Source organism: Streptomyces chiangmaiensis, from assembly GCF_036281785.1.
Lineage (GTDB): Bacteria > Actinomycetota > Actinomycetes > Streptomycetales > Streptomycetaceae > Streptomyces > Streptomyces chiangmaiensis.
In genome coordinates this window covers 1-54376 of sequence record NZ_JAYWVC010000021.1, presented here as the reverse complement: position 1 = coordinate 54376, position 54376 = coordinate 1, and the positions used below count along the sequence as shown (strand labels likewise).

Annotated in this window: 58 protein-coding genes and 4 pseudogenes (1 of these 62 cut by a window edge); 39 read left to right on the top strand and 23 right to left on the bottom strand. The window is 71.0% G+C overall.

The features are described 5' to 3' along the window. Positions 1–1272, top strand: partial view of a glutamate-cysteine ligase family protein gene (locus VXC91_RS09910; protein ID WP_329506686.1) — the 3' portion only. It extends 246 nt beyond the left edge of the window; only the last 1272 of its 1518 coding nucleotides appear in the window; its start codon lies beyond the left edge, outside the window; it ends in the stop codon at positions 1270–1272. A 413-nt stretch (positions 1273–1685) separates the two neighbouring features. Then, a complete protein-coding gene (locus tag VXC91_RS09905; RefSeq protein ID WP_329506705.1) occupies positions 1686–2486 on the top strand; it encodes a CPBP family intramembrane glutamic endopeptidase in 801 nt (266 codons plus the stop codon). Positions 2487–2566: 80 nt separating this feature from the next. Here the strand turns inward: VXC91_RS09905 and VXC91_RS09900 are convergent, their stop codons facing one another. Beyond that, a complete protein-coding gene (locus VXC91_RS09900) occupies positions 2567–3376 on the bottom strand; it encodes a PhzF family phenazine biosynthesis protein (RefSeq protein WP_329506685.1) in 810 nt (269 codons plus the stop codon). Between the two features lie 158 nt (positions 3377–3534). Between VXC91_RS09900 and VXC91_RS09895 the strand changes: the two genes are divergently transcribed. After that, positions 3535–4182 (top strand): PadR family transcriptional regulator, encoded by a 648-nt coding sequence (locus VXC91_RS09895; RefSeq protein ID WP_329506684.1) that lies wholly within the window; start codon positions 3535–3537, stop codon positions 4180–4182. Between the two features lie 73 nt (positions 4183–4255). Here the strand turns inward: VXC91_RS09895 and VXC91_RS09890 are convergent, their stop codons facing one another. After that, on the bottom strand, positions 4256–4684 hold the full coding sequence (locus tag VXC91_RS09890; protein WP_329506683.1) for a type II toxin-antitoxin system Rv0910 family toxin: 429 nt from the start codon (positions 4682–4684) through the stop codon (positions 4256–4258). Positions 4685–4961: 277 nt separating this feature from the next. Here VXC91_RS09890 and VXC91_RS09885 point away from each other — a divergent pair, with 277 nt between their 5' ends. From VXC91_RS09885 to VXC91_RS09875, 3 genes are all read left to right on the top strand, one after another. Continuing rightward, the gene (locus VXC91_RS09885; RefSeq protein ID WP_408057359.1) at positions 4962–5555 is read left to right on the top strand and encodes a Clp protease N-terminal domain-containing protein; all 594 of its coding nucleotides are present in this window, start codon (positions 4962–4964) and stop codon (positions 5553–5555) included. Positions 5556–5633: 78 nt separating this feature from the next. Then, entirely contained in the window at positions 5634–6641 is a 1008-nt protein-coding gene (locus VXC91_RS09880; protein ID WP_329506682.1) for an EamA family transporter, read from the top strand. A 178-nt stretch (positions 6642–6819) separates the two neighbouring features. Beyond that, on the top strand, positions 6820–7764 hold the full coding sequence (locus tag VXC91_RS09875) for a DMT family transporter (protein WP_329506680.1): 945 nt from the start codon (positions 6820–6822) through the stop codon (positions 7762–7764). A 41-nt stretch (positions 7765–7805) separates the two neighbouring features. Here the strand turns inward: VXC91_RS09875 and VXC91_RS09870 are convergent, their stop codons facing one another. Both VXC91_RS09870 and VXC91_RS09865 read right to left on the bottom strand, forming a co-directional pair. Beyond that, on the bottom strand, positions 7806–8438 hold the full coding sequence (locus tag VXC91_RS09870; protein ID WP_329506679.1) for an FMN-binding negative transcriptional regulator: 633 nt from the start codon (positions 8436–8438) through the stop codon (positions 7806–7808). Further along, positions 8438–9124: a pyridoxamine 5'-phosphate oxidase family protein gene (locus VXC91_RS09865; RefSeq protein WP_329506678.1), complete on the bottom strand. Its 687-nt coding sequence runs from the start codon at positions 9122–9124 to the stop codon at positions 8438–8440. The genes VXC91_RS09870 and VXC91_RS09865 overlap by 1 nt, the downstream gene beginning before the upstream one ends. A 37-nt stretch (positions 9125–9161) precedes the next feature. On the opposite strand from VXC91_RS09865, the gene VXC91_RS09860 reads away from it, so the two are divergent. Both VXC91_RS09860 and VXC91_RS09855 read left to right on the top strand, forming a co-directional pair. Beyond that, positions 9162–10490: an aminotransferase class I/II-fold pyridoxal phosphate-dependent enzyme gene (locus tag VXC91_RS09860; RefSeq protein ID WP_329506677.1), complete on the top strand. Its 1329-nt coding sequence runs from the start codon at positions 9162–9164 to the stop codon at positions 10488–10490. Positions 10491–10588: 98 nt separating this feature from the next. Then, positions 10589–11497: a LysR family transcriptional regulator gene (locus VXC91_RS09855; protein WP_329506676.1), complete on the top strand. Its 909-nt coding sequence runs from the start codon at positions 10589–10591 to the stop codon at positions 11495–11497. Positions 11498–11546: 49 nt separating this feature from the next. Here the strand turns inward: VXC91_RS09855 and VXC91_RS09850 are convergent, their stop codons facing one another. Further along, the gene (locus VXC91_RS09850; RefSeq protein WP_329506675.1) at positions 11547–12014 is read right to left on the bottom strand and encodes a pyridoxamine 5'-phosphate oxidase family protein; all 468 of its coding nucleotides are present in this window, start codon (positions 12012–12014) and stop codon (positions 11547–11549) included. A gap of 162 nt (positions 12015–12176) precedes the next feature. Between VXC91_RS09850 and VXC91_RS09845 the strand changes: the two genes are divergently transcribed. Further along, positions 12177–12854 carry a cysteine hydrolase gene (locus tag VXC91_RS09845; RefSeq protein WP_329506674.1) on the top strand — a complete coding sequence of 226 codons (678 nt, stop codon included), beginning with the start codon at positions 12177–12179 and terminating at the stop codon, positions 12852–12854. Here the strand turns inward: VXC91_RS09845 and VXC91_RS09840 are convergent. Then, positions 12841–13329, bottom strand: a complete 489-nt coding sequence (locus tag VXC91_RS09840) for a Rieske (2Fe-2S) protein (RefSeq protein WP_329506673.1) — start codon at positions 13327–13329, stop codon at positions 12841–12843. The genes VXC91_RS09845 and VXC91_RS09840 overlap by 14 nt on opposite strands. A 762-nt stretch (positions 13330–14091) precedes the next feature. On the opposite strand from VXC91_RS09840, the gene VXC91_RS09835 reads away from it, so the two are divergent. From VXC91_RS09835 to VXC91_RS09800, 8 genes and pseudogenes are all read left to right on the top strand, one after another. Then, positions 14092–15927 (top strand): serine hydrolase, encoded by a 1836-nt coding sequence (locus VXC91_RS09835; RefSeq protein WP_408057358.1) that lies wholly within the window; start codon positions 14092–14094, stop codon positions 15925–15927. A gap of 133 nt (positions 15928–16060) precedes the next feature. Beyond that, entirely contained in the window at positions 16061–16837 is a 777-nt protein-coding gene (locus VXC91_RS09830) for a HipA family kinase (protein WP_329506671.1), read from the top strand. Further along, entirely contained in the window at positions 16834–17217 is a 384-nt protein-coding gene (locus VXC91_RS09825) for a DUF3037 domain-containing protein (RefSeq protein ID WP_329506669.1), read from the top strand. The genes VXC91_RS09830 and VXC91_RS09825 overlap by 4 nt, the downstream gene beginning before the upstream one ends. Positions 17218–17377: 160 nt before the next feature. Next, positions 17378–18139, top strand: a complete 762-nt coding sequence (fabG, locus tag VXC91_RS09820; RefSeq protein ID WP_329506668.1) for a 3-oxoacyl-ACP reductase FabG — start codon at positions 17378–17380, stop codon at positions 18137–18139. Positions 18140–18159: 20 nt separating this feature from the next. Then, positions 18160–18921, top strand: a complete 762-nt coding sequence (locus VXC91_RS09815; protein WP_329506667.1) for an SDR family oxidoreductase — start codon at positions 18160–18162, stop codon at positions 18919–18921. Positions 18922–18962: 41 nt separating this feature from the next. Beyond that, a pseudogene (locus tag VXC91_RS09810) lies at positions 18963–19220 on the top strand (ABC transporter substrate-binding protein); the annotation flags it as partial. 85 nt (positions 19221–19305) lie between these two features. After that, complete coding sequence (gene ung / locus VXC91_RS09805) at positions 19306–19989, top strand: uracil-DNA glycosylase (protein ID WP_329506665.1); 684 nt, start codon at positions 19306–19308, stop codon at positions 19987–19989. A 156-nt stretch (positions 19990–20145) separates the two neighbouring features. Then, positions 20146–20703: a hypothetical protein gene (locus VXC91_RS09800; protein WP_329506663.1), complete on the top strand. Its 558-nt coding sequence runs from the start codon at positions 20146–20148 to the stop codon at positions 20701–20703. A 135-nt stretch (positions 20704–20838) separates the two neighbouring features. On the opposite strand, the gene VXC91_RS09795 is transcribed toward VXC91_RS09800, so the two are convergent. Together VXC91_RS09795 and VXC91_RS09790 are read right to left on the bottom strand one after the other, a co-directional pair. Continuing rightward, a complete protein-coding gene (locus VXC91_RS09795) occupies positions 20839–21291 on the bottom strand; it encodes a hypothetical protein (RefSeq protein WP_329506661.1) in 453 nt (150 codons plus the stop codon). Positions 21292–21406: 115 nt separating this feature from the next. After that, entirely contained in the window at positions 21407–22018 is a 612-nt protein-coding gene (locus VXC91_RS09790) for a TetR/AcrR family transcriptional regulator (RefSeq protein WP_329506659.1), read from the bottom strand. Positions 22019–22112: 94 nt separating this feature from the next. Between VXC91_RS09790 and VXC91_RS09785 the strand changes: the two genes are divergently transcribed. Both VXC91_RS09785 and VXC91_RS09780 read left to right on the top strand, forming a co-directional pair. Further along, positions 22113–23336 (top strand): FAD-dependent monooxygenase, encoded by a 1224-nt coding sequence (locus VXC91_RS09785; protein WP_329506657.1) that lies wholly within the window; start codon positions 22113–22115, stop codon positions 23334–23336. Beyond that, entirely contained in the window at positions 23308–24219 is a 912-nt protein-coding gene (locus tag VXC91_RS09780; protein WP_329506655.1) for a Gfo/Idh/MocA family protein, read from the top strand. The genes VXC91_RS09785 and VXC91_RS09780 overlap by 29 nt, the downstream gene beginning before the upstream one ends. Here VXC91_RS09780 and lnt read toward each other — a convergent pair. The 3 genes from lnt to VXC91_RS09765 form a co-directional block, all read right to left on the bottom strand. Next, positions 24137–25711, bottom strand: a complete 1575-nt coding sequence (gene lnt, locus VXC91_RS09775) for an apolipoprotein N-acyltransferase (RefSeq protein WP_329506654.1) — start codon at positions 25709–25711, stop codon at positions 24137–24139. The two genes, VXC91_RS09780 and lnt, sit on opposite strands and share 83 nt — an antisense overlap. A gap of 91 nt (positions 25712–25802) precedes the next feature. After that, positions 25803–26288: a nuclear transport factor 2 family protein gene (locus VXC91_RS09770; RefSeq protein WP_329506652.1), complete on the bottom strand. Its 486-nt coding sequence runs from the start codon at positions 26286–26288 to the stop codon at positions 25803–25805. A gap of 221 nt (positions 26289–26509) precedes the next feature. Further along, a complete protein-coding gene (locus VXC91_RS09765; protein WP_329506651.1) occupies positions 26510–27175 on the bottom strand; it encodes a hypothetical protein in 666 nt (221 codons plus the stop codon). A 319-nt stretch (positions 27176–27494) separates the two neighbouring features. Between VXC91_RS09765 and VXC91_RS09760 the strand changes: the two genes are divergently transcribed. Then, complete coding sequence (locus VXC91_RS09760; protein ID WP_329506650.1) at positions 27495–28235, top strand: SDR family NAD(P)-dependent oxidoreductase; 741 nt, start codon at positions 27495–27497, stop codon at positions 28233–28235. A 96-nt stretch (positions 28236–28331) separates the two neighbouring features. Here the strand turns inward: VXC91_RS09760 and VXC91_RS09755 are convergent, their stop codons facing one another. Further along, entirely contained in the window at positions 28332–28511 is a 180-nt protein-coding gene (locus VXC91_RS09755) for a hypothetical protein (RefSeq protein WP_329506649.1), read from the bottom strand. Positions 28512–28737: 226 nt separating this feature from the next. Beyond that, positions 28738–29613, bottom strand: a complete 876-nt coding sequence (locus VXC91_RS09750) for an undecaprenyl-diphosphate phosphatase (RefSeq protein ID WP_329506648.1) — start codon at positions 29611–29613, stop codon at positions 28738–28740. A 445-nt stretch (positions 29614–30058) separates the two neighbouring features. Here VXC91_RS09750 and VXC91_RS09745 point away from each other — a divergent pair. Then, positions 30059–30712: pseudogene (locus tag VXC91_RS09745) on the top strand (Gfo/Idh/MocA family protein); the annotation flags it as partial. Then, positions 30690–31208 (top strand): annotated as a pseudogene (locus VXC91_RS09740) (cupin); the annotation flags it as partial. The pseudogenes VXC91_RS09745 and VXC91_RS09740, both read left to right, overlap by 23 nt. A gap of 6 nt (positions 31209–31214) precedes the next feature. On the opposite strand, the gene VXC91_RS09735 reads toward VXC91_RS09740, so the two are convergent. Further along, positions 31215–31685, bottom strand: a complete 471-nt coding sequence (locus VXC91_RS09735; protein WP_329506647.1) for a winged helix-turn-helix transcriptional regulator — start codon at positions 31683–31685, stop codon at positions 31215–31217. Positions 31686–31800: 115 nt separating this feature from the next. Between VXC91_RS09735 and VXC91_RS09730 the strand changes: the two genes are divergently transcribed. After that, positions 31801–32970 carry a thiolase family protein gene (locus tag VXC91_RS09730; protein ID WP_329506646.1) on the top strand — a complete coding sequence of 390 codons (1170 nt, stop codon included), beginning with the start codon at positions 31801–31803 and terminating at the stop codon, positions 32968–32970. 4 nt (positions 32971–32974) lie between these two features. Here the strand turns inward: VXC91_RS09730 and VXC91_RS09725 are convergent, their stop codons facing one another. Then, positions 32975–33787 (bottom strand): TVP38/TMEM64 family protein, encoded by an 813-nt coding sequence (locus tag VXC91_RS09725; protein ID WP_329506644.1) that lies wholly within the window; start codon positions 33785–33787, stop codon positions 32975–32977. A gap of 389 nt (positions 33788–34176) precedes the next feature. Here VXC91_RS09725 and tuf point away from each other — a divergent pair, with 389 nt between their 5' ends. Both tuf and VXC91_RS09715 read left to right on the top strand, forming a co-directional pair. Beyond that, on the top strand, positions 34177–35346 hold the full coding sequence (gene tuf / locus VXC91_RS09720) for an elongation factor Tu (protein ID WP_329506643.1): 1170 nt from the start codon (positions 34177–34179) through the stop codon (positions 35344–35346). A 108-nt stretch (positions 35347–35454) separates the two neighbouring features. Next, a complete protein-coding gene (locus VXC91_RS09715; RefSeq protein WP_329506642.1) occupies positions 35455–36300 on the top strand; it encodes a spermidine synthase in 846 nt (281 codons plus the stop codon). Positions 36301–36358: 58 nt separating this feature from the next. Here VXC91_RS09715 and VXC91_RS09710 read toward each other — a convergent pair whose 3' ends face one another. After that, a complete protein-coding gene (locus VXC91_RS09710; protein ID WP_329506641.1) occupies positions 36359–37363 on the bottom strand; it encodes a hypothetical protein in 1005 nt (334 codons plus the stop codon). Between the two features lie 253 nt (positions 37364–37616). Here VXC91_RS09710 and VXC91_RS09705 point away from each other — a divergent pair, with 253 nt between their 5' ends. The 3 genes from VXC91_RS09705 (at position 37617) to VXC91_RS09695 (ending at position 39743) form a co-directional block, all read left to right on the top strand. After that, on the top strand, positions 37617–38054 hold the full coding sequence (locus VXC91_RS09705; RefSeq protein ID WP_329506702.1) for a DUF4442 domain-containing protein: 438 nt from the start codon (positions 37617–37619) through the stop codon (positions 38052–38054). A 490-nt stretch (positions 38055–38544) separates the two neighbouring features. Beyond that, positions 38545–38841: a WhiB family transcriptional regulator gene (locus VXC91_RS09700; RefSeq protein ID WP_329506640.1), complete on the top strand. Its 297-nt coding sequence runs from the start codon at positions 38545–38547 to the stop codon at positions 38839–38841. A 251-nt stretch (positions 38842–39092) separates the two neighbouring features. After that, positions 39093–39743, top strand: a complete 651-nt coding sequence (locus tag VXC91_RS09695) for a DedA family protein (protein WP_329506639.1) — start codon at positions 39093–39095, stop codon at positions 39741–39743. 3 nt (positions 39744–39746) lie between these two features. On the opposite strand, the gene VXC91_RS09690 is transcribed toward VXC91_RS09695, so the two are convergent. Next, positions 39747–40280, bottom strand: coding sequence for a gamma carbonic anhydrase family protein (locus tag VXC91_RS09690; protein WP_329506637.1), 534 nt, complete (start codon positions 40278–40280; stop codon positions 39747–39749). A 106-nt stretch (positions 40281–40386) separates the two neighbouring features. Between VXC91_RS09690 and VXC91_RS09685 the strand changes: the two genes are divergently transcribed. Beyond that, entirely contained in the window at positions 40387–41151 is a 765-nt protein-coding gene (locus tag VXC91_RS09685) for an acyltransferase (RefSeq protein ID WP_329506635.1), read from the top strand. Position 41152: 1 nt separating this feature from the next. Here VXC91_RS09685 and VXC91_RS09680 read toward each other — a convergent pair whose 3' ends face one another. Then, a complete protein-coding gene (locus tag VXC91_RS09680; RefSeq protein WP_329506634.1) occupies positions 41153–42010 on the bottom strand; it encodes a DMT family transporter in 858 nt (285 codons plus the stop codon). A 93-nt stretch (positions 42011–42103) separates the two neighbouring features. Between VXC91_RS09680 and VXC91_RS09675 the strand changes: the two genes are divergently transcribed. Together VXC91_RS09675 and VXC91_RS09670 are read left to right on the top strand one after the other, a co-directional pair. After that, positions 42104–42676 (top strand): helix-turn-helix domain-containing protein, encoded by a 573-nt coding sequence (locus tag VXC91_RS09675; protein WP_329506632.1) that lies wholly within the window; start codon positions 42104–42106, stop codon positions 42674–42676. A 43-nt stretch (positions 42677–42719) separates the two neighbouring features. After that, on the top strand, positions 42720–43274 hold the full coding sequence (locus VXC91_RS09670) for a YbaK/EbsC family protein (RefSeq protein ID WP_329506630.1): 555 nt from the start codon (positions 42720–42722) through the stop codon (positions 43272–43274). 70 nt (positions 43275–43344) lie between these two features. Here the strand turns inward: VXC91_RS09670 and VXC91_RS09665 are convergent, their stop codons facing one another. Further along, a complete protein-coding gene (locus VXC91_RS09665) occupies positions 43345–44475 on the bottom strand; it encodes a cation diffusion facilitator family transporter (protein ID WP_329506628.1) in 1131 nt (376 codons plus the stop codon). A 63-nt stretch (positions 44476–44538) separates the two neighbouring features. Here VXC91_RS09665 and VXC91_RS09660 point away from each other — a divergent pair, with 63 nt between their 5' ends. Beyond that, positions 44539–44928: an ArsR/SmtB family transcription factor gene (locus VXC91_RS09660; protein ID WP_329506626.1), complete on the top strand. Its 390-nt coding sequence runs from the start codon at positions 44539–44541 to the stop codon at positions 44926–44928. Between the two features lie 125 nt (positions 44929–45053). Here the strand turns inward: VXC91_RS09660 and ppk2 are convergent, their stop codons facing one another. The 4 genes from ppk2 to VXC91_RS09640 form a co-directional block, all read right to left on the bottom strand. Then, complete coding sequence (gene ppk2 / locus VXC91_RS09655) at positions 45054–45941, bottom strand: polyphosphate kinase 2 (RefSeq protein WP_329506624.1); 888 nt, start codon at positions 45939–45941, stop codon at positions 45054–45056. 19 nt (positions 45942–45960) lie between these two features. Next, positions 45961–46194 carry a hypothetical protein gene (locus VXC91_RS09650; RefSeq protein ID WP_329506622.1) on the bottom strand — a complete coding sequence of 78 codons (234 nt, stop codon included), beginning with the start codon at positions 46192–46194 and terminating at the stop codon, positions 45961–45963. A 19-nt stretch (positions 46195–46213) separates the two neighbouring features. Further along, positions 46214–47368: an inorganic phosphate transporter gene (locus VXC91_RS09645; RefSeq protein WP_329506620.1), complete on the bottom strand. Its 1155-nt coding sequence runs from the start codon at positions 47366–47368 to the stop codon at positions 46214–46216. Positions 47369–47661: 293 nt separating this feature from the next. Continuing rightward, entirely contained in the window at positions 47662–48219 is a 558-nt protein-coding gene (locus tag VXC91_RS09640) for an NAD(P)H-dependent oxidoreductase (RefSeq protein WP_329506619.1), read from the bottom strand. Between the two features lie 167 nt (positions 48220–48386). Here VXC91_RS09640 and VXC91_RS09635 point away from each other — a divergent pair, with 167 nt between their 5' ends. The 7 genes and pseudogenes from VXC91_RS09635 (at position 48387) to VXC91_RS09605 (ending at position 54302) form a co-directional block, all read left to right on the top strand. Continuing rightward, positions 48387–49049: a TetR/AcrR family transcriptional regulator gene (locus VXC91_RS09635; protein ID WP_329506617.1), complete on the top strand. Its 663-nt coding sequence runs from the start codon at positions 48387–48389 to the stop codon at positions 49047–49049. Positions 49050–49105: 56 nt separating this feature from the next. Next, complete coding sequence (locus tag VXC91_RS09630) at positions 49106–49630, top strand: DinB family protein (protein ID WP_329506616.1); 525 nt, start codon at positions 49106–49108, stop codon at positions 49628–49630. A gap of 162 nt (positions 49631–49792) precedes the next feature. Beyond that, positions 49793–50803, top strand: a complete 1011-nt coding sequence (locus VXC91_RS09625) for a cation diffusion facilitator family transporter (protein ID WP_329506615.1) — start codon at positions 49793–49795, stop codon at positions 50801–50803. 79 nt (positions 50804–50882) lie between these two features. Next, a complete protein-coding gene (locus VXC91_RS09620; RefSeq protein WP_329506614.1) occupies positions 50883–51338 on the top strand; it encodes a MarR family winged helix-turn-helix transcriptional regulator in 456 nt (151 codons plus the stop codon). After that, entirely contained in the window at positions 51335–52189 is an 855-nt protein-coding gene (locus VXC91_RS09615; RefSeq protein ID WP_329506613.1) for an ABC transporter ATP-binding protein, read from the top strand. The genes VXC91_RS09620 and VXC91_RS09615 overlap by 4 nt, the downstream gene beginning before the upstream one ends. Further along, a pseudogene (locus VXC91_RS09610) lies at positions 52149–52790 on the top strand (ABC transporter permease); the annotation flags it as partial. The gene VXC91_RS09615 and the pseudogene VXC91_RS09610, both read left to right, overlap by 41 nt. A 12-nt stretch (positions 52791–52802) precedes the next feature. Then, complete coding sequence (locus VXC91_RS09605) at positions 52803–54302, top strand: recombinase family protein (protein WP_329506612.1); 1500 nt, start codon at positions 52803–52805, stop codon at positions 54300–54302. Positions 54303–54376: the final 74 nt, after the last annotated feature.

Sequence of the window (54376 nt, the reverse complement as noted above, 5' to 3'; positions counted from 1 at the left end):
TTCAATCTGGAAGTCAACATAGCTCCACACCGGCTGGGCGGCCGCGTATTCGACCGGCTCGCCGAGGAGTTGCGCACCTCGCTCGCATATGCCGACCGCAAGGCGCACGAGGTCGATGCGGGAATCGTGATGATCGGTATTCTCCCCACGCTCGACCGCGACGACCTGGTCTCGTCCAGCCTTTCCGCCGTCGACCGCTATACCCTGCTCAACGACCAGATCGTGGCCGCACGCGGCGAGGATTTCACCCTCGACATCGAGGGGGTCGAGCGGCTGGAGTGCACCTCACGGTCGATCGCGCCCGAAGCCGCCTGCACGTCGGTCCAGCTGCACCTGCAGGTCACCCCGGGGCGGTTCGCGGACGTCTGGAACGCGGCGCAGGCCGTTGCCGCGGCGCAGGTCGCGCTGGGTGCCAATTCGCCGTTCCTGTTCGGGCGTGAGTTGTGGCGCGAGTCCCGGCCGCCGCTGTTCCAGCAGTCCACCGACACCCGGCCGCCCGAACTGCAGGCGCAGGGAGTGCGACCGCGTACCTGGTTCGGGGAACGCTGGATCACGTCGGCGTACGAGCTGTTCGAGGAGAACCTGCGTTATTTCCCGGCGCTCCTGCCGATCTGCGACGACGAGGACCCCCTGCGCGTCCTCGACGAGGGCGGTACGCCCGCGCTCGCCGAACTCGTCCTGCACAACGGCACGGTGTACCGCTGGAACCGGCCCGTGTACGGCATCGCCGACGGAGTTCCGCATCTGCGTGTCGAGAACCGGGTGCTGCCCGCCGGGCCCACCGTCACCGACGTCATCGCCAACGCGGCCTTCTACTACGGCGTCGTCCGCGCCCTGGCCGAGGAGCCGCGGCCGGTGTGGACGCGGCTGCCGTTCGAGGCCGCCGCCGCCAACTTCGACGCCGCCTGCCGGTACGGCATCGAGGCGCGCCTTCAGTGGCCGCGGAGCGGGCGCTACGGCGGGATCACCGAGGTGGACGCCGTGGACCTGGTACGCGACGAGCTGCTGCCGCTCGCCGAGGCGGGGCTCGATGCCTGGGGCGTCGAGCCCGCGGACCGGGACCTCTACCTCGGCGTGCTCGAGGAACGGTGCCGGCGGAGGGCCAACGGTGCGAGCTGGCAGGCCGCCACCTTCCACCGAGCCCTTGGACAGGGGCTCGACCGGCAGGCCGCACTGGCCGCGACGACGAGGCGGTACCGCGCGTTGATGCATGGTGGCGAGCCGGTGCACACCTGGCCCGTCGGGTTGCCCGAGCCGGTGCCACTGGGGTGAGCGAGCGACCGCACGGTCGTCGGGGGCACTCCCGCCCCGGCCATCGCCCCGAGGACCACCGTGCGGACCTGCCGGGAGCCGGAGACCCGGTGTCCCGAGCCGCCGGTGGAGTGACGTTCCGCTCGCGGACCTGTCCGGCTGCCGCCTTGAGCGCCTGGGTCGTGTGTTCTCGGGCGCGCCGCCGCACAGCGGCCGCCCTGTGCCCTTCGGGCATGCCGTGACGTCCCACGACGGAGTGCCTCCCCGTTGAGACCGTGCCGTGCGGCGGCCGTATGGAAGAGCGAGGGGGACCGACGCCGCGTACGGTGTCGGTCCCCGCCCGATGTCCCGCCCCGCATGATCTTCATGACTTCTTTCGAGACCCTTGCCGGGTGAAGATGGGGCGAGGCGGGATCGCTGGACTGGAGGCGGGAGTGCAGGTGGAGGCAGGGGCAGTGGCCGATACTTCTACGGTGGAGCGGCCGACGCGACGGATTCTCCGGGCCGAGACGCTGTTGGTGCTCGGGCTCTCACTGGGTGCGAGCGGGGTGTCCGCGCTGATCAGCTTTGTCGGATCGGTCACCAAACCGGGCGGCCTCAAGGAGCAGGCGGCCACCCTCAATGCCTCGGCGGCACCGGGACGCCCGTGGCTCGACCTCGCCTGGCAGCTGTTCGGGATCGCGACGGCACTGGTGCCGGTCGCGCTCGTCGCGCACTTTCTGATCCGTGAGGGCACCTCGCTGCGCACGCTCGGCTTCGACCGGACGCGTCCCTGGCCCGACCTGGGGCGAGGGGCGGCCATCGCGGCGGTGATCGGCTCCACGGGTGTCGCCTTCTATCTGGCGGCCCGCGGTTTCGGCGCCAACCTCACGGTGGTGCCGGAGGCGCTGCCCGAGGTGTGGTGGAAGTTCCCTGTACTGGTGCTGTCGGCGGTGCAGAACGCGGTCCTGGAGGAGGTCATCGTCGTCGGCTATCTGCTGCGCCGCCTGGGGCAGTTGGGCTGGACGCCCGGCACGGCCCTGGTGGCCAGCTCGGTGCTGCGCGGCTCGTACCACCTCTACCAGGGGATCGGCGGGTTTTTCGGCAACATGGTGATGGGCGTGGTCTTCGTCTTCCTCTACCGGCGCTGGGGCAGGGTCGGTCCCCTGGTGGTGGCCCACTCGCTGCTCGACATCGGCGCGTTCGTGGGATACGCGCTGCTGGCCGGGAAGGTGGGCTGGCTGCCGACGGCGTAGCGGCCCCGCGGCCTGCGCGAAGGTGTGACCAGGGTCGCACGGGGCTGCTGTGGCGCGCCCCGCGCGGGCCTGTCCCGTCGCTACACGAGCAGTTCGCCCTCGATCACGGTGACCGCGCGGCCGGTGAGCAGGGTCCGGTCGCCGCGCAGTTCGGTGCGGACGCGGCCCGAGCGCGGTGATGCCTGGAGCCCGGTGAGATCGGAGCGGCCGAGGCGCTCGGACCAGTAGGGCGCCAGAGCCGTGTGCGCGCTGCCGGTCACCGGGTCCTCGTCGATGCCGACGTTGGGGAAGAAGCCGCGCGAGACGAAGTCGTACCCCCGGGTGGGGTCTTCGGCGCGCGCGGTGGCGATGATCCCGCGCGCCGAGTGGCGGCGGAGCGCCTTGTGGTCGGGAGCGAGAGCCACGACGGTCTTCTCGTCGGCGAGTTCGACGAGCAGGTCGCCGACGTTCGGGCCGGTGTCGAAGGCGGTGCGGGGCTTCGCGCCGAGGGCCTCGGCGATGCCCTCGGGGATGTCGGCGCGGGTGAGCGGTGCGGTGGGGAAGTCAAGGGTGACGGAGCCGTCCTCGCGTGGCGTGGCGGTCAGCACGCCGCTGTGGGTGGCGAAGCGTACGGGACCCTCGTGGGCGCCCGTGGTGCGCAGTACGTGGGCGGTGGCCAGGGTGGCGTGTCCGCACAGGGCGACCTCGGTGGCGGGTGTGAACCAGCGCAGGGCCCAGTCGGCCTCACCGCCCTCCGGCAGGCGGTGGGCGAACGCGGTCTCCGCGTGATTGACCTCGCGGGCCACGTCCTGGAGCCAGGTGTCCTCCGGGAAGGAGTCGAGGAGCAGGACACCCGCCGGGTTGCCGGCGAACGGGCGGTCGGTGAAGGCGTCGACGATTCGAATCCGCATGCCCCGACGCTAGAGGTCGGCCGGCGGGGCGGGCCAAGGCCAATCCGGGGCGTCTGGCCCGACTTCGCGTCACCGTGGGGCAGGGGCTTGTCACGCTCGCTTCTCCGATATATCGTTGACGCATCGCGACAGATCAACGATGGAATGGAGTGATGGCGATGCGATCCCATGGACAGGACTTCGGATTCGAGCGACACGCACACCACGGCGGCCCTGGTCATCACGCTCGGGGCGGCTTCGAGAGCCTGCGCGGAGCCTTCGGCCCCTTCGGGCCGGGCGGGCCCGGTGGCCCTGGCTTCGGTGGCCCCGGTTTCTTCGGCCCGGGTGGACCCTGGGGCGGTCGTGGCCGGGGCGGACCGAGGGGGAGGGCGCGACGCGGCGACGTACGCGCGTCGATCCTGGCCCTTCTGAAGGACCGGCCCATGCACGGCTACGAGATGATCCAGGAGATCGCCGAGCGCAGTGGCGGGGCCTGGAAGCCCAGCCCGGGCTCGGTCTACCCCACCCTGCAGCTGCTGGAGGACGAGGGTCTGATCGCCAGTGAGACCGAGGGCGGCAAGAAGCTCTTCTCGCTGACCGAGGCGGGCCGCACCGCGGCCGAAGAGGGGCCCGACGCCCCGTGGGAAGAGGCCTCGCGCGGCATCGACTGGGACACGCTGCACGAGATCCGGCAGGCCGGGTTCGGCCTGATGGAGGCGTTCAGCCAGGTCTGGAAGACCGGCAACAAGGATCAGCGCGACAAGGCCCTGGCCGTCATCAATGACGCCCGCAAGAAGCTGTACCTGATCCTCGCCGACGAGGACTGACGGCGGTTCCGGGTGTGCTACGGCGCCCCGCGGCATCACGGCCGCGGGGCGCTCTCGTTTCGACATGTCCCGGTCAGGACACCAGCGCCCCCAGCTTGCGGAGCGACTCGTTGAGGGCGGCCGTCGCCGAGTCCTTCAGTTTGCCCGCCATGAGGGAGACCGCCGCGCCGGTGAACTCGCCGTCGATGCGGACCGAGGTCGCCTCGCCGTCCGGTGTCAGCGTGTACCGGGTGGCGACGTTCACGGCCATCGGGCCCTTGCCGCGGATGGACAGAACACGCCCGGGCTGCAACTCGTCGATCGTCCAGGTCACCTCGGCGGGGAAGCCCATGAGCTTCATGCTCTCCTCGAAGGTGCCGCCCACTTCCAGGACCTCGGGGCCGCCCTTGGGGAAGCTTGTGTGGGTCGCGTTCCAGTCGCCGTACGCCGGCCAGTCGGTGAGCCGGGCCCACACCTTCTCGGCCGGCGCCTCGATGCGTGCTTCCGCGCTGACTTCGGCCATGCGACCACCCCTTCGTGTCGGGTGCTGCGCCGGGCGCAGCTACGGTGTCGCGGAACGTAGCGGCCGGGCCCGGAACATTCAATACTGATGAACCGTCAGAAATGTCGGGGAGGATTCGCCACGTGCCGGGCGAGGGTGACGCGGGACCTCAGGGGAGAACGGCGTGTTGTCATCCGTAAGGAGGAGAACCCGCCCAGTCGTGCCCAACCTGTGTCGGACGCGGAAATGCTGCTCGCCGAGGACGACCTGAGCCGATGGGGCTGATGGGGTGGTAGGCGTGTCACCCCCTCATTTCCACCATCCCGCCGCGGAGCGCGGCGCACAGCACCCGGGCCTCGATCCCCGGCTCGACGCCGAACTTGCCGCGGTGGTCACGGGCGCGCGCAGGAGGGCCCAACGGGACGGCGACCGGCAGGTCGACACCGCTCATCTGCTGCACACGCTGCTGGAGTCCGACCCCGAGGTGCGGGCCGTCTTCGACCATCCGCAGCTGGCGCGGCTGCTCGGCTATCTCGTCCAGCGTGCCATCGGTTACGGCCTGCGCTGGCAGGGCACGGTCGAGGACTCCGGAGCCGTACCGGTCCTGAACGAGGTGGACGGCTGGTCGCCCGCGGCGGCGACCGCCCTGGACGCCGCCTATGGACGCGCGACCCGTCTCGGGCGGCCGTGCGCGCGGGGCGTCGACCTGCTCGCGACGATTGTCGCGGACCCCACGTCGCGGGCCGTCGAGGTCCTCGATCGCGCCGGGGTGGACGCACGGACGGTGGCGGCCCGGGTGGAGGAGGCCGCGGTGCAGGGGTACGCGCCCCGATGGGCGGGGGCGGGGGACGCCGGCCGTCGGGCCGGAACCCGGTTCGACGGGCCCCGGTGACCGTGCGCGGATGCCCCGGGTCCAGTCTCAGAGACAGGTGCGTTCGGGGGTGACGCTCATGTCTTCGCCTGCCATCATGTGCCGGTGCATACGTCTCAGGGGACTCAGGGCAATCGCGGCAGGGGCGTCGGGCTCGGACTCGCCGTCGTGTCGGCGGTCGCCTTCGGTGGATCGGGTGTTGCGGCCAAGCCGCTGATCCAGGCGGGGCTCGACCCGCTTCACGTGGTGTGGCTGCGGGTCACGGGCGCCGCGCTCGTGATGCTGCCCCTCGCCGTGCGCCACCGGGTGCTGCCGCGCACCCGTCCCCTGTTGCTCGCCGGGTTCGGCCTGCTCGCGGTGGCCGGTGTCCAGGCCTGCTACTTCGCCGCTCTCTCGCGCATACCCGTCGGCGTCGCCCTGCTCATCGAGTACCTCGCACCGGCCCTCGTCCTCGGCTGGGTGCGCTTTGTGCAGCGGCGGCCGGTGACGCGTGCCGCGGCGGTCGGCGTGGTTCTCGCGGTCGGCGGACTCGCCTGCGTCGTGGAGGTGTGGGCGGGCCTCGGCTTCGACCCCCTCGGGCTGGCCCTCGCTCTCGGCGCCGCCTGTTGTCAGGTCGGCTACTTCGTCCTGTCCGACCAGGGCACCGAGGCCGGCGACGAGGCTCCGGACCCGCTCGGAGTGATCGCGTACGGCCTGATCGTCGGGGCCGCCCTGCTCACCGTCGTCGCCCGTCCCTGGAGCATGCACTGGTCCGTCCTCACGGACACGGCGGACATGAACGGCACCTCCGTCCCGGCCGTTGCGCTGCTGGCGTGGATCGTCCTGATCGCCACGGTCCTCGCGTACGTCACCGGGGTGGTGTCCGTGCGCCGGCTCTCCCCCCAGGTGGCCGGCGTGGTCGCCTGCCTCGAAGCGGTCATCGCGACCTTGCTGGCCTGGGTGCTGCTCGGCGAGCACCTGTCGGCACCGCAGGTCATCGGCGGCGTGGTCGTCCTGGTCGGAGCGTTCACGGCCCAGTCGTCGGCGCCCGTGAAGGTCCCCGCCGAACCTGTGACGGCTGGAGGCGGCGCCGAACGGGAGTTGTCGACGCGCGGAACGGCCGCATAGGGTGTCGATCATGCATTCCAGCGCACTCGTTCTTCCGCCTCCGGCCGCCTGAGGCGGGCCCTCCGGAAACCTGCCCGGCGGATCGCCGGGCAGAACGGTGCTGCCCGCAGAAGAAGTCCACGGACCCCGACGCTCCGGGGTTCCTTCCCGAACTTCTGCACCTCTGCGGAGAGAATTCGTGTCGCATCCTGCCTCCGGCCTGCCCGTCGGGCGAGGCCTCGTGTATCTGATCGTCGCCGGTGCCGCCTGGGGCACCGCGGGCGCTGCCGCCTCCCTGGTCTACCGGACCAGTGACATGGGGCCGGTGGCCCTCTCCTTCTGGCGCTGTGCCACCGGGCTCGTTCTGCTGGTCGCCGTCCGCCTGGTGCGCCCGCGCCCGGGCGGGTCCGAACCGCTCGGCCGCAAGGCGCTGCGGGCCGGTGCCACCGGTGCCGGGCTCGCCGTCTTCCAGACGGCCTACTTCGGGGCCGTATCGGCCACCGGGCTCGCCGTGGCGACCGTCGTCACCCTCGGTGCCGGACCTGTGCTCATCGCCCTGGGTGCCCGCCTCGCCCTGGGGGAGCGGCTCGGCCGCGGCGGGACGATCGCCGTCGTCGGGGCGCTCGCCGGCCTCGGGGTCCTTGTGCTGGGTGGCGGCGGTACGACCGTACGTCCATGGGGCGTGCTGCTTGCGCTCGTGTCGGCGGCCGGCTACTCCGCCATGACGCTGCTCACCCGGTGGTGGGGCAGGGACGGCGGGGTCGACGTCTCCGGCACGACCGTGTCGGCGTTCGCGGTCACCAGCCTGTGCCTGCTGCCGTTCGCCCTGGCCGAGGGGCTGGTGCCCCACACCACGGAACCAGGCACCCTGGTCTGCCTGTTGGGGTACATCGCGGCGGTCCCCACGGCGCTCGCCTACGCCCTCTACTTCGCGGGTGCATCCGTCGTTCGGTCCGCCACCGTGTCCGTGATCATGCTTCTCGAACCGGTCAGCGCGGCGATCCTCGCCGTCGCCCTGCTCGGTGAACGGCTCACGGCGGCCACCCTCGTCGGCACCGCGCTGATGCTCGGTTCGGTCGCGGGGCTCGCGGCGGCGGAGGCACGCGGGGCACGGGTGGTCGAGGAGGAGTCCGTCCTCGTGTGACGGACGGGTGCGGGGTCCGGTGCCGGATCCCGCACCCCGCCTCACTCCCCGCGCCTGCGCAGCAGATGCTCACGCGCGACCTGGTCGCGCGGACCGTTCCGCATCGCCAGCCGGGCTGCGATGCGGTCCTGGATCTCTTCGCTCTTCCGGCCGGCGTACTTGAACTTCGCCCGGACACGCGTCACTTCGAGCCGCAGACCGCGGATGCCGGACAGCATGCGGCCGTAGGGCGCCTCACCCACAGCCGCCCGGGCCGATCCGCCGTCCGGCTGGAAGTGGCGCATCTGGCGGTTCAGCAGATCCGCCTTCTCGGCGGGGTCGTCCACGGCGCTGGCAGTGCAGCGCAGTTGGACCGCGGCGTAGAAGCTCGTGGGCACACCGTGCTCGGACGGGCCGTCCGGTGGCGCCTGCCAGGGGCCGGGCACGAACACATAGTCGTCGACCACGCTCAGCAGCACCTCCGGGTTCGCCTGCAGGGCGGGCCACAGCGGGTTCGGACGCGCCAGATGGCTCACCGCCTCACCGAGGCCGGCGTCGTACGTGAAATGCAGCGGCTGGACGTACGGGGGTTCGCCCGGCGGACCGTTCACGGCGAGCTGTCCGAAGTCGCGGCCGACGAGCCAACGCTGCCACTCGGTGTCGTCCTGCGGTGCGTCCCAGGGGTGGATCAGCATCACAGCACCGCCAGGTAGTCGGGAAGGCCGGTGCCGGGCGCCAGGCCGGGGTCGGGAACCGGGGCGCCGTACTCGGCGCGGACCGGGACCACACCGGCCCAGTGGGGGAGCGCGAGGTCCTCGGGCTCATCGGTGATGCCGCCGGTGCGTACCTTGGCGGAGACCTCGTCCAGGTCGAGGCGGATCACGGCGGTGGCGGCCAGTTCCTTCTTGTTGGCGGGCCGCGAGTCCTGCGAGCGGCCGGGCAGCACGTGGTCGACCAGCGCATCCAGGGCGATCCGCTTCTCCTCGGGGTCGTCGACCTCGTGGGCGATGCCGTGCACCACCACGGACCGGTAGTTGATCGAGTGGTGGAAGGCCGAGCGCGCCAGCACCAGGCCGTCGACGTGTGTCACGGTCAGGCACACGGCCAGCCCCGGGTCGGCCTCGCCCGTCATCCGCAAGGGCCGCGAGCCCGTCGAGCCGTGCACGTAGAGACATTCGCCGATGCGGCCGTACAGCGTGGGCAGCACCACCGGTGCGCCGTCGCGCACGAAGCCGAGGTGGCACACGTAGCCCTCGTCGAGTATCGCGTGCACCAGCTCCTTGTCGTACGACGCCCGGTTCGCGGAGCGCGTGGGGACGGTGCGATCGGTGGGTGCATAGGCGGTGGCGCGCGACGACGTCGGCTCGTGGGTCTCGTGCATTTGCGCTCCCCTATTGCACTAGTGCAAAATATGCTTTGTGCTAGGAGGATATCGGATCCAAGGGCGGCGCGCAGCCGAGATCGCGGCCAGCGTCGAGCGTGCGGTGGGTGCGGGGGAGCTGGAGCCGGGCCGGGTTCTGCCGCCGCTGCGTGAGGTGGCGGTCGAGCTGGGGGTGAACCCCAACACCGTCGCGGCCGCGTATCGCATCCTGCGCGAGCGGGGAGTGATCGAGACTGCCGGGCGCCGGGGGAGCCGGGTGCGGCCCGCGCCCGCCACGACGGGGCGGGACCACCTTCGTGTGGACGTGCCCGCGGGTGTGCGCGATGTGTCCAGTGGCAATCCGGATCCGGCGCTGTTGCCGCCGCTGGCCCCGGCTTTCGCGGCGGCCGCGGCGCAGGGTGACCGGGAGCCGGTCCTCTACGGCGATGTCGCCGTCGCACCGGAGCTCGCGCGCATCGCCCGGTCGGACCTGGACGCCGACGGTGTGCCGGACGGGCCGCTGGCCGTCGTCTCCGGGTCGCTCGACGGCGTCGAGCGCGTGCTCGCGGCCCATCTCAAGCCCGGGGACACCGTCGCCGTCGAGGACCCCGGATGGGGCAGGACCCTCGACCTCGTTCCGGCGCTGGGGCTGCGCACGGTGCCGGTCGGCGTCGACGACGAGGGGCCGCTCCCCGACGACGTGCGCGGCGTCCTGGAGGCGGGCGCGCGTGCCCTCATCGTCACGGACCGGGCGCAGAACCCGACCGGTGCCGCGGTGAGCGCGACGCGGGCCCGTGCCCTGAGGTCCGTGCTGCGCGAGTATCCGCGGACCCTGCTCATCGAGGACGACCACGGTCACGGGATCGTCGACGTCCCTCTCCACCCCCTCGGCGGGGTCACCCGGCACTGGGCGTTCGTGCGCTCGGTCGCCAAGGCGTACGGGCCCGATCTCCGCCTGGCCGTGCTCACCGGGGACGGCGTCACCCTCGACCGGGTCAGGGGGCGGCAGCGGCTGGGGCCCGGTTGGGTCAGTCTGCTCGTGCAGCGGGCCGTGGCGCGGCTGTGGGCCGACCGTTCGCTGGACCCGCGAGTGGCGGCGGCGTACGGCGGGCGGCGTGACGCACTGATCGACGCGCTGGCGGAGCGCGGTGTCGTGGCCCACGGGCGCAGTGGCATGAACGTGTGGATTCCCGTGCCGGACGAGACGGGCGTGGTCGCGCGGTTGTTGCTCGCGGGCTGGGCCGTCGCCCCGGGCGCCCGGTTCCGGATGAGCGCGCCGCCCGGCATCAGGATCACCGTCTCGGCGATGACCACGGACGAGGCCGGACAGCTGGCGGAGGCCATCACCTCCGCTCTGGGCCCCGCCCCCGTCCGGAGCTACGTGTAGTCCGGGCCCGGCGCCGGAGCCCTCTCCCGGAGGCATGACGCACAGGATCTCGTAGCACGGTCGACATTTCGGCAGGTATATCTCGTAGCATCGCTTACATGTTGAACCTCGAGCGCCTGCGTACCCTCGACGCCCTCGCCCGGCACGGATCGGTCAGTGGCGCGGCCGAGGGCCTGCACGTGACCACCTCGGCCGTCTCCCAGCAGATGGCCAAGCTCGAGCGGGAGGTGGGGCAACAGCTCCTGGCCAAGAACGGGCGAGGGGTGCGGCTCACGGACGCCGGCCGGCTGCTCGCCGATTACGCGGCGCGCATCCTCTCCCAGGTCGAACTCGCCGAGGCCGATCTGGAGGCGCAGCGCGGGCAGGTGGCCGGCGAATTGCGCCTGTCCGCTTTCCCGACCGCCGCGCGCGGACTGTTCCCGACCGTGCTGGCCGCGCTGCGGGCCGGTCATCCCGCGTTGCGCCTGCGTTCGTGCGAGCTCGAGCCCGAGGCAGGAGTCGCCGGCGTGGTCCGCGGCGATCTCGACCTCGCCGTCGTCCTCGACTGGTACAACAAGCCGATGCCGGTGCCCGAGGGGCTGGTGAAGGCGGCGATCCTCCACGACCCCGCGGACGTGGCGATGCCCGTGGGGCACCGGCTCGCGGACCGGACCGAGGTGGATCTCGAAGATTTCGCCGACGACGAGTGGATCACCTGGGGCGAGGGCGAGTTCTGTCACGAGTGGCTGATGTTCACCCTGCGCTCCAAGGGCGTCGAGCCGTGCATCGGCCATCGCGCCGCCGAGACGCACACACAGCTCGGGCTGGTCGCCGCCGGGCTCGGCGTGTGCATCGCGCCGCTGCTCGGGCGCTATCCGATGCCTGCCGGGATCGTGACCGTGCCGGTGCGGCAACGGGTGCGGCGGCACGTCTACGCGGTGTGGCGGGCCGACGCCGACCGCCGCCCGTCGATCCGGGCTGCGGTGGAGGCGCTGCGGGTGGCGGGGCAGGCCGTGTCGGCCGGGTGAGCGGCCTCGGCTGGTCCGGGTAGCGGCCACGAAGGCCCGCGCGGTACGGCTACCCCAGGCCCAGCTTGCGGAAATCCCAGGAGACGACCTTCAGCGGCGTCAGCCGGATCCAGGCGTGGCGGCCGTCGTACGGCACGTCCTCGATGCCGAAGTTCTTGCGCGCGAACAGGTTCTCCGGCCCGTCCAGCTCGGCGCACAGCTCCCCGGTGCGGGGGATCTCGCCCACGAACTCCGCGACGCCGGACAGCTCGGCTCCCCTGAGCTGCTCGTACTCCTCCCCCGTGTCGACCACGACGGCGATCCGCGGGTCGCGGCGCAGATCGGCCCAGCGCTTGCTGCGTACCACGGAGTACAGCCACAGCGAGGTGCCGTCCCAGGCAAACCACAGGGCGCTCACGTGCGGGGCGCCGTCGGCCGACACGGTCGCCACCCGGCAGGTCCGCTGGGTGGTGAGGAATCCGTCCAGCTCACCGGGTGTCATCATGATCTTCCGGCCCCGGCGCTGTGTGTCGGACATGCGGTCCCCCTCCTTCTTCTCCCACGTCGTGCCAGAGAGATCCTCTGACATCACGTCAGAAAAGAATGCGACGAGCTTCGCCCGCCCGCAATGGTGCTTCTTCCGTCCTCACGCGGCGATCGCTACTCTCGCCGGTCCCGACCGTCGACGACAGGGGGAGCCATGCCGTCGCACGAACCGCTCAGCCAGATCCTCGACCCCAGGACCACCGTGCTGCTCACCGTGGAGTGCCAGGAGGGCGTGGTGGGCCCGGACAGCGCGTTGCCCGAACTCGCCAGGGCGGCACGCTCCTCGGGCGCGCTGGTCAACGTGGCCCGGCTGGTCGCCGCCGCGCACGAGGGCGGGACACAGGTGATCCACGCGATCGCCGAACGCCGCCCGGACGGCCGGGGCGCGAACCGCAACGCGCGCCTCTTCCGTGCGGCCGAACGCCTCCCGGTACAGCAGGTCTCCGGCACCACGGCCGTGCGCGTCGCAGCGCCCATCGAGGTGCGGGAGCAGGACTTCGTCGTCCGCCGGCTGCACGGCCTGTCGCCCATCGAGGGCACGGAGGTCGACTCCCTGCTGCGTAACCTGGGCTGCCGCACCGTGATCGTCACCGGTGTCTCGGCCAACGTGGCGATCCCCAACGCCGTCTTCGACGCCGTCAATCGCGGCTATGCGGCCGTCGTGCCCGCGGACGCCATCGCGGGGGTGCCCTCCGACTACACCCCCGCGATGGTCCGCAACACCCTCGCGTTGGTCGCCACGGTCGCGACCACGGACGAGGTGCTGGCATGCCTCGGGTCCCGGCGCCGAATGTCGCGGGCCGGACAGGACGGGGGTGTCACGAGAGCTTGATCTCGTCCCCGGACACGGTGATGTGCGCGGCGGTCAGCGGCCGGGTCGCCGGCCCCTTCTGCACGCTGCCGTCGGTCGCGGAGAAGTGGCTGTCGTGACACGGGCAGACGATCACGCCGTTCGCGATGTCCTTCACCGCGCAGCCCTGGTGGGTGCACTTGGAGGAGAACGCCTTGAACGTGCCCGCCGACGGCTGGGTCACCACCACACCCTGGTCGGCGAACACCTTGCCGCCACCCTCGGGGATGTCGGCGGTCTTCGCGAGCACGGTGCCGTCGGAGCCGACTGCGGCGTTCTCGCCCCCGCCCGTGGTGCTGCTGTTCGCGGTGCTGTCGCCCTGCGTCGTACTCGAGGCCGAGCTGTCGCCGGAGCTCCCGCACGCGGTGAGCGCTGCGGCGAGCCCCGTCGCGCCGACCGCGGCCATGACGGTGCGGCGGCCGGGCGCTGTGCTGGGCTGAAGCGCTTCGCTGGTCATGCTGACGTTCCCTTCCACGGATCTTTCGTACCTTCGGACGGTGGTACGGCCTTCGGACAATGACCGTTCAGCTGCTGTCGAGATCTTGACCGCTTCGAGATCGGGCGGGAGTGAGGCACGGCCGTCGTTCCGCTGTCAGGGGGACGGGGAGCCTGGGAATCGGGGCTGGTCACCGCATCAAGCGGGGTGAGCCGGAAGTCCTGGTCGCCGGGTCCGGCGATCAGGGTGGCCGCCTCGGTGTCCGACACCACCGCCGGTGGGCCAGGCGCGTCGCGCACCAGGTCGGAGAGCTGAATGTCACGCAGCGAGAAGAAGCCTGGCAGGGGGACAGGTGCCCGCCGGCGAGGGGCACCGGGCGCGCATGTCGGCCACCTCGGTCGGCCTCATGGACGCCAGTCGCCCATGTCCGGCGCGCGGTCCTTCCAGGTCGACGGGGTGCTGGAACTCCTCCAGATGCCGACCGTTGGTGCCGATGGTCTTGTACCCGACCTTATGAACGCGGGCACTTCGTCATGAACGCCGGCGCTTCATTGCCCGGGTGGGCAGTGATGACTGTGTCATCGCTGGACAACTATGTGGACGACATCTCGATAGGAGAACTGAAATGCGGAGGTCGGCCCGGACTGTGGAGGGCGGTTGGACCATTCGAGCTCGATGCTGCGGACAATTCGTCTGTGACGCACGGGGATTGACAGAACATGAGTTCTGGAAGGAAAGTTTCAGACCGCAAGGGCCGGCATGAAAACTTCTTTCGGAGGTCCGATGGAGCAGGTGGAACGACCCGGAGAGCCCGGCGGGCCCGGTCGGGGTCCGCTCAGCCGACGCCGGTTCGGGGCGGGAGTGCTGACCCTCGGCGGGGCGCTGGTGGTCGCGCCCCTGGGGAGCGGGTCCGCGGCGGCGGACGACGCAGGCCGCGCGACGACCGTGCAGCCGGGACCGGCTGCGGTCCGCGGAACGACTCTGCGGCGCGGTTCCGCCACGCAGGCCGGACTGTTGCCGGAGCATGTGGACGAGGTCACTGCCGTCGCCGAGCGGTACCTGGGGCCGTCACCCAGGCATCCCTACTGGTCCAGCGCCGTCGTGCTCGCCGGGCGTGGAGGAACGGTCGCCCTGGACAGAGCCGTGGGCAAGGCCGTGCGGTACCGGGACTACGACCCCGCCACCGACACCGGCATCGAGTTCCCGCCCGACCAGCAGATCGACGCGACACCCGACACGGTGTACGACCTGGCCTCGCTGTCGAAGCTGTTCACCTCCCTCGTCGCCGTGCAGCTCATCGAGCGCGGCCGTATCGAACTGGAGGCGCCCGCCGCGCGGTACGTGCCGGAGTTCGCGGGCGGTGGGAAACAGGACATCACCATCCGGCAGCTGCTCACCCACACATCGGGGCTCCAGGCCGACATCGACTTCTACAAGCTCGGCACCCGGCAGGAGATGCTGCAAGCCCTGTGGGACGAGAAGCCGATCAACAAGCCGGGGACCGTCTACCTGTACTCCGACCTCAGCATGATCTCCCTGCAGCAGGTCCTCGAGCGGGTCACCGGCAAGCCGCTCGACCGGCTGGTCGCGGAGGGGATCACCGGGCCGCTGGGTATGACCGCGACCCGCTACAACCCGCCCGCCTCCTGGCAGCCGCGCATCGCGGCCACCGAGGTCGCCCGGCTGCCCTGGTCGGGGCTGGACCGGGGTCTCGTGTGGGGTGAGGTGCACGACGAGAACGCGTACGCCTTCGACGGTGTCGCCGGGCACGCGGGAGTCTTCTCGCGGGCCTGGGACATGGCCGTCCTCGCACGGACCCTGCTCAACGGCGGTGTGTACGGCGGCGTGCGCATCCTGCGCAAGGAATCGGTGGAGTTGATGTTCTCCGACTTCAACACCGCCTTCCCCGGCGACGACCACGGCCTCGGCTTCGAGCTCTACCAGCACTGGTACATGGGGGCGATGGCCACCCCGCGCACCGGGGGGCACACGGGCTTCACCGGTACCAGCATCGTCCTGGACCCCACGACGGACTCGTTCCTCGTCATCATGGGCAATTCCGTTCATCCGGTGCGCGCCTGGCGGTCGGGTTCGGCGCCTCGGGTGGCCGCCGGAGACCGGTTCGCGAGGGCGGTTCCGGTGCGCCCCGCCCACGGGGACGAGGCGTGGTTCGGCGGCATGGCGAGCGCGAGCACCGCCACGCTGACCCTGCCCGCGCTGAACACCTCTGCCGGGGCACGGCTCGCGTGCGATCTGTGGTGGGACACCGAGCCGGGCTTCGACGCGTTGCACGCCGAGACGTCCTCCGACGGCGGCGCGACCTGGCAGCCGCTGCCGTTCACCACCCGGGCGCCGGGCGGCGCCGGGCCCGTGGCCCACGACGACGGTGCCGTGTCCGGCTACAACGGCCGCGTGTGGCACACGCTCGACGCCGCGCTCCCCGCCGGTCCGTCCCTGCTCGTGCGCTGGCGGTACACCACGGACAGGCTCTATGCGGGGCGCGGCGTGTACGTCGGGGCGCTGAAGGTGCTGTCCGGGCCCGCAGTGCTGTATTCGGACGTCCGTCCCGGTGACAAGTCCCGGGTCCATGCGGTGGGCTGGACACGGGAGCGGGACTGAGGCGGTACCCGACCGGACCCGGTCGGGTACCGCCGCCCACGCACCACCTGCGCGGCTGTGCGTGGGCCCCTCCCGGGCCCGGGAGGGGCCGCTCCCCCGTTCGGCGGCCCAGGCGACCCGATAGCCTGGGGAAATGCTCAAGGAAGTGACAGCGACCCGCTACATCACCCCTTTGCGTGAGGGCGGTTCGCTGCCGGGGCTCGTCGAGGCCGACGACCTCGGGACGTACGTCATGAAGTTCAGCGGCGCCGGACAGGGCCGCAAGACGCTCGTCGCCGAGGTCGTCTGCGGTGAGCTCGCCCGGCGGCTGGGCCTGCGGGTGCCCGGCCTTGTGACCATCGGCCTCGACCCGGTGCTGGGCCTCGGCGAGCCCGACCCTGAGGTGCAGGAACTGCTCAAGGCGAGCGGGGGACGCAACCTCGGCATGGACTTTCTCAGCCGCGCCATCGGCTTCGACCCGCTCGCCTTCGCCGTCGGCTCCGAGGAGGCCGGCCGAATCGTCTGGTTCGACGCGCTGGTCAACAACGTGGACCGCTCCTGGCGCAACCCCAACCTGCTGATGTGGCACGGTGACCTGTGGCTCATCGACCACGGTGCCACGATGATCTGGCACCACAACTGGCCTGGCGCCGACACCTCCGCCGCGAGGCCCTACGACGCCTCCGACCACGCCCTGGCCTCCTTCGCACCGGACGTGGCGGGCGCCGCCGCCGCGCTCGCACCGCTGGTCACCGAGGACCTGGTGGCCGAGGTGACCGCCGAGATCCCGGACGAGTGGCTGACCGGCGAGCCCGGCTTCAGCCATCCGGACGCGCTGCGCCGGGCGTACGCACGGCCTCTGCTGGCCCGCGCCGGTGACGTCCACGAACGCATTCAGGGCCTCGATGCCCACCGGGGGGACGGCAAGTGAGCGAGCGGGACGTCTTCGAGTACGCGCTGCTGCGGGTCGTGCCGCGGGTGGAACGGGGCGAGTGCATCAACGCGGGCGTACTGGTGTACTGCCGCGCCAAGTCCTTCGTCGCCGCGCGGACGCACCTGGACGAGGGGAAACTGCTGGCGCTGGACCCCGGTGCGGACGTGCCCGGTGTACGGGCCGCGCTCAGCGCCGTGGAAAGCGTGTGCGCCGGTGGGGCGGCGGCCGGACAGGCGGCGCCCGACGACGCGGGGCGGCGTTTTCGCTGGCTGATCGCGCCCCGCTCGACGGTCGTCCAGCCCGGGCCGGTCCACACCGGGCTGACCGCCGATCCGGCGGCCGAGGCGGAGCGATTGCTGGACCTTCTGGTGAGGTAATGGATCACATGCGCCGGGTGGGCCGTTGACACCGGGTGCCAGGGCTTCTAGCGTCACGTCTGCTGAAGGTACTAAGCGGTCGCTCACCTGGTGGGCGTGCCGTGGGAGCCGCAGACTTTCCAAGGTGTTCCAGGCTTTCCAAGGGCGAGGAGAAGCAGCAATGTCCACCACTGAGCAGCGGGTCGCCGTCGTCACCGGCGGTGCGCGCGGTATCGGCGCCGCCACCGCCGTACGACTGGCCGCCGAGGGCCGTGCCGTCGCCGTGATCGACCTCGACGAAGCGGCATGCAAGGACACCGTGGAGAAGATCACCTCCGCCGGTGGCAGGGCCATCGCCGTCGGCTGCGACGTCTCGGACGAGGCGCAGGTCGAGGCGGCTGTCGCGCGCATCGCCGAGGAGCTGGGCGCGCCGACGATCCTCGTCAACAACGCGGGTGTGCTCCGTGACAACCTGCTGTTCAAGATGAGTGTCTCGGACTGGGACACCGTCATGAACGTCCACCTGCGGGGCGCCTTCCTGATGTCGCGCGCGGTGCAGAAGCACATGGTCGACGCGGGCTTCGGACGTATCGTCAACCTCTCCTCGTCCTCGGCGCTCGGCAACCGCGGCCAGGTGAACTACTCCGCTGCCAAGGCCGGTCTGCAGGGCTTCACCAAGACGCTGGCCAAGGAGCTCGGCAAGTTCGGCATCACCGCCAACGCCGTCGCCCCCGGCTTCATCGCCACCGAGATGACCAAGGTGACCGCCGAGCGCGTCGGCATGGGCTTCGAGGACTTTAAGGCCGCGGCCGCCACCCAGATCCCCGTTCAGCGCGTCGGTGAACCCGACGACATCGCCAACACGATCGCCTTCTTCACGGGCGAGGCGGCCGGCTTCGTCTCGGGCCAGGTGCTGTACGTCGCCGGCGGACCGCTCGACTAGGGCCACAGGAGGACGGACACATGACTGAACTGCCCGAACTCTCCGGCAAGGTCGCCCTTGTCACAGGCGCCAGCCGTGGCATCGGCTACGGCGTCGCCGAGGCGTTCGTCGCCCGCGGCGACCGGGTCTGCATCACCGGACGCAACGAGGACGCCCTCAAGGAGGCCGTCGAGAAGCTCGGTGCCGACCGCGTCATCGGTGTCGCAGGCAAGGCGCACGACGAGAACCACCAGGCCCTCGCCGTGGAACGCACCATGGAGGTCCTCGGCCGGGTCGACTTCCTGGTCAACAACGCCGGTACCAATCCGGTGTTCGGCCCGATCGCCGACCTCGACCTGAACGTGGCGCGCAAGGTGTTCGAGACGAATGTGGTCTCGGCGCTCGGCTTCGCCCAGCGCACCTGGCATGCCTGGCAGCGGGAGAACGGCGGCGCGATCGTCAACATCGCCTCGGTGGCCGGGCTCTCCGCCTCGCCGTTCATCGGCGCGTACGGCATCAGCAAGGCCGCCATGATCAACCTGACCGTCCAGCTCGCGCACGAGTTCGCACCCCTGGTGCGCGTCAACGCCATCGCGCCGGCCGTCGTGAAGACGAGGTTCGCCCAGGCTTTGTACGAGGGCCGGGAGGCGGAGGCCGCCGCGGCCTATCCGCTCGGCCGGCTCGGTGTGCCCTCGGACATCGGCGGCGCGGCAGCGTTCCTCACCTCGGACCAGTCCGACTGGATCACCGGACAGACGCTCGTCGTCGACGGCGGCATCTTCCTGAACGCCGGGGTCGGATGAGATGAACGGGTCCCGCGCCCGTGAAGGGCGCGGGGCACCGCGTGGGCAACCAGAACGCCCTCGGCACGCCCTACCCGCAATCGCAGATCACCGGGGTGCTGCTGCCGGAGTCGCGGGCCAAGGTGGTGAAGGAGTTCGAGCAGGCCCAGCAGATTTTGGTGAACGACGCCAGGCTGCTGCCCCTGTGGCAGGGCAAGCAGTTCGTCGCGGCGAGCGAGGACATCTCCGGCGGGGAGCGGGCGCTGGACCCGTCGACGATCATGATGATGTGGGAGCTGCATCGCAGGACGAGCTGGTAGCCCATGCCGGGTCCCGGAGTCCGTTGTCAGTGGTGGCCTGTAGGTTCGGGGACCTGGAAGTGACCGCACATCGGAGGAAGTTGACGTGACCGACATCGCCATGCTGCCGGAGTCCTGGCGGGGCGTTCTGAGCGACGAACTGCAGCAGCCCTACTTCAAGGAGCTCGTGGAGTTCGTCGAGGAGGAGCGTGCCAAGGGTCCCGTCTACCCTCCGCGTGAGGAGGTCTTCGCCGCCCTCGACGCCACGCCGTACGACAAGGTGAAGGTCCTCGTCCTCGGCCAGGACCCGTACCACGGCGAGGGTCAGGGACACGGCCTGTGCTTCTCCGTGCGGCCCGGCGTGAAGATCCCGCCGTCCTTGCGGAACATCTACAAGGAGATGCAGGCGGAGCTCGGCACGCCGATCCCCGACAACGGCTATCTGATGCCGTGGGCCGAGCAGGGCGTCCTGCTGCTGAACGCGGTGCTCACGGTGCGCGCGGGCGAGGCGAACTCGCACAAGGGCAGGGGCTGGGAGAAGTTCACCGACGCGGTGATCCGCGCCGTCGCAGGCCGGCCCGACCCGGCTGTGTTCGTGCTGTGGGGCAACTACGCGCAGAAGAAGCTGCCGCTGATCGACGAGGCCCGGCATGTCGTCGTCAAGGGCGCGCACCCCTCGCCGCTGTCCGCGAAGAAGTTCTTCGGCTCGCGTCCGTTCACGCAGATCAATGAGGCGGTGGCCCGGCAGGGACACGAGCCGATCGAGTGGACCGTCCCGAATCTGGGATGAGGCCCGGGGCGGGGCCGTGCCGGATCCGGCCCCGCCCGCCGTTTCCCCTCTCGTCACCGTCCTGGCCCAGTGCCCGTACGGAGCCGCCTGACCGCGATTGCCGGTGGCGGCGGTTAGCGTCGTGGGTGGGGGAGGGCGACGAGCGCGGAGGAAGCCGTGGCGAAGCGACAGGAGCAGGCGGCGCCGGACGCCGTCATGACCCGGATCGGGCAGGGCGTCATGCTGCACCACGGTGGCGACCGTGAAGAGGCCCGGGACCGTTTTCTGCGTCTGTGGGCCGAGATCGGTGAGGACGGCGACCCGCTGCACCGCTGCACTCTGGCGCACTACATGGCGGACACGCAGGACGACCCGGCGGACGAGCTCGCTTGGGACCTGAGAGCGCTGTCTGCCGCCGAAGAGCTCACCGACGAGCGTCTCGCGGGCCACGACGGGGCGCTCGCGGTACGTGCGTTCTACCCCTCGCTGCATCTGAATCTGGCCGCCGACTATGAGAAGCTCGGCCGGTGCGAGGCCGCCCGGGTCCATCTGGGCCGGGCGCGTGGTGCCGTCGGCGCCTTGGACGACGACCCTTACGGCGAAGGCATCAGGGTGGCGATCGCCCGCTTGGAGCGGCGGCTCACCGAGCAGTGGCCGAGCGGCGGCACACCGGAGCCCGGCCCCCCGGACGGCTCGGGCGGGGACACACTGGGGCCCCAGAGACGGTGTCCTTGAGGAGGCCGGGCCGGCCGTAACCGGCACGAGGGCCCCGCGACCGGCCCCCGCGGCCTTCGGTTCGACAAGCGGCAGCGGCTCGACCTGAGTCCGTTCGCCGGGCTGGAGTTCGTCGCCTCGACGTGGGCCTCGGGCTCAGCGCCCGTAGGTGCTCCCGCAGATCTTCGCCTCGGGGCTGTCCGCTCGCCACCGTCCGTATCTTCGGCCGAGCGCGCACACGTCCGCGTTCCGGGGGAGGTCCTCCGAGACGGCCGGCGGCAGTTGTACGTGCGTCCGCGGGCCGGTCCGCCGCGGCTGCGGGTCAGCAGGCGGCCGGGACGGAGCCGCGCCCGGGTGCGGAGGGGGCGCGCTGCTCGGGGTGGTGTGGAACGGCGAGGGCGGCTCGGAGGGCTGGACCATCTCCAGTGCCTCCCGTGCCGGAGCCTGGACGACTCGGGGCTCGGTGCTGCCGTCGGGGCGCGGTGCCGAAGGGCGCGAGGGTGCGGGCGGCGGGTCGGGAGCCGGCGGTCGCTGGACGGTCACACAGCCGGAGAGGGCCGAGACGGCCACGGTGACCAGGAGCGCGGCGGTCGTCGTCGTTCGATGCACCCGCGCAACTCTGCAAGGTCGTGGCCGCTTTGGGGAGCTGACAGGCGCAAGATGCCCCGCACGGGTGATGTCCGGCCCCCTACGGAGGTCCCGCACCCGTCGCGGCTGACGTAGGTCAGCCGTTCCGCGTCGCCCGTCGGCTCCCCAGCATCCCGTCGAGCAGTTCCCGCAGGCCGATGCGCACCTCGTCCAGGCTGGGGACGTCGGCGGTGAAGGACCCGGCCACGCACGAGAACATCAGCCCGTCCAGCCAGGCCACGAGCGACAGCGCGTGGCGGTCCGGGTCTGTGGAACCCATGGCCGTCACGAGGGCGGTGAGCCGGTCACGGAAGCGGGCGCCGGCCGCGTCGAAGTGCCGGCGCAGCTCCGGCCGGCGCGTGGCCTCCAAGGCCAGCTCGTAGCGGGCGAGGGTCAGTGCGCGGTTGTGGGTCAGGGCACGGTGGGTGGCGAGGGCCAGCGCGTCGACCACCTGGTCGAGCCCGCTCGCCGGACCGGGCATCTCGTGCGGCGCGAGCACCCGCGCCTCCCGGTCGGCGAGCCGTCGGAGCGCCAGTTCCAGGAGCGCCAGACGGGTCCGTGCCAGGTTGGAGGTCGAGCCCTGGGGCAACCCCGCCCCCTCGTCGACCGCCCGGTGTGTCAGCCCGCGCATGCCGCGCTCGGCAAGCAGGACGAGCGCCGTGTCGGCGATGAGGTCGGTGCGGGAGGCACCCGTGGTGCGTGCGGACATGGACGTCAACCTATCTGTGGCACTACGGCTGTAGTAGAGTCGTGCATCATCTCACTACAGATGTAGTGACCGCCGTTCGGTATGAGGAGGGGCCATGGCACCGTCGTCGCGGGTCGTCGTCATAGGAGGCGGTGTCGGGGGTCTGACCGCGGCGGCCGCCTTGCACCGAGCCGGTCGGCAGGTCACCGTCCTGGAGCGGGCCGGCTCGCTGGATCCGGTGGGCTCCGGCATCTCGCTGGCTCCCAACGCCCTGCGTGCCCTGGACGTCATCGGGCTCGGCGACGAGCTGCGCGAGCTCGCCGCCTGGCAGGGCAACGGCGGGCTGCGCACACCGGCCGGACGCTGGGTCTCACGCGTCGACGCGGCCGATGCGGCGGAGCGTCTCGGCGGACCGATCGTCCTGCTGCACCGCGCCACGCTCGTGCACAGCCTGGCGGCTCAGCTGCCGGCCGGGACCATCCGTACGGCATCCGCCGCGAGCCTCGTCGACCCGGGAGACACAGCTCGCCCGGCCCGCGTCGCCACCGCCGACGGCGGGCTGGAGGCCGACCTGGTGGTGGCCGCCGACGGCATCCACTCGGCCGTACGCCGTGCGCTGTTCCCGGAGCACCCCGGGCCCGTCTACACCGGATTCACCACCTGGCGTGTCGTGCTGGACCTGCCCGGCGTGGAGTTCGCACCCCATGAGACATGGGGCCCGGGCCGCTTCTGGGGAACACAGCCGCTCAAGGACGGCAGGGTGTACGCGTATGCCGCGGCCGTGTCGCCCGCGGGCCGGCGTGCGCCGGACGACGAGCGGGCCGAACTCGTGCGCCGGTTCGGGGACTGGCACGACCCGATCCCCGCCCTCCTCGCCGCGGTCGGCCCCGAACAGGTCCTGCGGCACGATGTGCATCACCTCGCCGAGCCGCTGCCCGCGTTCCACTCCGGCCGGGTCGTCCTGATCGGGGACGCCGCGCACGGCATGCCGCCACAGCTCGGCCAGGGGGGCAACCAGGCCATCGAGGACGCGATCGTGCTCGCCCACCACGGCGACGACCTCGCCGCCTACACCGCGGCCCGGCTGCCTCGTACGACGGCGGTCGCCCGCAAGGCCATCAGGGCCGCCGGCGTGGGTCTGACGCGCAGCCGATCGGGCATCGCCGTCCGCAACGCCGCGATCGCCGCGCTGTCCCGGGTCGCTCCCGGGCTCCTGCTGCGCGGCTTCGGGGACATCGCCGACTGGCGGCCGCCGCAGCAGCCGTATGCTTCCGGCAAGGCACCGGTCCGCAACCCCCAGGAGGCGCCCCGTGAAGGTCGGCTGCATCGGACTCGGTGACATCGCGCAGAAGGCGTATCTGCCGGTGCTCGGGCTGCAGCCGGGGCTCGAACTCCACCTTCAGACCCGGACCCCGGCGACGCTGCACCGCGTCGCCGACGGTCTGCACCTGCCTCGGGAACAGCGGCACGTGGGCCTTGACGCGCTGCTCGCCCAGGACCTCGACGCGGCGTTCGTGCACGCGCCCACCAGCACCCACGCCGAGATCGTCGCGCGGCTGCTGGAAGCGGGAGTGCCGACATACGTCGACAAGCCGCTCGCCTACGAACTCGCCGACTCCGAGCGGCTGGTGCGGCTCGCGGAGGAGCGGAACGTCAGCCTCGCCCTGGGCTTCAACCGGCGCTACGCACCCGGGTACGTGCAGTGCGCCGAGCATCCGCGCGAGCTGATCCTGATGCAGAAGAACCGCGTCGGGCTCCCCGAGGAACCGCGCACGATGATCCTCGACGACTTCATCCACGTCGTGGACACCCTTCGGTTTCTTGCGCCGGGCCCGGTCGACGACGTGACGGTTCGCGCCCGGGTCGAGGACGGCCTGCTGCACCATGTGGTGCTACAGCTGGCCGGCGACGGGTTCACCGCGCTCGGCGTGATGAACCGGCTGAGCGGCTCGACGGAGGAGATCCTGGAGGTCTCCGGCCAGGACTCCAAGCGGCAGGTGCTCAACCTTGCGGAGATCGTCGACCACAAGGGCCAGCCGACCGTGCGGCGGCGCGGGGACTGGGTGCCGGTGGCCCGGCAGCGCGGCATCGAGCAGGCCACACTGGCCTTCCTCGACGCCGTCCGCGCGGGCAAGGTGCTCAGTGCCCGTGACGCACTGGCGACTCATGAACTGTGCGAGCGGGTGGTGGCTGCGGTGCAGGAGCCCCCCGTCGCACTCTGAGCGCACGGACACCCTCGACCGCGCACAGCCCGGCGAGAACCAGCAGGGCCCCATGGAGCGGCCAGTCGCCGAACCGGACGTAGGGGGTGACGCCCTGGGCGAGCGGGACGTCGTACACCGCTGACGCGCTCCGGTCGGTCCCCAGCCAGGAGCCGACGCGCTCGCCGCTCGGACCGTAGACGGCGGAGACGCCGGTCAGTGTGGCGTGCACCATCGGGCGGCCGGTCTCCGCGGCCCGCAGCGCGGCCAGCGAGGCGTGCTGCTGCGGAGCCCAGCTGTGCTGGAACGTCGAGGTCGACGACTGGGCGAGCAGCACCTCCGCGCCGTCCTCGGCGAGATGACGGCTCATGTCCGGGAACGCGGACTCGAAGCAGACCATCGGGCCGACCCGCAACCCGTGCCCGACGTTCATGACCACCTGCTCGGTGCCGCGCCTGCGGTCCTCGGGGGCCGCCCTGCCGACCGAAGTGGCCCAGCCGAGCACCGACCGTGCCGGTATGTACTCGCCGAACGGGACGAGCCGCATCTTGTCGTAGCGCTGGCCGGTCGGGCCGTTCGGGCCGACCGGGACCGAACTCTTGTATATGCCCGGATGGTCCGAGCGGCGGGCGTCGACATTGACCAGGATCTCGGCGTTCACCAGCCGGGACAGCGCCGCGATCCGGTCCGTGAGATCGGGCCGCTGCGCGAGGTCGAACCCGACGCTGCTCTCGCCCCAGACGACCAGGTCCAGGTGTCGCCCGGCGAGCGCGCGGGTCAGCTGCTCCTCCCGGTCGAAGCGTCTCATGCCACTGTCCGCGCCGCTGACGATCCCCGGCTGGACGACCGCGATCCGTACCCGCCCGTCGAGGTCCGGGCGTGGCGACCAGACCCATGCGGCCGATGTCACGACGGCCGTGGCCACCAGACCGGCCACGGCGGGGACGCGCGACGCACGCACCGACACCAGCACGGCGAGAGCGACGTTGACGGCCACCACCAGGAAGCTCAGCAGCCACACTCCGCCGATCGAGGCGAGCTGCAGCGCGGGCTGCACTTGCCACTGGCTCGAGCCGAGCAGGCCCCAGGGGCCGCCGAGCCCTTGCCAGGAGCGTACGAGCTCGACCAGCAGCCAGCCGGACGGCAGCACGACGAGGGCGGCGCCGAGCCGCCCCGGCGTGGGCATCCCGGCCAGAAAACGCCGCACCAGCCAGCCCCAGGGGCCCCACAGCACGCCGAGCAGCGCGGCAATGACGAACGTGAACACGGTCAGGCTCGGGAAGAGCCAATGGTGGACGGCCACCATGAAGCCGAAGCCGCCGAGCCAGCCGTCGTACAGGGCGCGCTTTCCGGTCGGCGCCGTTCGGATCAGCAGGATCCAGGGGACCAGGCAGACATACGCGAACCACCACCAGGAGGGCGCCGGAAAGGCGAACACGGGCAGGGCACCCGCGAGCGCGGCGGCGGCACCGCGCCTGAAGCGGGAGGTGAGCCAGTCGCTGGACATCCTCATGCGGCGCATCCCTCCCCGGTGCATGTCTCCAGTGTGCGCGCCGCGGAAGATCTCCGACAGGGGGCCTGGCGGCGCGCGGGAAGGGGTTCGGTCAGGTGCCGGCCTCCTGGCCGCGGTGACGCGGCATCCGGCGCCACTTCTCCTCGACGATGACCTCGCGCAGCCGCCAGCCTTCGTCGGTGCGCAGAAACGCGAACGCGTACCGGCCGCCGCAGACGAAGTCCGGCTCGGCCGGGTCGCCGTCCCCCGTCTCGAACCGCATCGGATTGACGTAATCGGCCCGGACCCGGGCCGTGTCGCCGACGTCGTGCGCCAGGAGGTCGAACCGAACGCGCCGGTTCATGATCAGGTGCTGGCGCATCGGGAACAGGCGCAGGGTCCGGTCCAGCCAGTCGGCGACCCGTCCGGCATCGCCCTCGATGCCACCGGCCGATCGGTAGTCGGCGCGCCCGTTCGCCGTGAACAGCCCTCGGTACGCCTCCCAGTCGCCGTCGTCCACGGCCACCGCGTACTCGGTGACGAGTCCGTCGAGGGCCAGCCGGTCCATCACGGTCGCGAGTTCCACGCGCTGGGTCATCGGCTCAGTGTCGGGCGCGCGGGACGCGGAGCCAAGAGGTGTGCGGAGGGTTTAGGACATGGCGGGCCGCCTGCCCGCGGATGACGGGGCAGGCGGCCCGCTCCGCCCGGGACGCCAAGTGCTGTGGCCGGAAGGGTTTGCCGGTGAACCTTTCCGGTCGCCGCACTAGATCGCGGGCCCGATTCCGGCGGGCCCGCGATCCCTGCGTTCCGGAGGCGCGGTCACCACCCGTAGTCGTGACGGTCGATCACCCGGAAACTGCCCGCGACGGCGTTGTTGAAGAAGACGCCCCCGGAGCCGTTCCCGAAGGCTCCGTCGCCGAAGGACGAGTCACCGTGGTCGCTGCTGGGCACCACCCCGGAGGTGGCGCCGTAGGGCCCGACGGTGGCGACCGGAGAGCCGTTGTCGCAGCTGAAGCCGCTGTAGACCTCGACGATCTTGTCGCTGTCGTTCTGGATGCTGAAGCTGCTGGAGCCAAGTCCGCTGGCTGCGGGAACACAGCCGTCCGAGACGGCGGGGAACGACCGTTCGTTGAAGAAGATCCTCCCGATCCTCTTGTGGACGTACCCGCGGTCGCCGCGGTCGTCGTCGCCGCGGTCGTCACGGTTGCCGCGGTCGTCGTCGCCGCGGTCGTCACGGTTGCCGCGGTCGTCGTCGTTTGTGCCGTGCGAGTTGTCGTTGCCTTGCGGGGCTGCCGCGGGGACGGCCTCCAGCGGGGCAATCGCCTGCTGGAGGGACGGCGCCGCCTTGTGGACGGCCGGTGCGACCCGCTTGACCGACGGGGTGGCCTTGGTGGATTCGACGGTGGAGGCATAGGTGATGCCGGTGGTGACAAGGGCCGCAGCGCCCACTGCTGCGGCGGTCACGGCGATGGTGCGCGTGCGCATGTCAATTCCTTCTCTCGCAGAGACGCCGGCCGGGCAGCCGATCTGCGATGAAAGTACTGATAGCAACTTTTGACTGCCATATCGGATATGGCCTTAGGGTGATCTTGCGAGGCCGGTCGGGTGCAAACGCGGCTTTTACGGCGTGTCGAGGTGCGCGTCGTCCGCGCCTGTCGTCCTGTCAGGAGCCGTGGGCGGGGCGAACTCCGCCGCAGTGCGGTGCTGTTGTCCGGGGGATCGCCCGCCTTCCCGACCAGGATGAACCGGCCGTTTGTGGTCGTGGGATGATCCGTTCACGTACGTTCGGCAGGAGGAGGCAACCATGACGCGTCCCGTCACGGTGGTCACGGGCGGCAGCCGGGGGATCGGCGCCGCGACGTGCGTGCGGCTTGCGTCGGACGGGCACGATGTGGCGCTGGCGTACGTGCGGGACGACGAGGCGGCCGAGCGGACCGCCACCGCGGTGCGGGCCGCGGGCGGGCGATGCGTCACCGTGCGAGCGGACACCTCCGACGAGGCCGACGTGGACCGTCTCTTCGAGACGGCCGCCGGGGAGCTCGGACCGGTGACGGGGCTGGTGAACAACGCCGGTGTGACGAGTCGGCCGGGCCGGCTCGTGGACACCGGCACCGACGACCTGCGCCGGGTCGTGGAGGTCAATCTGCTGGGCACGCTGCTGTGTTCACGCCGCGCGGCCCAGGCGATGATCCAGCGGAAGAGCGGAGTCATCGTCAACGTGTCCTCGGCGGCGGCGACGCTGGGCAGCCCTGGCGAGTACGTCCACTACGCCGCGTCCAAGGCAGCGGTGGACGCCCTGACGCTGGGTCTTGCCAAGGAGCTGGGTCCGGACGGCGTCCGCGTCAATGCGGTGTCCCCAGGAGTCATCGACACCGAGATCCATGCGGCGATGGGAGACCCCGAGCGGCCCCGGCGGGTGGCGGCCACGGTTCCGCTGGGCCGGGCCGGCCGGGCGGAGGAGATCGCCGCGGCGATCTCCTGGCTGATGTCGCCGGAGTCCTCGTACGCCACGGGCGCGGTGCTGAGGGTCTCCGGTGGCCGATGACGCGCCGGGCGACGCCCGAGACAGCGGCCTGATCGTCTTCCTCAACGGCACGTCGAGTTCCGGCACGTCGAGCACTGCGGGGGAGTCGACGCGCAGTCAGGCCGCCTCGATCACCTCGCAGCGCATCGCCGCCGCCCACTCCACGACCAACAGCTCGTACTCCGCACGTTCCTGAGCCGACAGCGATCCGCCGGCCCGCGTCCACAGCGCGCGGATCCGCTCGTTCACGTCGTCGGCGGACCGTGCGGAACCAGGGCTCATGGAATCGGGGGACATGCCGACAAGCCTAGGGGCAAGAGCTGACAGCGCGCCACCGCGCGGCTACGCGCGCAGTATGTGGTTGGTCACCATCGTTTCTGTGGGCGGGAGTTGGAGGATTCTGTCGCCGGCCGAAAGCGGCCGAGGCCTGGCGGGCCGCCCGCCGGAACGACCGCACCGGGCGTCCGGCCGACCGACTTGCCGGCCGTCCGGGCGGCTCCAAGCCGGTGTTCGAACCGCCCCGTCAGCCTGCGGACTCGGCCGCGTGCGGGCTGAGGACACCCGCGCCGATCAGCACGATGATGGCCACACCCAGGGCGATCCGGTACCACACGAAGGGCATGAAGGACTTCGTCGAGATGAACTTCATGAACCAGGCGATGACCGCGTAGCCCGACCCGAACGCGATCACCGTCGCGAACAGGGTCGGCCCCCAGCTCACATGCCCCGATTCCGCGGCGTCCTTGAGTTCGAACGCGCCCGAGGCGAGGACGGCCGGAATGGCCAGCAGGAAGGAGTAGCGGGCCGCCGCCTCGCGCTGGTAGCCGAGAAAGAGGCCGCCGCTGATCGTGGCCCCGGAGCGGGAGACACCGGGAATCAGGGCCATCGCCTGGCAGGCACCGTAGACGAGACCGTCCTTGGTGTTCAGGTCCTGGAGTGTCTTGCGCTGCTTCGCCGCCCGGTGCCTGCCGCCGGTCTCGTCGCGCGCCGCGAGCCGGTCCGCGACACCGATGATCAGGCCGATGACGATCAGCATGGTCGCCGTGACCCTCAGATCGCGGAAGGGGCCCTCGATCTGGTCCTTGAGCGTGACGCCGAGCACCCCGATGGGTATCGAGCCGACGATCACCAGCCAGCCCATCTGCGCGTTGTGGTCCTGCCGCATCTTCTTGTCGAACAACGACCGGAACCAGGCGGAGAGGATGTTCGCGATGTCCTTGCGGAAGTAGATCAGCACCGCGGACTCCGTGCCGATCTGGGTGATCGCGGTGAAGGCCGCCCCTGGGTCGTCCCAGCCCGCGAACGCCGCGGTCAGCCGCAGATGGGCGCTGGAGGAGACGGGGAGGAACTCGGTCAGCCCCTGGACGAGTCCGAGGATGAGGGATTCAAGCCAAGACATGAAGTGAAGGGGTCCAAGCGCTGATCGTGGATACGGCGGCGGGCGCACCGAGCGCCGGCTGCCGAGTCGCGACCGTCGATCAAGTACGCAGGGCCGCAGCGTAGCGCCCTGCGATGAAGGTGCCTGCACCGGGGCTTTACCAATGCTTGGGGCGCTCGACGGGGCACGCGCGCCGGAGTCCTCGTCCGTCTCGGGGAGAGGCGGTACGCAGTGTTGACCGCCCACCATGGACGGTGCTTTCGTTGCAGCGAGGGAAAGCGCTTGCCGCCCTGCAGTCCTCGGCAGTCGACACGCGTTGGCCGACGTCACGTCCGATGGAGCGCTGATCACGTTCATGCCCACAGTCCGCGACGCGCCCCCGGCCGACAGCGCCACCCGTCCCGAGACCACCCAGGACCCGGATCCGAACGGAGCTCCGAGCCCGCACCCGCGTCCGGACCGCCTGGTGCCCCCGGTCGCGGGACGGCGCATCAAGGCCGCCGTCGTCGGCGCCGGCGCCATCGCACGCGGCGCCCACCTTCCCGCGCTCGCCCGGCTCGCCGCAGAGGGTGAGGTCGAGATCGTCGCCGCCGTCGACATCGACGCGGACGCGCTCGAGCGGCTGTGCGCGGAGAGGGGTATCCCGCACGCGTACCACGACCTCGGCCGCATGCTCGCGGAACGGCGGCCCGACCTGGTCGCCGTCTGCACACCGCCCGCCCTGCACCGTGAGCAGACCGTCGCAGCGCTGCGGGCCGGCGCCTGGGTGTGGTGCGAGAAGCCGCCGATGCCCGTGCTCGCCGACTTCGACGCCGTCGAGGCGGAGGAGGGCACGAACGGCGGCCCGTACGCGGCGATCGTCTTCCAGCACCGCTTCGGCTCCGGCGCCCGGCACGTACGGCGGCTGCTCGCCGGACGGGCGATGGGCCGGCCGCTGGTGGCGCACTGCCAGACCACCTGGTACCGCGACGCCGCCTACTACGCCGTGCCCTGGCGCGGCCGCTGGCGGACCGAGGGCGGCGGACCCGCCATGGGGCACGGGATCCACCAGATGGACCTCCTGCTGGACCTGCTCGGACCCTGGAGAGAGGCGCGGGCCGGGCACGGTCGCCTGGTGCACGCCGGGCACCGTCCACCGCCTGGTCAATGAGAACGACCTGCGCATCACCGTGCTCATGCAGAACAGTGGACTGCCGGAGGTCGGCGACGCGGTCCTCACGCTGCCTCCGGAGTACCTGACCGATCGGGAGACCTACGCGGCGGTGACGGTGGTTCCGGCCGATGCACCCGAGGCGGAGCGGGAGCGGATCGCGCGCGCCCGCCGAGATCTGGCCCTGGAGGGCTTCCGGGCGCTGCGCGAGGCGGAGGTCCCGGAGCCGCTGGCCGCCTTCCATCGGACCGCCGCCGCGCTGGTGCGGCCGCGCCTGGCCGAGTGGCGCGCGCGGTGGTCCACAGGTGCACGGGCCGCGGCGGCGGCCACGGGCGAACAGCTCGACCGTCTGGAGCGCGGCGACGTCTCTCACCTCGCCGACGCGGCCGTACGGGCCCGGCAGCCGTCCGCGCACGGGAAGTTCGGGATGTGCGGGCGGCTCGAGGTGTACGAAGAGACGTCGTAGGCGGGCCTACGCCGCGGTCGGCCCGGACACCGTCCAGCCCGGTGTCCGGGGGTGCGGCGTCTTTTCGCCGTGACGGACCTCCTCACCGCAGGCGGAGCAGGTGACGACGGGAACCAGTTCGTTGCCGCAGTGGTGCTCGATCACCATGGGGCGGTCGTCGTCCTTCCTCAGATGGCGGTCGCCCCACGCCATGAGCGTCATCAGGACCGGCTCCAGTTCGAGGCCCGCCGTCGTGGGCCGGTACTCGAAGCGCTGCGGGCGCTCGCTGTACATCCTCTTGGTCAGGATCCCCGCGTCCACCAGGCGCTTCAGACGCGTGGCCAGGATGTCCCGCGGGGCGCCGATGTTGCGCACGAGTTGGTCGAAGCGTCCGTTGCCGAGGCAGACCTCGCGCATGACGAGCAGGGAGTACTTCTCGCCGACGAGGGCCAGCGTGTCAGCGATCGAGCAGGGGCGTGGGTCTTTGGAGGCGGCCATGAGTCCAGTCTAGGCAAGAGTTTGTTTTTCCAACTCTCAGCGTTATGGTGGATTCGAATTTCCTACTCACCGGTAATCGCCACACCGGCACACGCCGGGCAAGGAGGCCCGTACCATGCGCGACGCAGTGATCGTCGAAGCCGTACGAACCCCGGTGGGCAAGGGCAAGCCGAACGGCGCTCTCGCCCACGTCCACCCCGTGGAGCTCCTCGCGCACACGCTGCGCACCCTCGTCGAGCGCTCCGGGATCGACCCGGCGCTCATCGACGACGTCATCGGGGGCACCGTCGACCAGGTCGGCGAGCAGGCCATGAACACCACCCGGTACGGCGTGCTGTCCGCGGGCTTTCCGGATACGGTGCCCGCGACCACCGTGGACCGCCAGTGCGGTTCGTCGCAGCAGGCGGTGCACTTCGCCGCGCAGGGCGTGATCTCGGGTGCCTACGACATCGTCGTGGCCTGCGGTGTGGAGTCCATGAGCCGCGTGCCGATGGGGTCGAACGTACCGCCCGGCAAGGACCCCTTCGGGCCCGGCGTCGCCGAGCGCTACCCGGACGGCCTGGTGCCGCAGGGCATCAGTGCCGAGCTGATCGCCGCCAAGTGGTCGATCTCCCGCGAGCAGATGGACGCCTTCGCCCTCTCCTCGCACCAGAAGGCGGCGGCCGCCTGGGACGCGGGCCTGTTCGACGCCGAGACGGCCCCCCTGGAGGGCCTCGTCCGCGACGAGTGCATCCGGCCGTCCAGCACACCCGAGATCCTCGCCGGGCTGAAGCCCGCGTACTACGACCCCGGCTTCGCCGAGCGGTTCCCGCAGATCGACTGGAACATCACCGCAGCCAACGCGAGCCCGATCAACGACGGGGCGTCGGCCGTGCTGATCATGTCCAGCGAGACCGCGGCCCGTCTCGGCCTGCGCCCGCTCGCCCGCCTGCACAGCTTCGCCGTGACGGGCTCCGACCCCCTGCTGATGCTCACCGGTGTCGTCCCCGCCACCGAAAAGGTGCTGCGCAAGGCGGGGTTGACCATCGACGACATCGATCTGTTCGAGGTGAACGAGGCCTTCTCCAGTGTCGTCCTGTCGTGGCAGCAGGAGACCCGGGCCGACCTCGCGAAGGTCAACGTGCACGGCGGGGCCATCGCCATCGGACACCCGCTGGGCGCGAGCGGAACCCGTCTGACCACGACCCTCGTGCACGCACTGCGCGCACGAGGCGCCCGATACGGGCTGCAGACGATGTGCGAGGCGGGCGGGCTCGCCAACGCCATGATCCTCGAGGCGGTCTGAGCCCTCAGCGCCCGCGCAGGTGGTGGCGCTTGCGCCAGGCCACCACCGCGCCGGCCAGCGCGGGCACCGCGATGAAGCCCATCGCGATCAGGAAGACCGGCGAGGTCGGCGTGCTGGCACGGGCGCCGGCGACGACGTACGCGGCGGTGTTCGGGATCGACCCGAGCGCCGTCGCTAGCAGGTACGGCGCCCACCGCATACGCGAGACGGCCGCGCAGTAGTTCACCCCCCAGAACGGAAGACCGGGGAACAGCCGGGCCGCCATCATCGAGCGGAAGCCGTGCCGGCTCAGCTGCCCGTCCGCCGCCTTCAGCCAGCGACCGCGCAGCAGCGGGCGCAGCGCGTCCTGCCCGAGTGCCCGGCCGAGCCCGAAGGCGATCGCGGCCCCGAGCACCGTGCCCGCGAGCGCCGTGCCCGTGCCCAGCGCCGAGCCGAACAGGGCGCCCGCCGCGAGATTGAGCAGCGGGCGCGGCACGAACGCGACCGTGCACAGCGCGTACGCCGGCGCGAAGAGAGCGGCCGCCGCGGCGCCCCCGAGCTGCGGCGGCCAGCCGTGTGTCACCAGCCGCTGCGGCTCGAACAGGAGCATGCAGGACGCGGCGGCGGCGAGCAGCACCAGGAGCAGGGACAGCCGCGACCAGGGCGAGAGCAGCGCTCGGGTGCAGCGGGCGGCGAAGCCGAGTGGTGGGACGACGGAGGGCGCGGCGGTGGGTTGCGCCGCGGCGGCCTGGGGAGCGGCCGCGGCGGTGAGCTCCGTGGCGGCGGCCCGGGGACGGGCCGTGGCGGTGCCCCCAGAGCGGGTGGTGGCATCGAGCATTCGCCGACACTAACCGACCGATGTGTGTGATCGCCGTATGGTCCCTCTCCCCGGCGTCACTGTTCGGGAAGCCTTCACCCGCCGTCGACCCGTCGAACTCCCCTGCCGCCGAAAACCATTCGACGCCGGCCGCGCCCTTCGGCGATGATCTGCGACATGTTCCGGTTCGCCCTCGTTCTCGCAGCATCCGCCGCCGCGGATGCCCCGAAGGCTGCCGTCCTGATCCTCGTGGCCGCCGTCGACGGCGCCCGAAGCTGACCCTCCCCGGATCGTCCGGCGGACCCCGCAGGGGGAGGGTCGGCAAGTCCTCGGGGTCCCCGTCCCGGCCGGTTCTCCCGATGCCGGGGCCGTCATTCGGCACCACTTACACCAGGCTTCGAGGTACAGCCATGCCCAAGACGGCATACGTCCGCACCAAACCCCATCTGAACATCGGCACCATGGGCCATGTCGACCACGGCAAGACCACGTTGACCGCCGCCATCACGAAAGTGCTGGCCGAGCGCGGCACCGGCACGTTCGTGCCGTTCGACCGCATCGACCGCGCTCCGGAGGAGGCGGCACGGGGCATCACCATCAACATTGCGCACGTCGAGTACGAGACCGACACCCGGCACTACGCGCACGTGGACATGCCGGGCCACGCCGACTACGTCAAGAACATGGTCACCGGGGCCGCACAGCTCGACGGAGCGATCCTCGTCGTCTCCGCGCTAGACGGGATCATGCCGCAGACCGCCGAACACGTGCTGCTCGCCCGGCAAGTGGGCGTCGACCACATCGTCGTCGCCCTCAACAAGGCCGACGCCGCCGACGAGGAGCTCACCGACCTCGTCGAGCTCGAGGTCCGCGAGCTGCTCTCCGCGCAGGGCTATCCCGGCGACTCCGTACCGGTGGTGCGCGTCTCCGGGCTCAAGGCCCTCGAGGGGGACCGCCGTTGGACCAGTGCGATCGAGGCGCTGCTCGACGCCGTGGACACCTATGTGCCCATGCCCGAGCGGTACCTGGACGCGCCGTTCCTGCTGCCGGTGGAGAACGTGCTCACCATCACCGGCCGCGGCACGGTCGTCACGGGCGCCGTCGAGCGAGGTACGGTCCGCGTCGGAGACCGGGTCGACGTGCTCGGCGCCGGTCTGGATACCGTCGTCACGGGGCTCGAGACCTTCGGCAAGCCGATGGAGGAGGCGCAGGCCGGTGACAATGTGGCCCTGCTGCTGCGGGGGGTGCCGCGCGACGCGGTCCGCCGCGGGCACATCGTCGCGGCGCCCGGCAGTGTCACGCCGAGCCGCCGCTTCACCGCGCGGGTGTACGTCCTGTCCGCGAGGGAGGGCGGCCGGTCGACACCGGTGTCGACCGGCTACCGGCCGCAGTTCTTCATCCGCACCGCGGACGTGGTCGGCGACATCGACCTCGGTGAGTCGGCCGTCGCCAGGCCCGGCGACACGGTGACCATGGCGGTGGAGCTCGGCCGTGACGTCCCGCTGGAGCCCGGCCTCGGCTTCGCGATCCGCGAGGGCGGCCGGACGGTCGGTGCGGGCACGGTGACAACCGTGGGGTGAGAGGCGACAACGCACCGGGTGGGGAACCGCGCGCCGGCCGCGCGGTTCCCCGCTTCCTTCACCGGCGCTCCGGTGCCCGGTGTCGACCGGTCCCGGCACAATGGAGTCGTGAGCGAGCCCATACCCGTCACCCGTACCGTCGACCACGGCATCGCCAAGCTGATGCCCGACGTCGACCGGGAGCGGGCCTGGCTGCTGACGGTGGACGGGGCGCCGCAGTCCTACGTCGACCTCGACGCGCCGACGCATCTGGAGTTCGAGTACGCGCGGCGGCTCGGCCACGTGCTCGACACGGTGACGGCGCCGGGGCGGCCCCTGGACGTGCTGCATCTCGGCGGGGGCGCGCTCACGCTGCCGCGTTATGTGGCGGCGACCCGGCCGGGCTCCCGGCAGGAAGTGGTCGAGGCCGACCGGGGCCTGCTGGACCTTGTCATGGAGCATCTGCCCCTGCCCGCCGACTCCGGCATCGCCCTGCACTCGGCCGACGCCCGCGCCTGGCTCGAGGCCGCTCCGCCGGACTCCGTCGACATGGTCATCGCGGACGTCTTCGGCGGCTCCCGCGTCCCCGCCCACCTCACGACGGTGGCATACGCACGCGCCGCGGAGCGGGTGCTGCGCGTGGACGGTGTCTATCTGGCGAACCTGGCCGATGCCGCGCCTTTCACCTTCCTGCGCTCCCAACTCGCCACGTTCGCCGAGACCTTCGAGGAACTCGCACTGATCGCCGAGCCGAGCGTGCTGCGCGGCCGCCGCTTCGGCAACGCCGTGCTCATCGCCGCCCACCGTGCGCTCGATGTGGCGCCCCTCGCCCGCCGCACCGCCGCGGACGCCTTCCCTGCCCGTGTCGAACACGGGGCCGCGCTACGGGACTTCATGGGCGACGCCGAGCCCGTGCACGACGAGAACGCGGTCCCGTCACCCGAGCCGCCCGACGGGGCCTTCACCATCGGCTGACCGCGGCCGCTCGACGACCACCCGGTGCCACGGTCGCCGCGGCACCAGGTGCGCGGTCTCAGGACGCCGTCGGGTCGCCGTGCAGGCGTACCGTGCTGAGGATCTTCAAGATCGTCGAGTCCGGGACCTCTTCCTTCACACCCGTGGCGCCGTACAGGCTCCATGCGACGAAGTCACCCGCGGAGTTCTTCAAGCCGAACGTGACGGCCTTGCCGTCGGAGGCGCACTTCCCCTTCTTGGGCGTGTTCTTGGACCGGGCCCAGGCGATGCTGCCTTCTATGCCGGACGCGGTCGTGTACGGCTTCGCCTTCTGGTCGAAGGTGATGCTCTTCTTGTCCGGCTGCGTGTAGCCGCCGAACACCCACCAGGCCACCTGGTTCACCGCGACCTCATCGGTGGTCTTGGCCCCGCTCGCGCCCTTGGTGCCGGCCCCGGCCAGCGCCTTGTCCTCGGTCCGCCCGTCCTTGTCGTCGTCGGACGTGCACCACTTCTCCTTGAGGAACGCGGGCGCCGACATGGTGATCAGGGGCTTTCCGTCGGCCTTGGGGTTGTCGTCCTCGAAACCGATCAAGAGCCCCGGCGACTTCACGTCCCACTCCGGCGGCACGTCGAAGGCCGTGCCCCACTTGGGGTTGACGACGACCTTCCAGCCCGGGACGGTCGGCTTCTCGGACTCGCCGCTGCGCGGGTTGCCGGGCGCGGACGCCGAGGCGGTCGCACTCCGGGAGGCACTGGCCGACGCCTTGGCGTCGTCGCCTGCGGCCTTGCCGTCCTTGTTGCCGCCCAGGACCAGGAAAGCCGTGACGCCCGCGGTGACGACCACGGCCGCCGCCGCCACGATCGCGACCACCTTTGTCTGACGGCCACCGCCCCCGCCGGGCGGCTGCGGCGCGCCCACGGGCGTGGGCGGACCCCACTGCGGCCGGCCGGGCTGCTGGTACGGGTTCGGCTGCTGATAGCCCGGCTGCTGGTACGGGTTCGGCTGCTGGTACCCCGGCTGCTGGTAGGGGTTCTGGTTCTGCGGGTTCTGCTCGCCCCCGGGCGGCTGCTCTCCTGGCCACATGGGCAGCAACCCTAGTGCGGCCCGTGACACGTTTCGGTCACTGCCCTTCGTCAGACCCGTACCGGATGTGGGGAGTTGAGGACGTCCGACGCGCGCGGCGGCGAACGTCCGCACGGTGGCACCGGGCGTCCGCCGGTCCCGCCCCCGCGGCCGCTCTTCCCTCCGCCTGGTGCACCACCGGAACGTCGATCGGGTCGGGCCCTGGCCAGAGGCGCCTACCGGCCGGTAACATCAGGCCATGAGTGCAGACCAGATGTCGATCGGCGACATGCTTGCCGCCACGGTGCCGATGGCCAGGACCCTGAACCTGGAGTTTTTGGAGACCACGCCGGAGAAGGCCGTGGTGGCCCTGCCGGACCAGAGCGACTTCCACAACCACGTCGGCGGACCGCACGCCGGCGCCATGTTCACGCTGGGCGAGTCGGCGAGCGGTGCGATCGTGCTGGCCGCGTTCGGCGAGCAGTTGTCGCGGGCGGTGCCGCTGGCCGTGCGTGCCGAGATCGCCTACAAGAAGCTCGCGATGGGCCCCGTCACCGCGACCGCGACGCTCGGCCGCCCCGCCGCCGAGGTCATCGCGGAACTCGACGCCGGACAGCGTCCCGAGTTCCCTGTCTCCATCGCGATCCGGCGCGAGGACGGGGCCGTCACCGGCGAGATGACGGTCGTCTGGACGCTGCGCCCCAACGGCTGACGTAACCGAACAGGACACCGAAGGGCCGCGGCCGGTGGATCCACATCCGCCGGCCGGGGCCCTTCGGCGTGATGCCGCAGGAGAATCGACACGGTCGCGATGCCTGCGGGTGCGGCTACGGCATTCGGCTCGGTCGAACGACTCATGGAGCGGTGTGGGTCCGTGCGTCCTTCGTCGTACGGCATCGTCGACGTAGGGGGCGAACGAGCCCGCAGAACAGCATCGCGGACCCGACCACCGGGTTCTCCCGGACCCATGGACGCGATGTGCCTCCGGTGCCGGAACGACGGAGGCGGAACGGGAGATGTGGCCGCTCATCGCGGGGAACAGGGCGAAGCCGGAGGGCACCGCACGGTCTCCTGGATGCTTCGACCGGTCGTCGTCCCGCGTGCTTACGGTCCGCGTACCAGTCAGTCGACCGAAGCGGCGACGCCGACCAGGTGGTGACGATGAGGTGCAGCGGATCGGACCGTCACCGGGAGGAAGCGTCATGAACCCACGACACCGTCCCCTCCTCGCCCCCTGGGACTGGCAGCAACGGGCACTCTGCCGAGGCATGGACAGCTCCGTCTTCTTCTCACCGCACGGTGAGCGCGGTGCCGAGAAGCGGGCCCGCGAGAAGAAGGCTCGGGCCGTCTGCAGGCGCTGCCCCGTGATTCAGGCCTGCGCCTGGACCGCCATGCGCGGTCCTGAACAGTACGGCGTCTGGGGAGGCATGTCCGAGGGCCAACGCACCCGGCTCCTTCAGTCGCGATCCCGGACGGGCGCGGCGGCCGAGCCCGAGTGATCCCGGGTGACGTGCTCGGCGGACGCGGCGTGCAAGGCCGAAGAACAGCCGGCGGCGAGGCCGGGTCCTGTGGTCGAACCGGCGCATGTCGCCTCCCTTATCACCTCGTGTACATGGGGTGATAAGGGAAAGCGAGGGCGTGCGGAACGGGACCGAGCAGGTAGGCTGCCGGGGGTACGCCCGAGGGGGAACGCGCGCCGTGCTGTCACACACGGCACGGATCGCGCAGAGTGGAACGGGAGGAGCCGGCGTTGCACGTCCAGGAATGGCTCGACACGGTGCCCGCGGCCGCCGTCTACGCCGTAGTGGGCCTGGTCATCGGCCTGGAGAGCCTCGGCATTCCGCTGCCGGGCGAGATCATCCTGGTGTCGGCCGCACTGCTGTCCTCCCAGCACGCAGGCATCAACCCGGTGGTCCTGGGCGCCTGCGCGAGCCTGGGTGCCGTGGTGGGCGACTCCATCGGCTACGCGATCGGGCGCAAGGGCGGGCGGCCGTTGCTCGCCTGGCTCGGGAAGCGGTTCCCCAGGCACTTCAGCGAGGGCCATGTCGCGACCGCCGAACGCTCCTTCGAGAAGTGGGGCATGTGGGCGGTGTTCTTCGGCCGCTTCATCGCCCTGCTGCGGATCTTCGCAGGTCCGCTCGCGGGTGTGCTGCGGATGCCGTACTGGAAGTTCCTGACCGCCAACGTCCTGGGCGGTGTGATCTGGGCCGGTGGCACCACCGCGGTCATCTACTACGTCGGCGTGGTCGCCGAGTCCTGGCTGAAGAAGTTCTCGTGGCTGGGTCTCGTGGCGGCGCTGGTCGTGGGTGTCGCCTCGATGCTGATCGTGAAGCGCAAGGCGAAGAGGGCGGCTGAGGAGAAGGAGGCGGCCGAGCGGGAGGCCGTCCCGGCCGCCGAGTGAGTCTCAGGGCTTCTCGTGCACCCTTCGGTGCGCCCTCGCCAGGTCCGCGTACATCGTGCCGTTCAGTGCGATGACCTCACGCTCCTCGGCGGTCAGTTCGCGTCTGACCTTCGCGGGCACGCCCGCCACGAGTGACCCCGGGGGCACGCGCATGCCCTGCGGCACCAGCGCCTGAGCGGCGACCAGGGAACCCGCGCCGATCACTGCGCCGTTGAGGACCGTCGCGCCCATGCCGATCAGGCAGTCGTCCTCGACGGTGGCGCCGTGGACCACGGCGTTGTGCCCGACGGAGACGCGCTCGCCGACGGTGACCGGGAAGCCCGGGTCGGCATGGAGGGTGCAGTTGTCCTGCACGTTGCTGCTCGGGCCGACGGTGATCCGCTCGACGTCGCCGCGCAGCACCGCGCCGTACCAGACGCTCGCTCCCGCGTGCAGCGTCACGTCCCCGATCACCGAGGACGTCGGTGACACGAACGCCTCCCGGTCCACCTGGGGGTCCTTGCCGCCGATCCCCGCGATCAGCGCCCTGTGCGTCATTGCCGCTCCTCCTGGTCGATACACCGGCACCGTACGCCATCGGGTGGGGCGAAGATCACAGCCGTCCTGACTCATCGGCGCCCCCGGTGCTGAGTACGGTGAGCGGGTGCCCAGGAGCAAGAACACGTTCTCATCATGGCGTCGCGGCCTCGCGCAGCGAGCCGTTCACGCCGGCTGGGCCTGGGTGCAGCGCACGGGGTCCGTGACCGCGGAGCACCCGGGCCGCTTCCGCTTCGGCGCGATGGGAACGAGTACCAGGCTCGCCTTCCCGCTCGGCACCGTCTTCGGTGAACCCTGGATCCACCTCGGTGCGCACTGCATCATCGGCGAGCAGGTCACGCTGACCGCCGGGCTGATGCCCGGCCTCGACCTCGGCCCCGAACCGATCCTGCGCATCGGTGACGGTGTCGTCCTGGGTCGCGGCAGCCATGTCATCGCCGACACCACGGTCACCGTCGGCAGCGACTGCTACTTCGGGCCGTACGTCTATGTGACCTCCACGAACCACTCCTACGACGATCCGCATCGGCCCATCGGAAAGCAGTGGCCGCGGATGGAGCCGGTGGAGATCGGCGAGGGGTGCTGGATCGGCACCGGCGCGGTGATCCTCCCGGGCGCACGAATCGGGCGGAACGTGGTGGTTGCGGCAGGTGCCGTCGTACGCGGTCAGGTACCCGACCATGCGGTGGTGGCCGGGGCCCCGGCGCGGGTAGTGCGGCGCTGGACCCCCGATGGCGGATGGCAGCCGCCGCTCAGGACGCCGGCTCCGGTGCCGATCCCCGACGGCGTCACTCCGGAGCAGCTGCTGGCGCTTTCGGAGCTCGACCAGGGCGATGTCGCCCGGCTTGCGGAGCTGGACGCCGAGTCCTGACTCAGCCGGTGGCCAGCAGCACCGTGCCGACCAGGGCGAGGCCCGCCCCCGCCGCCTGCACCGGGCGCAGTCGCTCGCTGAGGAAGCCTCGCGCGGCCAGCGCCGTGACGACGGGATAGAGCGACGCGAGCACTGCGGCCACCGTGACCGGGCCGTGCTGGGCCGCGAGGGCGTACGTGCCATTGGCGGCGACGTCGGCGAGCCCGACGAAGGCGAGGGCGGGGACGGAACGCCAGGGGAGGCCGTCGCGCGGGAGGGACGCGGACCCTCGCCGCACCCCGACGTACAGGGCGGCGCCGCCCGTGACGACGTTGGCGACGCGCTGCACGAAGAGGGCCAGGAAGAGCCCGGTCACCGTGGTCGACGCCTCCGCGATCAGCGCGAACACCGTGCCGAAGCCGAGCGCCGCGACGAGTGTGAGCAGGATCGCCTGCCGTTGCACCGGCGCACCCTTGAGCTGCGGTCCGCCCGCGAGCACCACGCCGAGGACGGCGACCGCTATCCCGGCGGCCTGCAGCGGCCCGGGGCGTTCGCCGAGGAGGAGCCCGATGCCGACGGGCACGGCCACGCTCAAGGTGGCGAGCGGCGAGACGACGCCCATCGGGCCGAGGGCGAGCGCCTGGTAGAAGGAGAGCAGGGCGATGGGTCCGACCAGGCCCGCGGCGAGCGCGAACCAGAGCCGCGGACCCGTCTCGCTCCAGCCGCCGGTGGCCACCACGAGTGCACCGAGGACCGTCGCTGCGATGGTCTGCGAGACCACGACCACCGTCAACGCGGGCATCCGCCGGGTCAGCAAACCGCCGCCGAAGTCGGCCAGCCCCCACAGCAGGCTGGTGGCCAGGGCGAAGAGTGCTGTCATGGGCCGCCTCGCAGTACAGTTCAGTGAACAATCAAGTGCACCACACCGTAGTTCATTCCGATGGACTCTGTCATACAAAATATTGGACGAAATGTGTCGGACCTCGACCTGCTGACCCAGTCCCTGGCGCGCAACGTCAAGCGCTGGCGCACCGAGCGGGGCTTCACCCTGGAGACACTCGCCGCCCGCGCCGGAGTCAGCCGCGGCATGCTCATCCAGATCGAGCAGGCCCGCACCAACCCGAGCATCGGCACGGTGGTCAAGATCGCCGACGCGCTCGGCGTCAGCATCACCACGCTGCTCGACTACGAGCAGGGCCCCAAGGTCCGCATCGTCCCCGCCGAGCAGGCCGTACGTCTGTGGCGCACCGACGCGGGCAGCTACAACCGCCTCCTCGCGGGGACCGAGGCGCCTGGACCGCTGGAGATGTGGGACTGGCGGCTGATGCCCGGCGACAGCAGCGCCTCCGATCCGCACCCGAGCGGAACGGTCGAACTCGTCCATGTCACCACCGGCGAACTCACGCTCACCGTCGACGGCGTCGGGCACCGTGTGCCGACCGGAGCGAGCGCCTCCTTCGAGGCCGACACCCCGCACACCTACGGCAACGACGGCGATGTGCCGATGGAGATGGTGATGTCGATCTCGGTGCCTCCCGTGCGCTGAGACGCCGCTCCGGCGCCCGGTGTACGGCTGTTAGCGTGCGGTCATGCGCGCACCCATCGGAGACTTCGACCACGCCACGCCCGCCCCCGACTGCCTCGACGAGCTGACCCCTGCGGTGGCGGCGGCCGTACGGGCCTGGAGCGGCGCCGTCCCCGCCGACCGGATCGTCTACGTCGACACCGAGCCCGAGTGGGCCGACACCGCGGTCTTCCTGGAGCACTACGGAAAGGACCTGCTCGACCGGTCCGCCAACTGCGTCGTCGTCGCGGCCAAACGGGGTGGCGAGACGACCCTGGCCGCATGTGTGGTCCTGTCCGCCACCCGGGTCGACGTCAACGGCGTGGTCCGCCGTCAACTGGGCGCCCGCAAGGCGTCCTTCGCGCCGATGGAGGTGGCGACCGGGGAGACCGGCATGGAGTACGGCGGTATCACGCCGATCGGACTTCCCGGCAACTGGCCGGTGCTGGTGGACTCGGCGGTGGTCGACCTGCCGTATGTGCTGGTCGGCAGCGGTCGGCGCCGGGGCAAGCTGCTGGTGCCGGGGAAGGCGTTCGCGGAACTGGCCAACGCCGTGGTGCTGGAGGGTCTGGGGGCCTGACCGCGGCGTCGGTCCCGGGGCGACTGCCGTGACGGCCGGTGTGGTGGGCACGGGCCTGCCGAGCGATCCGTCAGGCCGCCGGGTGGCCGTGGTGGGCCAGCGCCAGATGGGGATCCCTCTCGCCCGGTCTCGGGGCCGGGTCGGCGTGGACCAGGGCCGCGGTGAGTTTCGGGACGGCGTGCAGCAGGGCGTGCTCGGCCTCGACCGCGATGTCGTGCGCCCGGCGCACGCTCACCTCGCCGTCCACCACGACCGCCACCTCGGCGCGCAGCCGGTGCCCGATCCAGCGCAGGCGCAGTTCGCCGACCTCGCGTACGCCCGGCACCGCGCGCAGCGCCTGCTCGGCCAGGTCCACCAGCGCAGGGTCCACGGCGTCCAGCACCCTCCGGAAGACCTCGCGTGCCGCGTCCCGCAGCACCAGGACGATCGCGGCCGTGATCGCCAACCCCACGAGCGGGTCGGCGAGTTGCCAGCCGAGCGCCGCGCCGCCCGCACCCACCAGGACCGCGAGCGAGGTGAATCCGTCCGTGCGCGCGTGCAGCCCGTCGGCCACCAGTGCGGCCGAGCCGATCGCGCGGCCGACCCGGATGCGGTGGCGTGCGACCCACTCGTTCCCGGCGAAACCGATGACGGCCGCGACGGCGACGGCGGGGATGTGCTCCATGGGGCGCGGCTCGAGCAGCCGCTCGACCGCCGCCCAGGTGGCGAAGGCGGCGGACGCGGCGATGGTCAGCACGATCACGATGCCGGCGAGGTCCTCGGCGCGGCCGTATCCGTAGGTGAATCGGCGCGTGGCCGCCCTTCGGCCCAGGATGAAGGCGACGCCGAGGGGCACGGCGGTCAGGGCGTCGGCGGCGTTGTGCACGGTGTCGCCGAGCAGCGCGACCGACCCGGAGATCGCGACCACGATCGCCTGTGCCAGGGCCGTTCCCCCGAGCACGGCCAGCGAGACCCACAGTGCGCGCATGCCGCGGGCGGAGGACTCCAGAGCGGCGTCGAGCGTGTCGGCGGTCTCGTGGGAGTGGGGCGTGAGCAGGTGCCTGAGGCGGTGCAGACGTCCATGGGGATGGGGACCAGGGCGGTCGTGCTCGTGGCCGTGCGGGTGATGGTTCCGGTGCTGCTCGTGCGCGGGGTGGTGCGGGTGGGCGCGGTCGTGACCATGGGCCCGGCCGTGCTCGTGGCTCTCGTGCGGGTGGCTCACCTGAGGACCCCTTTCGCCGCGCGATGGTGGACGCGTTCGCCCCCACGGAGCCATTATGTGCGTATGAGCGCACGCATGCACCTGTCACCTGCACACAGTGCGCAGCCGCGTACGGGTGGCGCGGCCGACGGGCACCCCCTGACCCCGGGCGAGGAACAGTTCGCTCTGGCCGCGGAGCTGCTGGCCCTGCTCGGGGACCGCACCCGGCTCGCCCTGCTGCACGCCCTGTCCGGTGGCGAGGCCGACGTCTCCACGCTCACCGAGAAGTGCGGCGCGGCGCGACCCGCCGTCAGTCAGCACCTGGCGCGGCTCCGGCTGGCGGGCCTGGTCGACTCGCGCAAGGAGGGCCGCCGGGTGATCTACTCGCTGCGCGACGGCCATCTGCGCCGGGTTGTGGACGAGGCGCTCGGCCTGGCCGACCACCGGCTCACCAACCGCCCGGCCCACGACTGACGTTCCGCTCAGTGCAGTGACCGCAGGACACGGGGCGAGCGACAAGCCGGACGACATGGCGCTGGGCACGGGGGGGAAGGCCGTGACCACCACGCACCGCTGAACCCAGCGCCGGGGAGGAGCGTTCAGTGGACGCTGTCGTCCTCGCCCGCCTCCAGCAGGTTCGCCGCGGCGCCCACGATGCTGGGGTCGGGGCTGCCGACGATCTCCTCGTCCTTGTCGGTGTAGTCGAAGCGGGCGAGGACGCTGCGCATCGCCTCCACGCGGGCCCGCTTCTTGTCGTTGCTCTTCACCACGGTCCACGGCGCGTGCTCGGTGTCCGTCTCGCGGAACATGGCGACCTTGGCGGCGGTGTAGTCGTCCCAGCGGTCGAGGGAGGCCAGGTCCATCGGGCTCAGCTTCCACTGCCGTACGGGGTCGACCTGGCGGATGGTGAAACGGGTGCGCTGCTCGCTCTGCGAGACGGAGAACCAGAACTTCACCAGGTCCACGCCGTCGTCCACGAGCATCCGCTCGAACATCGGGGCCTGGCGCATGAAACGGCGGTACTCGTCGTCGGTGCAGAAGCCCATCACGCGCTCGACACCGGCCCGGTTGTACCAGGACCGGTCGAACATCACGATCTCGCCCTCGGTCGGCAGGTGCTCGACGTACCGCTGGAAGTACCACTGCCCGCGCTCACGCTCGGTCGGCTTCTCCAGGGCGACCACCCGGGCGCCGCGCGGGTTGAGGTGCTCGGTGAAGCGCTTGATCGTGCCGCCCTTGCCGGCCGCGTCCCGCCCCTCGAAGACGATGACGAGCCGTCGGCCGGTCGCCTTGATCCAGCTCTGCAGCTTCAGCAGTTCGATCTGCTGAAGCCGCTTGTGCCACTCGTACTCCTTGCGCTCCATCCGCTGGTGGTACGGGTAGTTCTCCCGCCAGGTGTCCACCAGGCTGCCGTCGCGACGCAGCAGCACCGGGTCGTCGTGGTCGGTGTAGTCGACCCGCAGGCCCTCGGTCACCAGAGGTGTCATCCGTCCTCCTCCCGCTCTCTCAGTGGAACTGCGGCACGATCAGATAGATTCCGTACGCGACCACCGCCGCGCAGGCCAGGAAGCAGAGCCCGGCCTGGGCCAGACCGAGCGTGTGGGTGCCGCCGTCCCGCCCACGGGCGTCCTCGACCTGGGCGAGGCCGAGCACGCCGAGCGCGAAGACGACCACCACGGCGACGGTGACTCCGATGCTGACCACGGTGACCTCGCCGAGGGCGGTCCAGTCAAGGTGCATGGCGTGAACCCTCCCTGGTTCAGATGCCGGTGCCGACGCTCGTGGGGGTGCTGCCACGGAGCGTGACCTCGTGGCTCTCGTTCACATTGTGGGCGTGAATCGGGTTGCGGCGCGAGACGACCACGATGAATGCGGCGACGGCGGCGGCGACCAGAGCGATCACCACGGTGCCGGCGTTTCCGCCGTGCTTGACGACGCTCGCGGAGACGCCGCCGACCAGCGCCGCCGCGGGGAGCGTCACCAGCCAGGCGATCACCATGCGGCCGGCGGTGCCCCAGCGCACCTCGGCGAGTTTGCGCCCGAGGCCCGCACCGAGGATGCCGCCCGAACAGACCTGTGTGGTCGACAGCGCGAAGCCGAGGTGGGCGGAGGTCAGGATGACGGTCGTGGACGCAGCCTCGGCGGCGAAGCCCTGCGGCGACTGGATGTCGGTCAGGCCCTTGCCCATCGTGCGAATGATGCGCCACCCGCCGAGATAGGTGCCGAGGCCGATGGCCAGACCGGCGGACGCGATCACCCACACCGGTGGGCTCGCATCATGGCCGAGCGCCCCGGCCGAGATCAGGGTGAGGGTGATCACGCCCATCGTCTTCTGCGCGTCGTTGGTGCCGTGCGCCAGCGAGACCAGTGAAGCCGAGGCGATCTGGCCGAGGCGGAAGCCCCTGGTCACCGACTCTTTGCGGACCCTGGCAGTGATCTTGTAGGCGAGGTATGTGGCCAGCAGTGCGGCGAGCCCGGCCACCACGGGCGAGGCGACTGCCGGGATGAGGACCTTTTCGACAACCTTGTCGAAGTGCACGCCATTGCTGCCCGCCCCCACCCACACGGCGCCGATCAGACCGCCGAAGAGCGCGTGCGACGAACTCGACGGCAGTCCGACCAGCCAGGTCAGCAGATTCCACAGGATCGCGCCCACCAGCCCGGCGAAGACCATCGCCGGGGTCACCAGGGTGTCGTCCACGATGCCGCCCGAGATGGTCTTCGCAACCTCGGTCGACAGGAACGCGCCGACGATGTTCAGTACACCGCTGATCAGGACCGCGGTTCTCGGCTTGAGCGCGCCGGTGGCGATGGAGGTGGCCATCGCGTTCGCGGTGTCATGGAAGCCGTTCGTGAAGTCGAAGGCCAGTGCCGTGACGATGACGACGGCCACTAGGAACGTGATGTGGTCCATCCCACGATGCAAGCAATCGACGACGTCCTGCCGGAGAAGCACAGGCAACGCCCGGGCACGCGTCTGATGGGCGATCAGGCACCGAACCCGCAGCTCGTCAGGGGTGCGGGCATGACGACGAGGCGTATGTGAGCGGCCTCCGCGGACCACGCGGAAGAGGGAGCCGCCGACGCGGTGACGACGGTGGGCCGGGACCCGACGGTGTGCGGCAACGGCAGTGGGCCAGGATGCGGGATCCTGGCCCACTGCCATGTCATGCCTCGGGGCCGGCCGCGGCGCCGGCTCCCGGGGGATCAGGCAGCGGTGGGCGTGGCCTGCGAGAGCTGCTGGATGACCTTGGTCAGGCCCTCGACGACCTCGATGTCGTCGGCCGGGTGGGTCTCGGCGAAGCGGACCACGGAGCCGGGGATGGACAGCTTGGCGTCCTCGACGACCGCGCCACCGGCGATCGTCACGGCCTTGCGGGCCTCGTCCTGCGCCCACACGCCGCCGTACTGGCCGTAGGCGGTGCCGACGACGGCGACCGGTTTGCCGGACAGGGCGCCGGCGCCGTGCGGACGGGACAGCCAGTCGATCGCGTTCTTCAGGACGGCCGGGATGGTGCCGTTGTACTCGGGCGAGAAGAGCAGCAGGGCGTCGGCCTGTGCGGCGGCGTTACGCAGCGTGACGGCGGCCGCGGGCACGTTCCCCTCGACGTCGATGTCCTCGTTGTAGAAGGGGATGTCTGCCAGACCCTCCTGGAGCACCACCTCGACGCCCTCGGGGGCGTGCTTCACGGCCGCCTCGGCGAGCTGACGGTTGTGCGAACCGGCACGAAGGCTGCCGACGAGGGCGAGGATGCGAACGGACATGGCGAAACTCCCAGAATCTATGATCAGTGCAACCGGAACAGGACGGGCCTGGAGGAACCGGTGAGGTCTTCGTTGAATGTTGTACCACTTCACCGGACCGTGGTCCACTTCCTGGGGGGTCCAAACGGACCCAGGTCCGAATCTGTTCCCGCGACTACGCTGATGCCATGACCGAGCAGCTTCCGCCCGCTCACGTGCCGCCGCAGGCCGACGGCGAGGGCCTGGTGGATCTCAGCCTCATGCCGACCTTCAAGCCCACCCAGCTGCGCGCCGATGCCGCCCGCAATCGCACGCGGCTTCTGGAAGTGGCCGCGCGACTGGCCGCCGAACGCGGCATAGCCAACGTCACCATGGAGGACATCGCCTGCGGGGCGGGCGTCGGCAAGGGCACGGTCTTCCGGCGGTTCGGGGACCGCGCGGGCTTGCTGGTGGAGCTTCTGAGCCACCAGGAGGAGCAGTTCCAGACCGTCTTGATCTCCGGACCGCCGCCGCTGGGCCCGGGGGCACCCGCGGTGGAGCGGCTGCATGCCTTCGGTTCGGGCGTCGTCCGTCACGAACACGCCCACCGCGATCTGTACCTGGCCGCCCATGCGGACCCGGCCCGCCACCGGTTGGGCGCGCCGTACCAGTTCCGGCTGGCCCATGTGGCCATGCTGCTGCGCGAAGCGCGGGCCGAGGGTGACCTCGAACTCGTCGCGCACACCCTGCTCGGCTATCTGGAGACGGTGCTCGTCGACCACCTGCTCACCCGGCGCGGCATGCCCGTGGAGCGGGTGGAGGCCGGCTGGCGCGACCTGGTCGACCGGTTCACGCACCGATGCGGCGGCTGACGCCCGTCGCACGGCCGATGATGGTGCACGTGACCTCGCCGAGCAGAAGAGCTGAGATGTTCGTCCCCATCGAGCGCGATCCCCGTTCCTCCGGTCCCGCCACGGGTGACGAACGCGCCCTCCTCGTCGCCTTCCTGGCCGCCCAGCGCGCGACCCTGGAGCTCAAGTGCACCGGCCTGGACACGCAGTTGTCGCAGCGGTCGGTGGCGCCGTCCACGCTCTCGCTGCTCGGTCTGGTACGGCATCTCGCCGACGTCGAACGCCGCTGGTTCCGGCAGGTCCTGGCAGGGCGCGAGGCGGCGCCCCGGTTCTCCTCGCCCTCGGACCCCGACGGCGACTTCACCGGTGCGGTACCCGACCCGGACGTCGTCTCCCGGGCCTGGGAGGCGTGGCGCGAGGAGATCGCCTTCGCCGAGGCGTTCGTCGACTGTGCGCCCCACCTCGACGTCGAGGGCCACGACTCCTGGCGTGGCACCGTCTCGCTCCGCTGGGTGCTCATCCACATGATCGAGGGGTACGCCCGCCACAACGGCCATGCCGATCTGCTGCGGGAGCGCATCGACGGGGCGGTCGGCCTATGAGGAGCACCGCGTCGGGTGCCGAGCCCCGCGGTTGAACGTTTACGCAGGTCAGCGGCGTACTATCGGACATGACAACGGTCACCGGTGCAGCCTTTGCCGTAGGGCGCCGCGATGCGTTTCACTGCCGTCGAGGGACCCGATACGAGGGGGAAGGCGGATCACATGAGCGGCCACGGCCACGAGCACGGCCCCGGGGGCCACTCCGGGCACTCCCACGGCGTGTCGGCGGACGCCGACCGCCGCTGGCTCGGCCTGGCGCTCGCCCTGATCACCGTGTTCATGGCGGCCGAGGTGGTTGTCGGTGTCCTCGCTTCTTCTCTGGCCCTGATCTCCGACGCGGCCCACATGCTCACCGACGCGGCGTCCATCGTGCTCGCTCTGATCGCGATGCGGCTCGCCGCCCGCCCGGCCCGCGGCGGTTTCACCTACGGACTCAAGCGCGCCGAGATCCTCTCGGCCCAGGCCAACGGTCTCACGCTGCTCCTGCTGGGTTCCTGGCTCGCGTACGAGGCCGTACGGCGGCTCATCGCCCCGCCCGCGGTCTCGGGCGTCCCGATGTTGGTCACCGCGCTCGCCGGCATCGCCGTCAATGTGGTCGCCACCTGGTGCATCTCGCGGGCCAACCGCACCTCACTCAATGTCGAGGGCGCCTATCAGCACATCCTGAACGACCTGTTCGCCTTCGTCGGTACCGCGGTCGCCGCGCTCGTGGTGGTCCTGACGGGCTTCGAACGTGCCGACGCCGTCGCCACTCTCGTCGTCGTCGCGCTGATGGTGAAGGCCGCGTTCGGGCTGCTGCGCGACTCCGGCCGTATCTTCCTGGAGGCGGCGCCCGCCGACGTCGACCCGGACGCGCTCGGCGACCGGCTCGTCGCCCGTCCGGACGTCGTCGAGGTGCACGACCTGCACGTCTGGCAGATCACCTCAGGCCAGTCGGCGTTGTCCGCCCACGTCCTGGTCGAGCCGGGCGGCGACTGCCACGCGGTGCGCCGCGACCTCGAGGACGTACTGCGGAACGGCTACGGCATCACCCACACCACCCTGCAGGTCGACCACGCCCCCGAGCAGGTCCTTCAACTGACCCTGCCCGGGGACCGGGAGACGACCGACGACGCCGCGCACTGCAAGGCCCCGCACGGCCCGGTCCACCGGGACGAGCCGCACCACCACTGACAGGGCGGTGGGCTTTCTCGCCCCTGTCTTGACCTTGTCTTTCCCCGAATACCTCTGATGCAGAGCTAATGTCCGGGGTGTGGAATCGGAAAGCCTCGCGGGCGACCTCGCCGACGCACTGCTCGGAGTGCAGCGGCTCATCCGGCGGCACTTGCGCCGCGGGATGTCCTCGCCACCGCTGCGCGGTGCCGAGGTCGAGCTGCTGCGCCTGGTCGCGGCACGGCCGGGGATGGGTGTGTCGGAGGCCGCCAGGGAGCTGTATCTGGCGGGCAACTCGGTCTCGACGCTCGTCAATCACCTGGTTCGGGACGGCTTCTTGATCCGCGAGACGGACCCGGCCGACCGGAGGGCCGCGCGACTGCTGCCCACCGCGGCGGCCGAGGCACGGCTGCGTGACTGGCGTAAGCGGCGCACCGCCCTCGTGCGCCGCCAGATGGCCCGCCTCGACGAGGTGGATCGCAAGGCGCTCGAGGCGGCCCTTCCGGCGCTGCGCAAGCTGGCGGAGAACCTGCACGAGGAGGCCGAGGAGACATGACGCGGAACGCGACGGACGGCGGGGACCCGGCGGTCGACGCCGTCACCTGTGCCGGACTGCGCTACTCCTTCGGGGAGACGCACGCGGTGGACGGACTCGACCTCTCCGTCCGCGACGGCGAGGTGTTCGGCCTGCTCGGCCCCAATGGAGCCGGCAAGACCACGGCCATCCGCTGCATCACCACACTGCTCCCGGTCCCGGCGGGCAAGGTCAGCGTCTTCGGCCACGACGCGACCCGCGAACGCATGGCCGTACGGCGCCTGCTGGGCTATGTGCCGCAGCAGCTCTCGGCCGACGCCGGGCTCACCGGCCGCGAGAACGTCGCCCTGTTCGCCCGTGTCTTCGACGTCTCCCGGCGTGAGCGCGCCCGGCGGGTCGAGCAGGCGCTGGAGGCCGTCGATCTCACCGCCGCGGCCGACCGCCTGGCCAGGACGTACTCCGGCGGCATGGTCCGCAGACTCGAACTCGCCCAGGCCCTGGTGAGCGCGCCCCGGCTGCTGATGCTCGACGAGCCGACCATCGGTCTCGACCCGATCGCCCGGACCAACGTGTGGGAACACATCAACGCCGTACGCGCCGCCACCGGCATGACGGTCCTCGTCACGACCCACTACATGGACGAGGCCGACCAGTACTGCGACCGGGTCGCCCTGATGCACCGCGGCCGCGTCCGCGCCCTCGGCACCCCCGACGAGCTGAGGACCGGTCTCAGGGAACGGCTCGGCACCGAAAGTCCGCTGCCGACGCTGGAAGACGTCTTCCGCGATGTCGCCGGCAGCGGACTCGACGACCAGTCAGGAGACTTCCGCGATGTCCGAAGCACCCGCCGCACCGCGTCCCGTGTCGGCTGACGCCGTACACCTAGCCGACCTCGACCTGCTGCTGGTCCCACCCCGGGCCCGTACCGGGTGGAAGGTGCTGCCCGCGCGGGTCGCGGCGATGTGCGCGGTCGAGCTGCAGAAGCTGCGCCATGACCGCACCGAGCTGTACACCCGCGCGATTCAGCCGGCGTTGTGGCTGCTCATCTTCGGTGAGACGTTCACCCGGATCAGGGCGATCCCGACCGGCGGCATCCCGTATCTCGACTACCTGGCCCCGGGCATCATCGCCCAGTCCGCGATGTTCATCGCCATTTTCTACGGCATCATGATCATCTGGGAGCGGGACGCCGGGATCCTCACGAAGCTGCTGGTCACACCGACCCCGCGCGCGGCACTCATCACCGGGAAGGCCTTCGCGGCCGGGGTCAAGGCGCTGATCCAGGCGATCGTGGTCGTTCTGATCGCCGCGGTGCTCGGTGTGGCGATGACCTGGAATCCGCTGCGGCTGCTCGGCGTCGCGCTGGCCGTCGTGCTGGGTTCGGCCTTCTTCTCCTGCCTCTCGATGACGATCGCGGGCATCGTTCTCACCCGCGACCGCCTGATGGGCATCGGCCAGGCCATCGCCTGCCCATAAGCTCTTTTCATGGACGCAGACGAGCAGCAGACAGACCGTCAGCCGCTGGCAGACCGCCGCATCTCCCGGTTATCTCTTCCCCGACAGGCCCGTCGCAGCGCTGCTGACTGGAGCGGAGAGAGGGCCGCGATCTACTGCCGCATCTCGCACGCGGACGACGATGACCAAACGGGCGTTGACCGTCAGGAACGGATCTGCCGAGACACCGCCGAGCGCCTGAACCTCACGGTGCCGAACCGTCTGGTCTTCGTGGACAACAACCGGTCCGCGTGGAAGCGCAACCGCAAGCGCCCGGGGTGGGACGCACTGCTCGAAGCCGTTAGCGACGGCCACGTGCGGCACATCCTTACCTACCACCCGGACCGGCTCATGCGGCAGCCTCACGACCTCGAGCAGCTCTTGCACATTGCCGACCAGCACGACATCACGTTGCACGGCCAGGCCAACCGGCGTGATCTCGCCGACCCTGACGACCGGTTCTTTCTACGCATCGAGGTAGCGCACGCCTGCCGTTCCAGTGACGACACCTCACGGCGGTTGCGTGACGCCACGGTTGACCGAGCCCGGGATGGCCAGCCGCACGGTGGTAAGCGTCGCTTCGGCTACGACAAAACGGGAACGGTGATCATCGCGGCGGAGGCCGTCATCGCCCGAGAAGTCTTCACCCGCTACCTTGACGGCGAGACCCCCACCGCTCTGGCTCGCGACCTCAACGAACGCCAAGAGCGGACGGCCCTCGGACGTGAGTGGAACGCCGATAGCATTCGAGCACTTCTGGACAGTCACCACGTCGCAGGCATCCGGGTCTTCCGAGGCGAAGAAGTCGGCCGAGGTCAGTGGCCCGCGATCATCAACGAAGGTCTCTGGCAGGAGGTACGCGACCGGCGCACGTACCGGGCCCCGGCCGTTTCGAGCGGCCAGAACGAGGACAACCGCTTCTACCTGCTCCGCGGCATCGTGATGTGCAAGCGGTGCGGCGTGCGCATGGCCGGATCCATGGGCAATTACCTGTGCGGACGCAGCCAGCGCACGGACAGCGAGTTCTGTGGGCGCAGCGTGTCCGCGCCGACGTTGGAAGCGTTCGTGACCGACGCGGCAATCAACCTGTTGGAGCGGCTGGACGTGACCGGCAGCACCGAGCCGCCGAGCCTGACGGAAGCCGATCAGGCAGCCATCGAGGCCGAACAAGAGGAGCTTGCCGAGCTGAAAGACATGTGGGAAGCCGGGGAACTGAAAACGCGTGAGTATCGCGCGATGCGCAAGACGGTCGAGGACCGGATCGCTCAGGTCCGCCGTAAGTTGGTGATCCGGCCGGCCGTTGAGGTGCTTGGGGGTTTGGTAGGACCCGACGCGCGGAGCATCTGGAAGGGGCTGGGGGAGGGGAAGCAGTACGAGCGAATGAACACCGTTCTCCGCTTCCTGTTCGGCGCAGTAATCATCGACGCCTCATCGACACGGGGCCGAAGCTTCGACTTTGGCCGCGTGGACATCGAGCCGAACGAGCTCTAGCGAAGTGAAGCGGAGGGGTCCGCAAGAGCCCCCCGCAATTCGGCGCGGTGCTCCCATCTCGGACACCAGCCGCC

Bases quoted from the DNA above. Each gene is read 5' to 3' on its own strand.
- VXC91_RS09900 (WP_329506685.1), bottom strand. From the start codon at position 3,376: ATGCGGATTCGAATCGTCGACGCCTTCACCGACCGCCCGTTCGCCGGC.
- VXC91_RS09895 (WP_329506684.1), top strand. From the start codon at position 3,535: ATGCGATCCCATGGACAGGACTTCGGATTCGAGCGACACGCACACCAC.
- VXC91_RS09890 (WP_329506683.1), bottom strand. From the start codon at position 4,684: ATGGCCGAAGTCAGCGCGGAAGCACGCATCGAGGCGCCGGCCGAGAAG.
- VXC91_RS09870 (WP_329506679.1), bottom strand. From the start codon at position 8,438: ATGCTGATCCACCCCTGGGACGCACCGCAGGACGACACCGAGTGGCAG.
- VXC91_RS09865 (WP_329506678.1), bottom strand. From the start codon at position 9,124: ATGCACGAGACCCACGAGCCGACGTCGTCGCGCGCCACCGCCTATGCA.
- VXC91_RS09855 (WP_329506676.1), top strand. From the start codon at position 10,589: ATGTTGAACCTCGAGCGCCTGCGTACCCTCGACGCCCTCGCCCGGCAC.
- VXC91_RS09850 (WP_329506675.1), bottom strand. From the start codon at position 12,014: ATGTCCGACACACAGCGCCGGGGCCGGAAGATCATGATGACACCCGGT.
- VXC91_RS09845 (WP_329506674.1), top strand. From the start codon at position 12,177: ATGCCGTCGCACGAACCGCTCAGCCAGATCCTCGACCCCAGGACCACC.
- VXC91_RS09840 (WP_329506673.1), bottom strand. From the start codon at position 13,329: ATGACCAGCGAAGCGCTTCAGCCCAGCACAGCGCCCGGCCGCCGCACC.
- VXC91_RS09835 (WP_408057358.1), top strand. From the start codon at position 14,092: ATGGAGCAGGTGGAACGACCCGGAGAGCCCGGCGGGCCCGGTCGGGGT.
- VXC91_RS09830 (WP_329506671.1), top strand. From the start codon at position 16,061: ATGCTCAAGGAAGTGACAGCGACCCGCTACATCACCCCTTTGCGTGAG.
- fabG (WP_329506668.1), top strand. From the start codon at position 17,378: ATGTCCACCACTGAGCAGCGGGTCGCCGTCGTCACCGGCGGTGCGCGC.
- VXC91_RS09815 (WP_329506667.1), top strand. From the start codon at position 18,160: ATGACTGAACTGCCCGAACTCTCCGGCAAGGTCGCCCTTGTCACAGGC.
- VXC91_RS09790 (WP_329506659.1), bottom strand. From the start codon at position 22,018: ATGTCCGCACGCACCACGGGTGCCTCCCGCACCGACCTCATCGCCGAC.
- VXC91_RS09785 (WP_329506657.1), top strand. From the start codon at position 22,113: ATGGCACCGTCGTCGCGGGTCGTCGTCATAGGAGGCGGTGTCGGGGGT.
- lnt (WP_329506654.1), bottom strand. From the start codon at position 25,711: ATGAGGATGTCCAGCGACTGGCTCACCTCCCGCTTCAGGCGCGGTGCC.
- VXC91_RS09770 (WP_329506652.1), bottom strand. From the start codon at position 26,288: ATGACCCAGCGCGTGGAACTCGCGACCGTGATGGACCGGCTGGCCCTC.
- VXC91_RS09765 (WP_329506651.1), bottom strand. From the start codon at position 27,175: ATGCGCACGCGCACCATCGCCGTGACCGCCGCAGCAGTGGGCGCTGCG.
- VXC91_RS09760 (WP_329506650.1), top strand. From the start codon at position 27,495: ATGACGCGTCCCGTCACGGTGGTCACGGGCGGCAGCCGGGGGATCGGC.
- VXC91_RS09755 (WP_329506649.1), bottom strand. From the start codon at position 28,511: ATGTCCCCCGATTCCATGAGCCCTGGTTCCGCACGGTCCGCCGACGAC.
- VXC91_RS09750 (WP_329506648.1), bottom strand. From the start codon at position 29,613: ATGTCTTGGCTTGAATCCCTCATCCTCGGACTCGTCCAGGGGCTGACC.
- VXC91_RS09735 (WP_329506647.1), bottom strand. From the start codon at position 31,685: ATGGCCGCCTCCAAAGACCCACGCCCCTGCTCGATCGCTGACACGCTG.
- VXC91_RS09730 (WP_329506646.1), top strand. From the start codon at position 31,801: ATGCGCGACGCAGTGATCGTCGAAGCCGTACGAACCCCGGTGGGCAAG.
- VXC91_RS09725 (WP_329506644.1), bottom strand. From the start codon at position 33,787: ATGCTCGATGCCACCACCCGCTCTGGGGGCACCGCCACGGCCCGTCCC.
- tuf (WP_329506643.1), top strand. From the start codon at position 34,177: ATGCCCAAGACGGCATACGTCCGCACCAAACCCCATCTGAACATCGGC.
- VXC91_RS09710 (WP_329506641.1), bottom strand. From the start codon at position 37,363: ATGTGGCCAGGAGAGCAGCCGCCCGGGGGCGAGCAGAACCCGCAGAAC.
- VXC91_RS09705 (WP_329506702.1), top strand. From the start codon at position 37,617: ATGTCGATCGGCGACATGCTTGCCGCCACGGTGCCGATGGCCAGGACC.
- VXC91_RS09700 (WP_329506640.1), top strand. From the start codon at position 38,545: ATGAACCCACGACACCGTCCCCTCCTCGCCCCCTGGGACTGGCAGCAA.
- VXC91_RS09690 (WP_329506637.1), bottom strand. From the start codon at position 40,280: ATGACGCACAGGGCGCTGATCGCGGGGATCGGCGGCAAGGACCCCCAG.
- VXC91_RS09680 (WP_329506634.1), bottom strand. From the start codon at position 42,010: ATGACAGCACTCTTCGCCCTGGCCACCAGCCTGCTGTGGGGGCTGGCC.
- VXC91_RS09670 (WP_329506630.1), top strand. From the start codon at position 42,720: ATGCGCGCACCCATCGGAGACTTCGACCACGCCACGCCCGCCCCCGAC.
- VXC91_RS09660 (WP_329506626.1), top strand. From the start codon at position 44,539: ATGAGCGCACGCATGCACCTGTCACCTGCACACAGTGCGCAGCCGCGT.
- ppk2 (WP_329506624.1), bottom strand. From the start codon at position 45,941: ATGACACCTCTGGTGACCGAGGGCCTGCGGGTCGACTACACCGACCAC.
- VXC91_RS09650 (WP_329506622.1), bottom strand. From the start codon at position 46,194: ATGCACCTTGACTGGACCGCCCTCGGCGAGGTCACCGTGGTCAGCATC.
- VXC91_RS09645 (WP_329506620.1), bottom strand. From the start codon at position 47,368: ATGGACCACATCACGTTCCTAGTGGCCGTCGTCATCGTCACGGCACTG.
- VXC91_RS09640 (WP_329506619.1), bottom strand. From the start codon at position 48,219: ATGTCCGTTCGCATCCTCGCCCTCGTCGGCAGCCTTCGTGCCGGTTCG.
- VXC91_RS09635 (WP_329506617.1), top strand. From the start codon at position 48,387: ATGACCGAGCAGCTTCCGCCCGCTCACGTGCCGCCGCAGGCCGACGGC.
- VXC91_RS09630 (WP_329506616.1), top strand. From the start codon at position 49,106: ATGTTCGTCCCCATCGAGCGCGATCCCCGTTCCTCCGGTCCCGCCACG.
- VXC91_RS09625 (WP_329506615.1), top strand. From the start codon at position 49,793: ATGAGCGGCCACGGCCACGAGCACGGCCCCGGGGGCCACTCCGGGCAC.
- VXC91_RS09615 (WP_329506613.1), top strand. From the start codon at position 51,335: ATGACGCGGAACGCGACGGACGGCGGGGACCCGGCGGTCGACGCCGTC.
- VXC91_RS09605 (WP_329506612.1), top strand. From the start codon at position 52,803: ATGGACGCAGACGAGCAGCAGACAGACCGTCAGCCGCTGGCAGACCGC.